The sequence below is a fragment of the Serratia sp. 25CWL12 genome (assembly GCF_055790885.1).
The window spans coordinates 2,939,384-2,997,054 of record NZ_CM147698.1; the positions used below are offsets into that span (position 1 = coordinate 2,939,384).

Consider the following 57,671-nt stretch of genomic DNA (forward strand, 5'->3'; position numbering starts at 1 on the left):
GGTTATAGCCGCTACTTACAAGTGGCAGACGCTTTATCACAGGTAGGAGCGGTAAAATGACACCCAAAATAGGTATTTATGAAAAAGCGCTCCCTGATGACCTGAGTTGGGCCGAGCGTTTTGACCAGGCTGCCAACCTCGGTTTTAATTTTGTTGAAATGTCAGTGGATGAAAAACCGCAGCGGCAAGCCCGATTGCACTGGAGCCGCAATGAGCGGCTGGAATTTGTCGCCGCGAAAATCAATAGCGGCATGGATGTACCGAGCCTCTGTTTATCGGCCCATCGAGCCTACCCGTTCGGCAGTATCAACACAGAAACACGTGAAAAAGCCCGTAGCTTAATGCTGGATGCACTGGCATTTGCCAGTCAGGTGGGAATCCGCAATATTCAGCTTGCAGGGTACGATGTTTATTATGAGCCCAGTAGCCCACAAACTCGCGAACTGTTTATTGAAGGGATCCACTGGGCAGTGGCTGAAGCGGCAAAAGCACAAATCATGCTTTCGGTAGAAATCATGGATACCGTGTTTATGAGTAATATTTCACGCTGGCTAGATTTAGAGAGCAAAATACGCAGCCCATGGTTTTGTGTCTACCCAGATGTCGGCAACTTAAGCGCATGGAATAATGATGTTGCCGCCGAATTAAGCAAAGGCATCGATAAAATTTCCGCTATTCATTTGAAAGATACCCAACAAGTTTCCCCTTTTTCTTTAGGGCAATTCCGCGATGTCCCTTTTGGTGAGGGTTGCGTCGATTTTGATCAGGTATTCCGCACACTCCATGCGCTTAATTATCGCGGTGCCTGGTTAATTGAAATGTGGGCGAAAAATGACGGCACAGATTTTAATCGTATTAAACAAGCCAAAGCGTGGTTAGAGAATAAATATCACCGTGCTTTTTTAAATTAAAAAATAAATATTATTTCTGGATTCAATTATGTTACCTGAACTTAAAAACGCTGTTTTTGAGGCAAACCTGGCTTTGCCAAAACATCACCTGGTCACTTTTACCTGGGGTAATGTGAGTGGTATTGATCGTCAACAAGGGCTGGTCGTCATAAAACCTTCTGGGGTTGAATATTCGACAATGACTGCGAACGATATGGTTATTGTCGAGCTGGAAAGTGGCAACGTCGTTGAAGGGGATTATAAACCCTCATCAGATACCGCCACCCATTTGGCACTCTACCGCGCCTATCCTTCACTGGGGGGAATTGTCCATACCCATTCGCGGCACGCCACCATTTGGGCCCAGGCGGGGTTGCCATTGGCCACCATGGGCACCACCCATGCCGACTATTTTTATGGTGACATCCCCTGCACGCGCCCGTTGACTGACCAAGAGATCGCTCAAGACTACGAGGCCAATACCGGGCAAGTAATTATTGAAACGCTACGCGAGATGAATATCGACCCATTAGCGATCCCCGCCGCGCTGGTGCAGGGTCATGGCCCTTTTGCCTGGGGTTCTGACCCGGATAACGCAGTGCATAATGCCGTAGTGCTGGAAGAGATCGCCTATATGAATATGTGGACGACTAAATTGGCCACTCAGCCAGTGTCATTTCCCCGTACTCTGCTTGATAAGCATTTCCTACGTAAACATGGGGCTAATGCTTATTATGGGCAATGACAGCGATTGGGCGCATAAGCGGGTGCGCCCTACCCTGCAATGCCCTTAACACATAAAAACCAGCACCCACCCAATAAATCCATTGTGAGGTGAACACGGTAGTTAACGCCATCGAAAAACACTCAATAGCGACGCCTAATCGTGCTGCGGATGGGTATGATGCAGGTTAGATGACCGTGGAGCGCATGGACGCGCGATACGAGCCCCCAGGGACGGGTTTACGGCGTGTCAGCGTTCCGCATCATGCCCACCAGCCAGATGCTAATGTGAAGCGGCTTTAGGCACGATGATTTAGCCAACCGAAACCGGCCACATAAAAATAGATAAACAGGTTTTTTATACTCTCCCTACTTCAGGTTGCCTCCCCTTGATTTTGCTGTCAGTCTACCTAACGCAAGTGAACTAAAAAGAGAACACAGCGTGACGCAACGGGGAAAAAGCAAAAAAACCACCATTTATGATCTGGCTGAACTGCTGGGGGTATCGCCAACAGCGGTGAGTTCCGTGCTGAACGGCAACTGGAAAAAACGCCGTATCAGTGCCCAGTTGGCAGAAAAGATTACCCGTGCCGCTGAGGAACAAGGCTATGCGCTGAATAAACAAGCCAGCCTGCTGCGTAGCGAGAAATCAAAGATTATCGGCATGATCGTGCCCAAATACGATAACCGCTACTTCGGCTCTATTGCCGAACGCTTTGAGGTAATGGCCAGGGAACGCGGATTATTCCCGATTATCACCTGTACCCAACGCGACCCAGCATTAGAAATTGCCGCCGCTCGCACCATGCTCTCTTACCAGGTGGACTGGTTAATCGCCACCGGCGCCACCGACCCGGATAAAATCACTACACTCTGTGCATCCCTTGGTGTGCCCTCCATTAACCTCGATTTACCCGGTAAACTGGCTCCCTCGGTGATTTCTGATAACTATGCTGGGGCCAAGGAGCTGACACGCCGCACACTCACCCACTGCCGCAAGCGCTACGGTACAGCCAAACCGCTTATTTTTATTGGTGGCCGTGGCACTGATCACAACACTCAAGAGCGGCTCAGGGGATTCACCGATGCGCACCGGGAGTTAGGTCTGGAGGTCGATAAACAGCAGATTCTCACCTGTGGTTATGCGGCTGAAAAAGCGGAAAACGCCCTCAGCCAGTGGATGGCACAAAGCACCACGTCTATCTATGGTTTATTCGTCAACTCAACAATCTCGCTGGAAGGGGTGGTGAAATGGCTGGATGCATCAGGCAGCAGTACGCCACACCCGCTGATCGGTTGCTTTGACTGTGACCCGTTTGTGGCACTGCTGGATCACGAAATTGAAATGGTCAGGCAAGATGTCCCGGCCATGTTAGATGCGGTATTTGAAATCATTGATAACAACCGTACCGCGATCACCTGCCAGCAAATTATGCCGCAGATCATCTAGCTCGCTGTTCTTAATAGTAAACAGGGGCATGATGCAGGTTAGCCGACCGCCCCGCGCATGGACGCGCGATACGAGCCCCCACGGACGGGTTCACGGCGTGTCGGTGTTCCGCATCACTTCCACCACCCTAGTGCTTGAAGTGAGCTCGGTTCTTTGAGTATTGCCCGATATCTCTGGATTATAGGGGCACAATTAGCGCCCCTACGTATGACATGGGGAATCTCAACAGACGACTTGGCAACTCTCCTGCAGAATGCGAATAATGCTATCTGCACCACTGCGATTGGGGTTAATCCTGATCATCCGCTGTTCCAGTGTCGAGTCTGACTGGCGGAAAGTGCCAGAGACGCGATAAAACAGCGGCGGGATCTCATATTTGGATTCAGCCCCTACCGGATAAGGCAACGCCCCCAACTGCTGGGCATGTGACAGCACCGCTGCCGCAATGGGTTGGTGAAATTCCACCAGCAACACCTTGGATTGTGCATTAGCCAGAAATGCCTGTTTGACCTGGGGAATTTCACCCTGATTCAAACGGCGCACCAACTCCTCATTCACCCGCGCCTGAACCGCATGCATCACCGGGGCAAAGGTCAAGCCACGCAATACCGCCATCGCCTGATGCCCCTGGATTTGACTACCACCGGAGTACATGCTGTTACGGATAGCGGTGATCACCGATTGCTTACCCACCACCACACCTACCCCTTCCGGGCCAAACAGCTTAAAACTGGAGAAAGTGGACACCGTCGCCCCCAACTCACAGCCAATCTGTGCCACCTTCATCACCGCGTAGTTATCATCCACCAGCGTGGGAATGGCCAGTTGATCCAATTGACTGAGTACCGCCGCCAACTCATAGCTATCGTCAATTTTCTGACGAGTATGTTGCACCAAGGCCGCCACCGGGCGGTGCTCGCACACCGCTGCCGCCAGTTGATCCGCTTGATTAAAATCAGCCCGAATCAACTTTAACCCCATTTGTTCAGCAATCACCAAACTGGTGGGGTAAACCGGTGCATCATGAACTAACAGACTATCACCGGTTTTCAGCAACGCCGCCAAGCCACAGCGAATCGCCCCAGTCCCCGCGCCACTCACCAAGGCCGCCGCTTCGGCAGAAAAAAACTCGGCAATCACCGCTTCAACCTGCCGGGTAATCCGCGGCTGATTTAGCCCCGGCGCCAGCCCCAAATCACCCTGAGTTAAAAACTCAGCCCCTGGGAAATGCCGGCAAATGGTATCCACCAGCCGGAACTGAGCCTGTTGTGCCTGCTCCATATCCATACTGGTGAGCGGAAACGTTCTGATCATGATTCACCTCTGTGCACTGTCGTACTATCAGCCAACGTACTATCAGCCAAGACCGACAATATGAATAACATTCGCCAATATCCCGACGATAATGGTGGCAATCGGCCCGATCGCCATCTCAACCAGTGGCCGTTTCGAGGTGCGGTTCAGCAAGTAAAGACCCGCTACCACCATAAAGCCCATTCCCGGCAGGATGGCATTTGAGGCAATCATCCCCCCCACCAACAATGACACTTCCAGCATCCGCGTGATGGCAGTACGAATATGGTCACCACAGGCTTTAACCCCCGGGTATTTATCCAGGCCGATGGCGATTTTGGTCAGCAGTTGGATCTCCATCAACATAATGACGCAACCGGCAACAAAGGCGATCCACGGGTTATTAGTAGCAAGGCCGGCAACAAACACAAACTTCATACCATCCGGGCTGTAAACACCGGTGGCAATGGCCGTCATCCCCACCAACGGCACGAAACTGATAGCACGGGCCAATGCCACCAACATGGCACTGTGTTGTTCGCCATGGGCCATCAATTGCAACGACACCGGCCCTTCCGCCAACAGACTAAATGACATGGTGGCCGCCACTGCGGTCAAACCGCCACTGAGCACCAGCAACCATTTGTTCTTTTGAATACGGGCGATACGGCTGGAAAACAGCCCCACCAGCATCTCATTGGCACCGGGTTGCTGGGTGCCCCCTTCGGCCTGCGCCGGGCGCTCTTTCATGGCGAAATAGAACATCGCCAACATGGAAAGCAGCAACGCAGTGCCGTTAGGATCCAGTTTCACCGGTTTTTCAATCAGGCCACCAAAGCTCAGGCTACCGATAGATTGTGTTGCCAGATACCCCACCAGCGTTGCCAGCAGCACCCAAATCCCTTTACGGTAACCATACTGATAACCCACCACAATGGCCGGGAATAGCGCAAAGCAGGCGACAATCGGGTCACCGACTTTGCCCAGGTTATCCATAAAGTTAACCGGCATATGGCTGAACAGCTCCACCACCGAACGCAACCCGGTCATCAGGGCGATAGCATAGAGTGCACCAATAATACCCGATGCTATCAATCCCTTGCGGCTATCCGCACACCAAACACCGATCACGTCAGTACCCAGCAGCAGGCTATGCACCAGAATAATCGGTGCCGCCAGGGAAAATGGCAGCCCGAAGCCAATAATCAGCCCGAAGCTCAGGGCAAAACTGGTGGCGGCAAGCGCTTTACGGCTCATGCGCCCTTCCAGATATTCTGGTATCAGTGGGCGCAGACCATCATGGAATACCGCAATCCCGCGGTTAGCCATCATGGCGGAGATCGCACCAATCACTGCCAACAACCCCGCTTTCATCAGGTCGATCTCAATCAACCGCATTAAAAATGAGTGATCCATAGCTAAAACCTCAGTTAGGGAACAGCGTGTTAATGATCACCGGTACCACCACATCAATATCCTGACCGGTAAAGCCGAAAGCGACTTTACCCGCCTTGATATGGGCGACAATTTCCGCTTCAGAGAGGATCTTGCCGGGCATACCCACCGTGACACATTTATCCATCCCCGCAATGGCAATCGCCATCGCCAGTGCACCGCCACCGCCGGTATTACAGGCACCCAGATAGATATCCGCCTGCCCACTTTTGAGGCTCATCGCCGCTTCAATATCATTCATAATGCTGACGGATGTTGCTTTATCGCCTGCCAGACGGCGCACCGTATCAGCAATTTTTTCTTTTTCAATCTGGCCACCAATAACAAATTTCATCTGTTTTCCCTTTTTTTATTCAGCGTAAGTAGCGATCAGTTAAAAAACCGCGCCGGATTGTCACGTAACATCAAATCCACATCTCGTTGCGAAAAACCAGCCTCAAGCAACATCGGCACAAAGGTGTGCAGCAGGTAGGCAAAACCAATCCCACCATTACCTTTGAGATGCGAGCGCCGGGTAATATCCATAGACAGCATCACTTGCCCCAGTTGACCGCGTTCGGCAATAGCTTGCAGCATCGCCACTCGCTTACTGTCTGGGTAATAGTTATTTTTACCAATGGTGTCGAATTGCACCCAGGCACCTTGGTCAAGAATCGGCAAAATGGTGGCGAGATTGTCGCTCAGGTCGCAATGCCCAATCACAATATGCTGGGCGGCAACCCCCAAACTTTTCAGCAGTTGTAACTGCTCATAACCCATGGTGCTGAGGGTAGTATGAGTGGAGATCGGCCTGCCCGTCTGTTGGTGGGCCAATGCTGCTGCGGCAAACACCCGCCGCTCCTCATCGGTAATCTTCCCCCGGCTGGTGCCAATTTCAGCAATCACACCGGCTTTCATGCTAGTGCCATCAATCCCCTGCTCAATCTCAGCGCACATCTCAGCGGCAATTTGCTCCACACTCAGTTGTGCCAGATGAGCAGGATAAAATGCCTGCTGGTAATAACCGGTAGAGGCGACAATGTTCATGCCGCTATCACGCATCAACGCCTGGAGAAACTCGGCATCGCGCCCCATATAGCGGTTGGTCATTTCGACAATATTGCGCACCCCCAGGGCAAACAGCTCACGCATCTCTTGGCAAATCAGCTCATATTGATCCAACTTGCAGTCGATATCGTTTTTGCCACCAGAAAGGTCAATATGCAGATGCTCATGCACATAGGTGTAACCGCTACTATCAATCCAGGTTGTGCTGCTCATAAGGGGCTCCTGAGTGAATCATCGGGCTGGATCAGGGGTAAGAATGAGCTGCCATGTTGTGGTGCCGGGGCGTGAAAGAAATCGCACACCGTGGCACCAATATCAGCCAAGCTGCTACGCAAGCCAAAATCCCCCGTGGGGGCCCCTGGGGAATAAACCAGCAGCGGTACCCTTTCCCGGGTGTGTTTACTATGACCAATGGTCGGATCATTGCCATGATCGGCGGTCACTATCAGGCAGTCGCCCTCGCCAATGGCCGGCAAGATGTCCGCTAGATGACGATCCACCAGTTGTAAACGGTCAAGATAACGCTCGACACTCTGCGCATGCCCCGCAAGGTCGGTTTCCTGAATATTGGTGCAGATAAAACCATCCCCCGGCTTTTGCAGCTCCGCCAGCGTGATGGTTAAAATCGTCTGGCTATCCACCAGATCGAGATAGTTGGTGCCGTGAGGGTTTTCCACAATATCGGCGACTTTCCCAATCAATACTGTGCTGATACCTACTTGATGCAGTTTTTCTGGTACCTGTACCGCCGCATTGACGCCGTACCCCATATGCAGCACTTGGAAGCCGTTTTCATAAGCACCGGAGGCCGGGGCATTGATGCCGATATATTGACCCTGCTTGCTCTCCGCCGCCTGATGAATGCGCTGGTTATCGCCAATCAAGCCGCCAAAGGCAATCACCCGGGCAACCTTGACCTGCTCACGCACAATGCGGCCCATTTTTTTCACTTGATCAAACGGGATCAGCGTCAGGTTAGCGGTGAGATTAAATACCAGCCCTAGATCGGCTTCGATATTATCCCCCACGGCCACCGCATCATTCACCCACAGGTATTGCAGCGGGTTCCCCTTGCGCTCCACCTGATAGCCCGCCTGTTGCAGCGCCGCTTCAACCTGATCAATCACCGCTGAAAAAGGAATACAGAGTGGCGCTTGTGGCCGGGTACCCATAATTTCCTGATGCCCCATAAAGGTATCCCCCCCTTCATGCTGCAGGTTGGCCCGGCCAAACAACGCACTGGCACTGGGTTGCATCACATTGGCTTGAAAACCCAATGCATTAATCAACCCCAAGCGCTCCAACATCGGCAGGCGGACATCCGGGTTGGCCTGCAAAATATGCGCACAGGTATTGGCCCCCAGGTCCTGTGGCCGCTGCTGTGCCACATCGTCCATGGCACCAATACCGAAACTATCAATCACCAGCACCAGAAACTTAGCCACAGGCGTTCCCCTTCTTCATATTGCCCAGGCTGTCGTAGATCCCTTCCAGCCTCAGTTCGCCGCTGGCAACACCGGACACCAGTGCCACATCGCTGCGAGTAACAAAAATTTGGGTACGGAAGCACATCACCACCGGGCTACCAATGGGGTAAACCCCGGATAAACCGATATGATAATCAATGCCTGAATCATCCGGCGGTTGCACTGTTGCCCGCTGCCATAAACCGCTTTCATCAGTGGCCACTAATGCCTGCTGGAGATGCCCACGGCGATAGTAGCCGCCACCATAGCAGTAGCTGTTACCAGCAAAATGGTGGGAAACCTCGGTGAGATAGAGCATGGCAATCTGCTCTGGCTGTTCCCCAGTAATATTGGCGGGGATGGTGCCAGTTAGCGCATGGCCCGGTTCGCTATGGGTCGCCCCCTGTTGTGCCAACAGCGGCAAGGTGGTGCAACTGGCGGCAGAAGGTGCGTTGATCTGCTTGATGTCCTCACCACTTTGCTGCAGTTGCTGGCTGGCTCGCAGCAACGTTTGCAGATTATGAGTGGGTAAGGTTTGCTGCAATTGCGGATCCCACAACAGACAAGGGAAGTGAGTCACCCCTTGCAATACTAACCCTGGCATCGCCGCGATTTGTGCCGCGACATCCGGCAATTGTTCCAATGCAAAACCCGCTTCCTGACCCGGATAGAGCAGATCTCCCTCGGCAAAGACCTTTAACATCACCGGCTGGACCATCCCTAACTGCTGGGCATGTGCCGAGATTTTGGCCGCTTTTTCCAGCGAGAACAGCGTGATCACCTCTGGGCGCTGCGCCAATATTTGCGGGATCAGGTTATCGGGGATCTGCACCAGGTGCCCAACGTGACACAGCGGCACACCGGCAGCAGCAAGCTGCTGTGCCTCACGGAAATCCACCGCCACCACGCCACGGTAACCCAATGCCACCAAGCGTTTCGCCAACCAGGGGTTACGACCAATCTGTTTGGTCATTAGATAGAGTTCTATGCCACAGGCCTGAGCAGTTTGCAGCAGCAGACGGGCATTAGCGATAACCCTATCAACATCAATGATATAGGTATCAGGTGAAATCAGCCCCTGAACCCATAACGCCCTGGCGGCATCAATCAGCCGGGGGTTTTGTTTTTGCAGTGCATTAATAAACATATTTTCCCTTCTGCAGCCCTGATGGTCGTCACTGTTTAATTTTCATTAATATGAATATTTATACTCTAAATAATTCGTATTGATTGTAGGCGGCAAGTGCTGGAATCCCCAGGAGCATAGCCGACTATGTGACTGGGGTGACAAAACGTAGCCAACACCCAAGCAATTTGAAGTATAACGAGTATAAGTCACAAAACAGTGCCTAGTGCCCACCCTGCTCCTGCCGCTGCAATAAACTATGCTGTAATAAACTATAGAGATTAGCCAACAAGTAACCTTCTTCATTAGGGTGTACTTGATGACCGGAAACTTGTAACAGATCCTGATGGATTAACCGCAGTTGCGGATAACATTCTGCCTCGCAGATCTCTTGCAGCAGTTCTTCATCCAAGCCCTGAATCACCACATCTTGCTTGGAGCGCATTAACGCACTGGCCATATGGGTCAGCGCCATAATACCCTGATCATTGCGCACCGCAATTGTCCAGCGGTTCTCCAGCGCATCCAGCACCTTGAGCATGCCATCACGCACCTCACTATCAATCACCCCACCCAGACAGAGCAGTTGTAATCTTTGTTCCACGGTTATTCCTCAATAATGGTTATCTCTTAATACACAGGTCTAATATCGCCAGCCACCACATGTTGCTGGTGTTGTAACAGCCGGTGGCGATCCACCAGTGTGTGTAACAACTGCTGCATTTGCACATCATTTGGCCGGGTGAGGATCACCGCCTCTGACGCGCTGGTAAAACACTCATCACCACTGAGGGATTCAGTCACCAACCCCAGTGGGGTCAAATCATCATCATGGCCGACGTTCCAGATGGCAGCATCAATATCACCGCTAACAATCTGCTTCAGGCACTCATGGTACGAGATCTCCACCAGCGTGATCGGCTGCCCGGCAAAAAAGGCGGCGGTCATGATTTTCTGGTCCGCAGAGGCGCTGTCTATCCCCACTTTGCGGATGGTGTCCCGTTCACCGCGCCGATAAATCAGTTGGTGCTGCTCAGTGTAACTGTGCTCCCCCAGAGACAACGCCACCTGCACCTGTTGCCGTTTAACGTAACTTTCTGCGGCTAATCGGGAGGTCACCGCCAAATCGTAAAGGCCATTCAGCAAACACTCGATACGGACATCCGAACCACGCATATGGGCAAAATAAAAAGAGATATCGGCAAACTGGGCTTTCAAACCGCTGGCCAGCCCCTCATAAATGCGGGTATAAGGCAGCGGCATCGCACAGACCACATTACCGATATTGGCATGTTTCAGCAGCACTTTCTGGTCAGCGGTAACAATAAAGCTGCCATTACGCCCACGGCGTTCAATGCCAATCGCCCCCGCCTGCTCCAGGCTCTTTAACGCGCCCTGCATCAGCCCGACCGATAAGTCGCTCTCTTTCGCCAAGGCATCGATGGTTTTCAGCCGATTACCTGGCTGTTCGGTTAACAGATAACGGGCCAGAAACGACTGGGCAATGCCCTCTTTTTTTATAAATTTATGGTTCATTTTGTCATTTTTCTCGGTATTGATTTTATATTCATAAAAATGAATATAAACGTCAACACTAGAATCCCCAAAGGGAGAGCGGGGTCACAATCGTGTTTGCTTTACCAAGCAAGTCTAATTATTCGGAGTAGATTAAATGCATTTAACCTCTATAGGGGTTATAAATGTTTTATCAGCTGCAAAAGTGACATTATTCATCACATACGCCACTCTTTCACTAGCTCCGACCGATGAAGAATCGGCCGATATTTAGGCTGTTAATACTGTCGTATTCCCGGACCACAGTAATGCCGATATCATTGAGATTCAGCGCACCCATGATGTTTAGGCGAGTACGACTACCTGTCGTTTCCACAACGGTTTTCCGGCCTTTCGGCATCCAGCCATAAGCCAACTTTGTTCACTGCGTACTGCTTTTGTGCAGCATTTCAAGCGCTATCCGTTGCTCAGAAGTCAGATGTATTTTCATGTCGGCTAGTTTGATCCTCATCGTGAACAAAATCAAACATCTTCATTGATCACGGGTATATATCATTTTGATTCGACACATTCCGCACCAGACTCCACCAAAACAACCGAATAACAGCGCTACCGCCGGGCAATTTCAGCGCTAAGCGGTGGCTGAGTTATTACGTGCGCACGATTGATAGCGAGATAAACAATGGATAATCCCGCGACGGATCGCGGGTTATTTCACATTTTTTACTAACTATCTATGACTGAGAGCCCACTATCACGCCATCTGAGTCGCTCGTTGGAGCGCCGTTTTTTATCATCAACTTTCCACTAGAATCCACCCACAAGTGATAAGATCCAAGAACTAGGTGCTGAGTGTTCCAATCGGAACAAATGGACCTAACATGACCAGTCGCAATAGGCTCTGATGCGTGGTACGCATATACCCTACCAACCTTAATAGTTGTGGCTGATGCAGTATAGCCAGTTCCTAGCACGCGAAAAATAGCTGTTGTCGCTCCTGCTGGGATAACTACCGGTATTCTGTACAGACGCCATTCAGGCGTTACATGAATAACTCTACGCATAAAACGCACAGCATCAGACTCAATGAGTTCAACCGCGACAGATCCTATTGGGTTTGTATCACCTTGTGCCAACTCTACTTCCAGCCAAGTTATACGGTTTGAGTCATACCCACTTAGTATATAACTTATACGCCCGAAGTTAGCGGAGTATGTAACGCTTGCGGCTTCCGATGGGATACCTATTGAATTAGTTATGGCGGTTTTAGTAGCTGATGTGATTAATCCTGAAAATGAACTACTTACCGTCATAAGTGTGCGGAAGACAACATCACTTTGCCCATTACTAACATCTGATACAGAAGTATTAAGATACTTCATTTCGTCAATAATTTTTAGTGTAGCGGGGAAGTTGCTCACTGCCGCAACAGGGGCACCTACATAGTTTGTTGCTGTTGGGGCGAGCCACAGCCGTGTTGAAACGATGTTGTCGTAATCTTGAACGTTAAAATCCAGATAAGTCATCCCGCCCAGGAACTCAAGGACATTAACGGGCAGAGTGTTATCGATAATGTCATCGATCACAAGTCGCTGAACGTGAGGCGTGAATGACGCGATATACGGCTGAGTATGATTAGGCTCAAACCGCACATTGTTTTTATCAAACAATACGCCACGCAAAAACCCAGTGGATTTAATTGTGGAGTGTCCGCGTGCACCACCCCACGTCCCTCTAGCAGTATCCTCATCAGCGATGAGGACGTGATATGCGGAGGCGTTTATATTTTCAGCGCCAAATTTATTACTGCGCAACACCAGTGCTCTACCAGCGTTGTTATTAGTTGTTGGGTTGGGAACCATCCAGATGGATGTAGAACCATTAACGGAATTTCGCCGATAGAAGCTATTGTCTGCAACAAGAATTGGCGTAGCTGGCCCGTTATACTGCAATGAATCTGTAAGTGCGGTATTAAGTTTAATCCCGTAGCAATGTACTCCAGCCCCTTCTGCGAGACCAAACTCATTACCAGTTATCTCTGAGTTAGCTGATAAACCAGACACCATTAATCCGATGGTCTGGTAGCCGGTTCTTGGATAAAACTGATTATTATAAATTTTTATATTAGGCCAGTCTTGAGAACTAAACCCGACAGAACACTCTCGATACGCTGAGAATAAGCATCCACTAATTTCACTAATCTGTGCTTGGTTCTGTGCATTGGATGGAAACATTATAGCGCCTAGTCCGCCATAAATTTTCATATCTTTAAACGAGAACTGGTACGCATTAATACTTGAGTTGATTAAGTAGATATCCCCGCGCAACTCTATCTCAGAGGCCCCACTTGCATCTCCCTCAATATTAAAAATAGGGACTTGGTTAATTGTGTCATTTAGGTTTAAACCAGCACCACTATAAATATAACGCCCTGATGGGAACAGGAGTTTTGGACCGTTAAGGCTCATCCAGTTATAGATTGATTCCCCCTCTGGGTGTTGAAGAAAGTATTTAGACCCCTTGGTTGTCAGCGCTAGCCACGCATTAGTAATAGCAACTGTATCATCTGTAACACCATCCCCCTTAGCCCCAAAGTCCTTAACATTAATATATTCAGCATTTACTTCATGCTGTGTTCTTGGTACAGATCCTGCATAGGGCTGCTTAACAGCGACCAATTCATCGCCATTTCCATCATCTGGGCTCGCGAGCCTTTGTTGCTGATCTGAATACAACTTATTCAAAGCAGCACCCAAATTATTTTGCAGCTCCGCTAAATCACCATTATCCAACACATCATTGCCGCTATTATCGGCGATAAATTGTCCCAGTACCGCGGACATGACTGATGACTGGCGCCAGGTGCTGTTGAGTTCTTTCGATTTTGCCACCCCAGACTGAAAACCCGCGTTTCGGGCAGGTAGAGCCTGGTATTCGGCATTGCTTAACACGTTGGCATGAGCTGCAATGCCAAACGGTAAAAATTCATTTTTAGCCATTATTTTATTTTCCTTACAGGGTGCTATTGATCTGCAGTTCAAACTGGCGCTACTGGCCACGCAATATCGGGGGCGGTTTGAATATCTACCCGGCTCAGTAAGACCCGGTAGGTTTTCCAGGCCAGGAAAGCCGCAGATTCTGCTTCGGTTGCCATGCCCAGTTCTACCGCGTCTGCCAGCAGCACAATTTGTTCATTGGCAATGCGCTGGCGTTGTAGCAGTTCATTTTGCGCACTAGCCACCTCTGCAGCCTGTTGGGCTGCTTGATCAGTTACCCACTGTTGACCATTCCACTTGTCATGGGGCGTGGCTGGGGTTTGCAGGGTTAGCTCTGCTGCCAAAGGGCCCAGCGTAGTGACTTGCTCTAGCTGACCGGTTGCGGTGTGATAAACCGTTTGGCCGCGATAGTCCGCCACTATCTCCCAAGCCGTACCAGCGGTGTTACGCACTACGGCAGTGCCTTTTCCAGGCATTGGGGGCAGTTCTAAATAGCTCAGTGCAGGCAGACCTACCCCTTGCGGTAAATATTCCTCAATCGCTTGCTGATATTCCCGCTGTGTGGGTTCAATGGTGTAAATAGTTAGCCAACCAGCAGTTAGCGCTAACCCGCTATTATCCAAAACAGCCCTAGGTAATTGGTTTTGTGGGTTCATTATGCGGCTCTCACAATATAGTTAAAGGCAAGGTTTCGGGGACGGATATAGCCAGTGTAACGAGTAACGTATGTCGATCTAATATCACTCAGCATATTTGTTAATCGTCCCCATGGCACTCCTGTTGTACCCATTTTTTCATTAGTAAATTGTTCCCAACCGTCATAGGGAATATCTTGGTCACACCACCATTGATTTCCGCTGCCTGCTCCGTTATTACCAAAAAGTTGCCCGCCAATTTTCGATGCTTGCTGTGTAGACAACACAGCTCGCCCCAAATCTACCCCTCTACCATCATCCCAACCGCGAATAAACTCACCGCGCAGATCCGGCAATACGCCGGAAGAGTAAGCCTTTGCCAGTTGGGGATATTTGGTTTTATCAAAGCTGGCACCATTGCACTTCAGCCAGCCAGCGGGGGCGATAGCCGTCGGCCAAGGGACAGGTACCCCCACGGGCAGAGCCGAACCATCACCCAGGCCCAGGTTTGCCAGTGCGGCGGAAATTGCCACTGGGCCAGCGCTGTTAATTTCTGAAAAGTTATTGCTCGATTGCAAAAAACGCTTATTTAACGCAGTGGTTAAATTATTCGCCAAAGCATTGGTATCGCCATTATCCAGCACATCTTTACCACTGTTATCGGCAATAAATTGCCCCAGTGCAGCAGACATCACCGAGGATTGCCGCCAGGCGGTATTCAGCTCTTTAGATTTTGCCACCCCGGTGGAAAAACCCAGCGTTCTGGCCGCCAGAGCCTGATATTCGGCATTACTTAATACATCCGCATTGGCTGCATTAGCAAAGGGTAAAAATTCATTTTTCGCCATGTTATTATTTTCCTAATTGCATGCCCCAAGAGCCAAAATCGCCACCCGCAATAAAATCATTATCAATATCAAAACCAAATAACCGCCCAGGCTCACTGCTGATGGTATAACTCTCCACCCCCACCGTTGAGGGTTTAACGTCTAAATAACCATGGGCAATAATCGATTTCATCACTACTGAAATACCCTCACCGGTAATATAAATCGACATGGTCATGTCATAATTATCAATGGCGAAAATGCGGGTTTTTCGGTCTGGGAATATTGCTTGGTATACATCACTCAGGGTTTCGCTGGTGCCATTCCAATGGTTGGCGGCAATTTTGGCACGCAGCAGAGTGCGGTAACTATCATCATCCAGCCGCGTTAAGCCGTCAGTGTCAAATTCCCCACGCCATATCCCCTGGTTAAAGCCAATATCATCAATATTCAGGCTGAAATAGACCCCTTCAATGGGTATTTTGATGTTGCGTCCAATACCTATCCACAACCCCAGTGCATCCAATTGATTACCCACTGCACGGTCCAGATCAAAGTCCAGTACCTGTTGTTCAATGGCATTTTGAATATCAATAAACGGTTGGCTAATCAGTGAAATATGGTCAAAAAACCGTGGGTGTTGACAATGGTATGAGGTGATCAGTTGTTGATATTTGCTTTCATTCATGGCCCCACCACTATGTCGACGTTATCCGGTTGGCAAGCCACCACTGAATTGAAGTCAATCAGCAGGTTTTCCGCCGCCAATGTGTTGGCAGCGCGGCCAATCTGTAGATCGATAATGTCGTAGCTGGTACTCTCAGCCCGGCCATTGAGGTTGGCTGGCAGGTATAAGCGGGTGATAAACACCGGGTCACCAATACGGATGGTATTGATATGGTCAGCAATCGCCTGTTTGATCTGCAGCGCAATGGCCGAGTTATAGCCCGACAGTGCAGTAATGCGTACCTTAACAAACACTTCCACCTCGGTGGGGCGGAAGAAGCTGATGGGGTGCACAATGCCATAGTTGTCGGTCACAGGCAGCGTGGTGGTACCAAAGGTGCCACCGCCAGGAGTTTTCTTGATGGCAATGGTATTGGTAATCGCCGCTGCATCGCCACCATCCACCACCAGGGCAATGGAATGGGCAGGAAGACCATGATCATCGGTTTGTGCGCTGTCGTTCTCATAGCCCCGGTAACGTTCAACCCCAGGCAGGGTGGCCACCGCCCCCAAAATGCCGTCCAGCACCGTCAATGAAGGCAGCGCTACCGACTGGCTCTGGCGTAACCGTAATTGAGCATCACTTTCCACCGGTTGCCCGGCGGTAGCGGCTGCCGGGTTGGTCACCGCTTGCCAGCCACGGGTTGGCGTGGCAATGGTAGTAATGGTGCCCGCCAGGGCTACCACCGCCCCTTCAATCTGACAGGTAGCGGTGACCATCACGGTACCATTGTTGCCAATAGTCACCGTGGTGGGCAGTGACCAGCTGATGTTGTTATCATCCCGTATGATGCCATTGGTGATTTGCGTTCCCACCTGGCCGGTAATCAACACATCCGCGGTGGAACTGCTGGCGCTGGTAACCGCAATACCGTTAATTTTCACATTGGAAGCCAAGGCACCGCGCTGGGCGGTGGCTGGGCTGAAGGAGTTATACACCGCGATGGCGGTGTTGTTGGCATCGTGAATGCCCAGTGCGTAAATAGCCAGCATCTGGCCATCTTTGCTGTCTGGTTCCAGATAGACATCTTCACCATAAATCTGGCGGAAATAATCGCTCAAAGTGTCGATGATGGTCTGGTAATCAGGCGCAGTAATGCCGCTCGCGGTCACCGTGGCCGCAAGCCCGAGTGTTTTAAGATTTAACATTATGCCTCGCTGGTGACTGTAGTTTCGCCGTACAGCGTATTGATGGTGGCGGTAAAGGTGACCTGACGCGTTTCGCCATTCTGTTGAGTGTTAAACGTCTGGATCTCCGTGACCCCAGGTGTGGCGAGGATACGTTCACGTACCACCATGTTATAAGCCATTGACTGATGTTTGCCGAGTATCGCCTCACGGTAGGGAGTCCCCGCCGCCAAATCCAGAAACCATTCCCCCTGCCATAAGGCAAAACGCGTTTTTAGTGCCTGGGCTACGGTTACCGGGCTGTTGGTCAGAAAGGTGTTATCCCCCTGGCCAAAGGTGTAATCCCCATTGGTCTCTTCTCTACGGTATCTCATTGTGGTTTACCTGTGTTGCCACCGCCGGTCTGTACGCCGCCGTGGGTGTGGTTGACCAGGCTCTTGCCGCTGGCAGTAACATCGTTGGTGACTTTTATCGGCCCCAACATGGTGGCACTGCCGCCGCTACTGCCCATCCCTTGTGACAGGTTGCCATTGATGGTGACATTGCCATTGAGCACAATTTGCGGCGAGGTGATTTCTGTCCCGCCTTGGGCGCTAGCGGTCAATTTGCCGGGAGTGGTGACGGTAACGGCATGGCTGCCGGGTTCCAACTCAATAAACGCCGCACCATCGTCACTGCGTAGTTGTGCGCTACGGGTGCTGATGCCACTGAGTTTATAGCGCTGTGATTGTGGGCCAGGGATAACAAATGCGTCCGAAAGATCATGCATTCGTTGATCCACCCGTTCCTGCGTGCCGCCGTTTTGCCACCAGAAATCGATACAGCGGTCAGCAAACACCACCAGGCACTCATCCCCCGCTTTAATCGGGAAGGTGAGCGTCACCCCACCACCACGGGGGAAGACCACCGGTAAATCCAGCAATAAAGGGTAATCGACCGACTTCATTTTGCGCCCTTGCTGCTCGCTATCCGGCATCACGGTTTTAATACCCAGTGAAACCACGCAGGTGACAGATTCCGGGTCAAAGGATTTAATGGTGCCTGGGGCGGCGGTGCGGGTGCGGGCAATCACCTCTTGTTGTATGCGTTGATAAATATCCTGTTCATCGATAGGTCGAGTGGTTCTCATTTGCCCCCCTGTGATTGAGTTGATACTGGTGCATGAGCGTCACAAACCAGGTCCATATACCAGTTTTGATCTCGGGTATCCCCCAAATAAGTAATACTGCGAACAATATAGAGACCATCGGAAGAGAGACGGGCTGGTGCTGGTTTGCTTTCCGCTGGTTGGCTCGGCGCTGATTTACCGGCAGCTGGTTTACCGCTAGAGGGTTTAGCTGCAGCTTGACTCTGCTCGGCAATAGCGGCATCCGGTGTTGAGCTCTTTAAGCTCTCGGCATCCACCTCAATCAAGCCATTGAGTTTGATATTGGGGTTAATCAGGCAACGCACATTGATGCCAACCTCAGAAGAACTACTCCCCCCACTGCCGGCGGTCTTTTGCGGCTGAACCATCAGGCCACTGCCCGCATTAAGTGTAATCGCCTGATGGGCGCTCATCTCTTTGGTGTAGATATCAAGCCGATCACCGACAAACTGCCATATCGCCCCACCGGGGAACTGTTTAACCATTTCGGTGAGATAATCTCTGACAAAACCATGAAACACTTTGCCCCGGGGGAATACAGTGGTGGGGAAGGTGGGCAGCATCCCCGCCACCATGCCATAGGGTTTAAGTGCCTCCAGCAACAGATCATAAACATTTTTCAGCGTATAGCCTTTGGCCAGCGGGGTTTTGATAAACGCTTTATTATAGGCATCAAAACCGTCACTAGCCTGGATCACCAGCCAGCTATCGGTCACTGCCGTTTTCCCGGTGGCGGTGAAGCGGATGTCGCCACTAAACAGCAAACCAAAGTTCATATCATCATGTTGGCCCACCTGATCATCAGAGATGACTTTTACCTTGCCCACATCACTGGCAGCAACATCGGGGGCAATACCGTCATATCCGGCGATAATTTTCATTTTAGAAAACTGACGGCCAATAATTTTATTTTGTGTCTCTGTGGACAGATTATAAATAGTGACGGTGGCAACACTGGGGCTTGAGGCACTTTTCCATTCTATTTTAAAGGTCACTTTGAATTCACTGAGAAGTATGCCATTACCGTTATTATCGGTTAAGACCAATTCAAAGTGGCGCATCCAGTTTCGGCTCATGGCGACTCCGGAATAAAATAAAGGTGACTCGCCAAACCCAGGTTGGTTTTACTGGGGTATTGTTCTGCCGTATTTTCAACCGCCACCACTAACGCCCCTTTAATGCCCAGATGTTTATATTGTGCCAGCAGGTCGACCCCCGGCACTAAGGGTGCGCCAGAAATTAATACCTCATCAGCACTATTCATCAAATCCATCACCCAACCCGCCGCATCACGCCAAATAATACACATATTCAGTAATTGCCCCGCTAGGGTAATACTAAAAAGCTGATTATTAGGCGTCAGGGGGATTTCCTGTAGATTCATTATTATTTCCTCACTTGGGTATACGCCAATTTACGGTTTAAAACCGACATGCCATCAGACAAAAATATTGTCAAAGTGAACACAGTAGTTGACGCCATTGAAGGCGCCGAACGGAGACACGAAGCATAGGCAAAAACGCCAAGGATGGCGTTTTTAGGCGAGACAGACAGGGAGGTCTGTAGCAGCCGGCCGTTATGTGCCACAGCGTAGTGAAAGCAGTCGCGCAGCGACCGCCTGAGTTGGCGAAGGCGCGGGTTATCAGGGGCCACGCCTTTGGCCCCTGATTCGGTCGCAGGCACAACAAATTCATGGGATAAAAAACGTTAGGTGGCCGAAACCTGCCACGGTAAGGACAAATAACTAGGGTTGCCTTACTGCGGCTTAAACCACTTAACCTTGAGGAGATATCGCTCTACTCACCGGTACCGGGGATTTGGTACCGGCATTCTGCACCCCGGCGGTACTCACCCCGTTGGACATATTGGCTTTATCTGTCACCTTTTGTGTTTCAGTGATAATCACCTGCTGTAATACCAGCTTGCAACTAAGCACATTTTCTGTGCTCGCATTGGTGGTTACGTCCATAGACTTGATCAGCATATTTTTGTATTGCCGCTTGCCAGTGATCACATCTAACGGAGTACGACTCTGTTGCTGATCCTGCAGTTTCTGGTAAACCACTTGCGGGCTTTCACCCAATGACAACCCGGTGTCGATATCAAAAATCTTGGTGGTATCAACCCCATCTAACAACGAGCCTCCGCCAGCAAAACCCAATTCCATCGTCACACTGGCTGGCAGCATATAAGCATGGTCACTAATGGGGGCTCCATTTTCTACCGGATGTTGAGTGATTTGTAGGGTGTCACTATGTGCCTCTGAAATCACTACCGTTGGCACAATAATACCGATGCGCCGTCGGGACTGGGGAAACGAGAAAGCGAGAATATCCATCAGCAGTACCCCTCATCTGTGGTCAGTTGCTCATAAAGACGAGCATTGAGATTAAATTGGCCGTCAAGCACTGCCATCCCGGTTAAGGTCGGTTCAACAGCCCCATTAATAGTAATCACCGTATTTTGATTCAGTGTATTGCCACCCTTTGCCACATTGCCTGATAACCCCATAGCGGGGCTATAGAGCGTAGGGGAATAATTACTGGTTGTTGGCGGTAAGCTATTAATCATCCGCTGTGGATCAGACATTAATATCTTATCCGCTATGGGAGAATCTGGTGAAATAAAGCCTAATAGATTAGGTAATGACCAGTTATCAGGCAATTTTTTTGCTGACCCACCCATCCATTTAGGAAGATACTCATTAACTTTGTCATTGGCTGCAAAATAAAGGCTTTTAACACCTTGCCCGACTGGGCTTTCAATCGCTATATTTGCGGCTTCTTTCAGCGATTCTCCCGCCCCAGCAAAATCACGATTAACCAGTTTACGTAATGCATCCACCAGCGCACCAACAAACTTGATACTACTACGCACACTTTCGATAATCTGGTCAAACAGCCGTTTGCCGTCGAATTTTGAGAAATCGATTGTAATAAAATCGAACCATTCTTTGGCTGTATCACCAATAATAGTACCTAGCTGGCTTATTTCTTCACCGAAACTTGAAGTATCTATGTCTAGCCATTGCTTGGCGGCATCGCCAATAGCACTACCGAGTTGCGTTATTTTGCCCCACAATTCACCAAAATCCGCCCCCAAGCTGCCGATAGCCTCCCTGACATACTCAAAAGCCTGAACAATGGGTGCCCAGTCAAACAGACTCTCCCCACCCGCCTTCCAGGTTTGGAAATCGTCATACAGCGCCATCAGCGCGGTCGCCACCGCTAAAATGATGCCCAGTGGCGAAGTCATAAAGGCGCTACCCAACACACGCCAGGCCGTCAGAATGGCACCAAACACACCAATCACGGTTTGCGAGCTACTATCTAGGCTATCCCACCACTTAATCACTTCGCTAATACCGACAAAAGCGTAATAGGCCAATTTACCCAGCTTTTCACCCACCCAGGTAGCAGCGCGCCCAACACCACTAATAAACGTTTCCAGCCGAGGGCCATCAGACATAATACGTTCAAATAACTGGTTCAGTGGGCCGCTCATACCACCTGCAATTTCACTGCCTATCTTGTTACTCACCATGTCAGACAAGGTGCTTAATCTGCGCACTGAGGTCATATAGGCGTTGGACTGTTGTGCCGCTTTTTCCGCATTCAGCCCAGTGACAGCCAGCATCTGGCTATATTCTTCCATAGGCTGGCGCATGCTTTGCAGCGCGTGTTGATCAACACCTATCTGTTGCGCCAATGAACTGGCTTGACCTGCTGGCATTTGCGCCATACGGTCACCGAGATCCATCAAAATGGCCTGATTATCTCGTTGTTGACCCTTGTCATCACGGGTCTTCACCCCGATGCCATTAAGTATCTGTTCTGCTTTAGGGTTGTTTTCCATAAACCCCGCCAAGCTATTCAGTGAATTAAGTGCCTCGGCGGCATCAGCCCCGGTTTGTTCCGCAGCATAACCCAGTGCCAGGATCCCGCTGGCACTGCTTCCGACACGCTTGGCGCTGAAGTAGACTTTATCGAACTCTTCGGCCACCTGGGTGGTAAAAGTCACCACCTTGCCCGTGGTCTCTGCCAGTGTAGAGGCCACGCTCAACAGGCTGGATGCCATGCCTGCCAATCGGGTAGAAAGTTTCATCTCACTGGCGCTATCATTATCATCTGAGACTTGGGGGTTGGTTCTTGTTCTAGCGTTGCTCATTATCCCGCCTCCATTTCTCGATGCGGTGTTCATTTGCTATTTTTACATCGAGATAATCATTCATCAGGGCGATATCGAAGAGATCCAGCGATCCCCCCTTTAGTTCAGCCATTGAGCACATTCCAGCCTCAACCGGGCGCAGAAGATAATCTTCCCCGCCCGGTAAAGACTCCAGCATTAAGCCGCTGGAGCTGCTTCCTGTGCTTGTTTCTCTTGGAGACCGCCCCAGAAATTTCCCAATGAATCACCCACCACGCGGGCGACAATCTGCAGCATGCTCATCAGGTCAATATCATCAAACATCAGTTGCCCGTTGTTGAATATCGCCACGTAATTACTCCCCTGCTGGCGCAGTACCACCGACAGGCAAGGGTGAATAATCGCATTGCTGTCCTCGTCACTCAGATCCGCCAGGGTCTGGGCAATGGCTGGGAACGCGGTTTTGAAGGCGTCATCAAGGGTGATCTGCCCGCTTTTCAATTGCTTGAGTACCTTAAGCTCCCCCAGTAACCCGGAAAGAACCGGCAACAGTTTGCGCGAGACCCGCAATTGATCGAACACATTCAGTTTATTGGCCCGGTATTGCTGGCCATTAATTTCAAACTCCATTCACGCCCCCTTAAAAGGTGCCAAGTAGTTGGTCAACTTTACCCGCTTCAAAAACCCAATCGACCGTGCCGCCAGTGGCACCATTCTTCCAATTGGGCTGCTGCTGGAAAGCCACGGCGCGCGCCACACAAACATCGTTACTGGCGCTATTACGCAACACAATCACGTTTTTGCCCCAGGCCGCTGAAGAGAGTGATTGCGCGTTATACATCGCGCTCAACTTGGCATTCACCGGGCTGGTTTTAAGCAGGCTGACCGTCACCTTGCCATTTTTACCCGGGTGCATGCTGTGCATGACTTCGCCATCCGCACCCAAGACCATGGTATTTTTCGCCGCAGCCATCTCTACGGTGATCCCCTCTTCGCCGTTGCCTGAGCCACTACCCAGATCAAACGCACCACTTGGCCCCACAATAGAAGCTGAGAAATCCAAAAAACTGTAAGTAGACATGTTTTACCCTTATCGGTTTACATTGATGATAACGTCAGCGAAGTGCACAGCCCCGGCCAACTTGATTGCACACTGGATCACCGGTGCTTTACGTGCTTCACGATCTGCCTGAGCCTGACTGGCAACCGGTGGTGCATAGGTGTAGTAACCGGTGGTCAAGGTGTCGCCGCTCTTCAATTGCCCTACAGGATCGCCATTCCACACCCCAGGAGCGATCAGGCCGTTGGTCACACCCTGCTCCAGCGAACCCGTCACACTGGCCAACAGACGGGTAATGCCCTGATCGGTCTGTGGCACTTTGCTGGTGCTGGTATAGAGCATGTTATAAAGGTTGTTCTGCACGTAGTTCTGCAGCCAATCCAGGCCGTGACGCTCATCAAAGAAGTCACCGTTACACATTAGTCCCTCTTGAATAATGGCCGTGCCATTATCGTAGTTGACGAATACGTTACAGTTTTTCGCGGCCAATGTGTTGGCTTGCGTCTGAGTCAGTGTTTCCGCTGCAATACCAGGTTGTTGCTTAAACTTCAGGGTGATGGTGGTGTTGTTACCGAGGAAATTGACAGTGAACGCACGACCAAAAATGGATGCTGTTGCATATGGGTTTACACTGGAATACTGGGTGAAGGTACGCCCATACTTCGCCGCCTTTAGCCTGCTGGCGATATCCGCCGTGTTGTCCAAGTCAAGGACGCTAGTATTTTGGATCGTGTGTCCATAGATGCGGGAAATATGATCAGATTGAATAAAAGCCGCAATACTGAGCACGTCATCATCAATCAGTGACGTGTCAGCAATTTGCAGCCCGTACCAGCCCGTGGACATATCCGCCAAGCTGAAAATACACGACTGAATATTCTCTGCCGCTGAACGTGCGACAGCCATTGCGCCATCAGCCTGTGTTGATTTCATCATCACTGAAATGTCAGTGCCCGTAGTGTTGGCAGAGCCATAACCCACTGCGGAGGTTGACCCGGTGGTTTTAGACGTCACAAAGAAACGGCTATTGGTCGCGTCCCATGTCACCGTTGCTGTGGTTAATTTATCTGTGATCCGCGCCGCTACTCCATTGAGATTGGTCTCGGCTGAGAAGTTCATCGCAGTGAGCGTCTTTGCGACACCATCAATGGTGATTTTCATCGACCCGTCAGTGACCGTAGCCCAGGTGCTGATCGCCATTTGTGCCGGTGTCAAAATCCCACAACGCAACAATGCGGCCTGATCTGTCTTGATCCACCGCCCAATAAACAGCGTTTTTGGCTGGGGCATTTGCTGATAATACATTTGTGCAGCCTGGTACTCAGGCGTTTCCATACCAAAATCTGCGCCGACTTGGGTAATGCTCGTGTAGCTGCGCATACGCTGACTACCGTCGATTACCGGAGAACCGCCAACAATCAGCAACGCCCCGAAGTTTCTCCCCTGCGCCGCGCGTAAGGCCATATTCACCGTAACAGATACGATGTTAGATACAGGTAAACCCTGTGACATAAGTTATTCTCCGAAGAAATTTACTGGTGCTGCCACCAGCGATTGGATGCCATATTCGCGAATCACTTTGCGAGATAGGCGGACAGTGATGTCGTGGCGACGAACCCATTGCTCATTAATACATTCTGGGCTCGGGGTAATGTCGCCAACGCTGTGTAACGACAAGCCAACAGTTTTTAACTGCTCGTTGTTTTGGTTTAGCGTCACGCCATCACGAAATTGCGCCGCAATACGTTGACTGCCTGGGCCGTAAAAGCTGACCAGGCACTCAATGGTTTCATGCCGCCAGAGTTCGGCACTGGCCGCTTGCTGGGTTTCGAACACCGTATCGGTGTCCCCCTGCAGCAGCGAGATACCAAATTCACACCCATTACCCGCCGCAAAAGATAATTGAGGTGGAATGGGTGCCCAGCGGGGGTGAACCGCCCCTTCAGGCAAGCCGGAAACGCCGACGATCCAGTAGCGAAGTAACTGCTCCAGTTCCTCGTCATATTCCGGCCCGGACGCAATAGGTGTTAAATAGCCAGTGTGGTTGCTCGTGTTATCGCTCAATAGACCTCCCTATGGCGGTAATGTGGATAAACCCGGCCGACGGTTGCTAGGCATAGCCGCCCGCCGCCGGTGTTCAAGCCCGGTGATATCTCGTTTGGGTAGGGTGATTGGTTACAAAGTGGCTCTAAATAACGGCGCGTTAAGCCCTAAACGGCAAGGGGTGCGCAGAACGCCACAAATTCAGCACATCAATGCGATAGGCACAGAGTTCCAGCGCGGTTTGTAGCTGCAGCGCATAACTGCCAATATCCCCCCAGGTCGTGCCTTGCAATGCGGGCTTTTCACAGGGAGTAAAGACGGTTTCCGGCGGCATCAGTACCACCGGCTGCGGTACCGGGGGGAGCGGCGCTTTACTGCAAGAGCTCAATAAAAGCACCAGGGGCAGCAGTAACAGCGCACTGATCGTTTTTAGTTGCATCACGGTACCTCCTTTGGTTGTCGCTGGCCTGTTGCCGCAGTTGCTGCTCTTTCTGCTGCTGCGCGGCGAGCAAAGCGCGATTTTGCGCATCTTGCGTTTGCAAAGTGCCAATTAGGGCGGCTTGTTGTGCCAGTGACTTGCTCTGCTCTGCCAACAATTCCTTGGCCGTATCCAGGCGGCTGGAAAGAATGGTGCTGTACCAACCCAGGCAGATGGCCACCAGCAACGCGCCGATCAGGCCGTATTGCCCTATCTTCATGGGTACTCCTGGCGGTGCAGTTCAAAATGTGGGCCATCGTAGAACTTCTCATCATTGCTACGGCCGTTTTCATTCCAGTCACCGCCCCAACGAATCCTGACACCGAGCTCTTTTGCCGCCTGGAACATGGCATCAGACACCGCCTTGAATTTACTTTGGTCATTCCAGGGAATGGCGCTATTCACCAGTGGGGCGCAATCAACAGCATGGCCCGTAATGTGCCGACTATTGAGCGTTTGACTGGCACCATTGCGTACTAGCTGGCGCTGGCGTTCCTCGCTGCGGACCCCCTCAATCACTCTGAAGTCCACCGAAGTCAGTTCAATAGCGCGGCGTACTACGGCAACCAATTCCGGCCTAACTCCACGTAAGTTGGTTTCACTCACTTTTCCTAAAATAAATTTACTGGCCATTTTTCGTTCTCAGTCCGTTAAAAAGCTGCGCTAAATTGCCCCGCACCACAAAAACTGCGATGCAAAGTATCGAATTAATCACCGTTTCAGAGATGTCATGAGCGGGGTAATCCCCCATCAGTGCGCGGATCGGCACTGAGCCGGCCGCCACGATAAGCAGGTAGGCGGCGAAGGAGATAAAAGGTTTATGTGCTGAACCACTGCGACTGTAGAGCACCAATCTGAGCGCCAGTAGGCCGCAAGCAATGGAGTTGATAATCAGTAACAGTTGGTCGGCGTTCATTTGGGCCCCCTTAGACGATCAATCAAACCCGTCGGGTTACCCGCTTGATTGCTGATAAACATCAGTAAGCGGACCGCTACGGCTGATGCGACAATCGCCCCTAACGGCCTGGCGGCCATAACGCTTTCGGGAGTGATTGAGGTAATAATCGAGGCGACAAAATCGGCCCCGAGGATGCCTGCAATCATCGAGACCACAAATAGCAACCCCTTGATACGCCAAGTTAAATCTGTTGCTGACACCACAAAAAGCACTGAACCGGCAAAGGCACCGACCATCGCCCCAGCATCAATACCTGATAGCAGCCCGATAAAAGTGACACTGGTGACGGCTGCTGTCGCCGCACCGGTGCTAATCGGCTCTGACATAATGATCTCCTGTTGTTCGCTTCGCTCAGCGAACGCCGGGCGATAGAAATAAAAAAGGCCCACCGAAGTGAGCCTGAAGTTGTATTGCAATTTTTATTAGTGCACGAAAATATCCTGCCGCTTATGGATAACTTCGCGCTTTGTCATCCCCACGCTTATTCTCAAGACCGTCTCTCTAGGTGCGGCTTGAATAAGAATGGGGATCTGCGGGACAAAAAAAAGCTGCCGATGCGACTGGGTTGTCACTAACGGCAGCTTATGTGGTAATCATACCCTCGTGGCTAATGCCTTGTCAAGCCACTTGTCAGCAATATGTGAAACTTTAGCGGCACGTTTACGACCGATAAAGGCATTTTGCAGTGGTTGGTAGAGAATAAACAGGCTGGCACTCAGGATCTGATCCACTTCATTGCGGCAGGTGCCAAATGACGGTTTGCGCCACTCTTCCCCTAAACGTCCGTTGAATTTGCGCGGTTTTGCTGTCTGATGATAGTAGGTGGCAATGGCTCGCTTGGATGAGCCATGGGCGTAATAACTCAGCAGGATGCCAAACGCTTTTTTATCAATCGACATCACTGAATCCACCACCTGGGAAATCAACATCCCGTCGTCGTCATTGCACTTCGGCCTGGCTCGGTATCCTGAGGGTTCCACGCTCTCCATATAGCGGGCGATCACATTACTTTGACGCTTTTCCAACCGCCCAGAATAGACCCACGCCCCCCAGAGCTCCAGCCAACCATTAAGCCAATTATGTTGTTCTGTTGTCAGGCTCAATTCTTTAACTGCCATAGGATCTCCCCCATTTTGTAATGTTATTTTTGAATGTTGCTGTTTTTGTTCTGTGATAGGTGCCGCCGGGCACGGTAGATATCGCGGGTGTGCTATAGCGGCAAAGTCGGGTAAAAAATGGATGCGGATTCTGTTAGCGCCATATCCGGTTGATCATCGAGCGAGGTGTGGGTTTGAGATAACGCTGCTCATGCAGTTGTACGATCACATCCCACAATTTAGGGTCGGCATTTAAGGTTCTTTCTGCCTGTGCCCCCGTACGACGATAAGTTTCAAGCAGTTAGATCGATTCTTCGGTAGTGACTGCTTGGTGAATAAAGCTGGTTTTCATAGTTACACCTGTTATTTTCTGTTTTTTTGTTTCCTCTTCTGATGGTTCACTCCCCGTGTTAAGCCCTCTGGCAGTGATGCCAGATAATCAATGGGTGACCTCTCCAGCAGGTGCAGAGAAGGCGGTTGGGGTTATGACCAAAGAGGGATTGGGATTGAGCCAAGCACTTATCGCTTGGATGAACCCGAAGAGAGATTGAATTTTTTGCGTAATGCCGCGATGTACTGCAACCCCTGTTCATTGCTGACCTGGGTGTGTATCCGGGTGATCATGGCCGCAGGAGCCGGGAGATCTTCACCCGCTTCAAGGCGCTGGATCATGGCTGCCAACACTTTAGTGCAATGCTTGCGTAGCTCGGACTCTGTCAGCCTGAGAGCACGCATCTCTGAATAGAGTTGGGTGACCATCAGCCAGCAGGCGTTGCTTTGCCAAGAATAGCTTTGCCAGGGATAGTGCTCAGCACTTTGGTAGTAACCGCGTTCGGCGCTGTATTTCATTACCATGTCATACAGTTCGTGCTCATCAGGCAAGCCAAACAGGCGGCTGGCCCCCTGTTGGCACCAGGCAATAAATTGCCCCGGTGATGGCCAGAATGGCGATTCACAGGCTCTGGCATGTTGCATTCCGGCAGAAAGCTGTTCACGACGGTGAATACCATTTTCAGCAAAAGCGGCAATCCACTGTTTTTTGGCTGCCGATTCATCCGCTTCGCTACGCAAGTTGGTTTGGCGGGCCGCCGGGAACACCTGTTTAAGTTGTTTAAATAGCGTATCAACCAGTTTTTCTGCATCCGGGTTGACGATACTCTGCACATTGGCGGGCTTTTGCCGATAGATTTCGGCCAGTGTCAGCGCATCACGTTTAGCGATGGCCGTCCTGAGTCGATGGGTCATAAGAATTCCTCCCATGATTCTTTGCTGTTCCAGTGGGGCACCGGCTCAGCATTCACCACCTGCTTGGCTCTTCCCCGCTGTTTTAACTGTTTGTTCTGGTAACTGAGTTTTTGGCTGGCGGTGATAAACCAGTTTTTGGGCTTCTGATGGCTGAATTCGATATCCAGTTTTTGCAGTTCGTAATTCAGATCGATCAACGGGTAGAGTTGCGCCCAGGCATTGAAGTCTTTGTGGTTGAGCCGGATCACCTGGCCTTCAAAGGCATAGCGCCCAGAGATGGGGTGAACTATTGCCTCGGTAGGTAAATTCATGGCCTCCACAGGGAAATCTGGCTCACAGCAGGCAACACCTGCAGGCTGGGAATGATAATTAATATCTTGATCCTCTCCCTTCCCTTCCGGATCCTTTCCGCCAGTGAAGGCTCCATGATCACTCACTGAGTGCTCAGTAAGTCGTGGCCTGGGGATGGTAGTTTTTGATGGTCGGTTTATTTTCTGATGTTTATTAAACCCCTTAATATTCAGATAGCTCACCTCACTCACTGAGTACTCAGTGAGCAGCCCGTGAGTCATCAGTTCTGCTATCAGCGGTTCGCAATCCATACTGTCCGCAGGAAAGATCTGCATTTTGATCCGCTTTGGCGAATTGACCAGATTGCCGTTATCGTCAGCAAAATTAAACATGCCAATAAACAGCAGCCTCGCCGCTATTGAGCATTCCGCGACCTTTTCGTCAGTCCAAAGCTCAGGTTTAACCGTGCGTATTCTTGCCATGGCAACTCCAATAATTTCTTGTTACTCGCCGTTATTTACGCAGTAGTGGTATTGGTAACGAGCCCCGGTAAACGCAACGCCGGGGACTTGCTTGGTTATCGCCAACCGGCAGGCTGCACGGCGGCGATAGTTCCCCAGACCTTCCAGGGAGAGAGCCAGATATGTTAAAGAGCGAGGTGATAAGTTTGTTTATACAAATTCATAAACAATATAGTTTGTTTATTATTGTTAAAAAATTTTGTTTGTCAAATACCATTTTTCTGGTAAAAATCAGATCTAACAATCTGAGGGTCTTATGGGCATCGCTGAAAGAGTTAAATCAAGAAGGGCTGAGCTTGGCCTGACGCAGGCAGAACTTGCTGTGCGCGCCAAAACATCACAACAAGCCATACAACAACTTGAAGGGGGGAGACACAACGGCCACGTTATCTCCCTGAACTTTCTGTGGCTTTAGGGTGCAGCGTAAAATGGCTTCTGACCGGCGATGAAGATAAACCACCGGCTTATCATCCCAACTCGACGATCCCCCCTGAGCATGAGTGGGCTGGCGTCACCACGTGGGATGATGACACGCCGCTAGATGATGATGAGGTTTATATCCCCTACTATAAAAATATAGAGCTGGCGGCAGGATATGGCTGTTCAACCAACGAAGACCATAACGGATTTAAGCTCAGATTTTCAAAGTCCACACTGCGGCGATATGGCGCAGAGCCCGCAAATGTCATTAGTTTTTCGGTACATGGCGATAGTATGGCCCCGGTGATCCCCAATAAATCTACCGTCACGGTGGATAAAGGGCACACAGGCATCACTGATGGCGGCATTTATGCCATTGAACAAGATGAGCTTTTCCGGATGAAAATGCTCTATCGCCTGCCCGGGCGCCGAATCAGCCTGCGTAGCTACAACAAAGAAGACTATCCCGATGAAGAAACCGACCTGGATAACATCAAAATTATCGGGCGGGTGATCAACTGGTCGGTGATGGCCTGGTAGTTTGCACCAAGTTTGGGTATCCCCATGCCCAAACTTATCTCCTCTGAAATCAATATAATCAATTGATTTAAAAAAGAAACCAGCCCCCCCATCAAGTAACACCATGACTTTAGCCCCTTCCCCCACCTGCCATCTCAAGAAATAAACCCCTTTAAAAACAAAAAAATACCACAAATTACTTATTTATATACAAATTAATTTGTTTACTCGTGAACAATATTTCTTGTATTATTTATCGAAATCACTAACAAAGCATACAAGTTACAAGATTTATCACTGGAGGCACAATGACCACCATCATCGTTAAGCCAGCAACAGAGAATGCCAAGTCGCGCAAATACCAAAAAACCAAGGCGTTCTTCGCCAAGAAAGACGCAGACCGAGCGTTGGCAAGGAAAATTAACCAAGCCTGGGCAAAGTTGACTCGCACCGAGTTACCACAGCGGAAGGAAGAATACAGCGGATCTTGCTGCTTACCCGAAGTCGCCAAGTTTGCTGCGGGTTACCGTCAATCTGTCAATATAACAGCTCAATAGGGGGCCCTATGAGCAATTACCAACGTATGATCGACCAGACGCTGGAACAGTATGAATCTATGTTGGAAAAATCCCCCGATGAGCAAAACCTGATTGGCGACCAGGTGGATCGGGAGATGAAAGGGCTGAAACTTCACGGCTTGCGTCATGCCGCCAGCGCTCTATTCCCCTGTGTCGATCAAAAACAGCTTGCTGCCGTGATGGATTCAGCCTGGATGGATGAACGCTTGTATGACGCTCAGTATGAAATTGTACAACGGATGGTGATGCTGGAACGCGCCATGCTGTTATCACAAGAGGAGTATCACCTGCGCGGCGCCGCCTGAGTGACAAACAATATAAATGAGTGCATGGTGGTCAGGCGATGCAATTTATCGTCTACACTGAAAAATCGACCATAATGGTCACCATTCGCAGAAACTAAGTTGCTATACCACTCTTAATACTCAAACCCGCTGCATGTTCGCTTAAATATAGGGATGCTCGAGATGACGACAAAGAAAGTTGCTGAAATTATTGTTGAAGTGCTTGAAGAAACTGGAGTCAAACACTGTTATGGCATAGTGGGTGATACACTCAATTATGTGACTGATGCCCTTTCACGCAGCACTATCGAATGGGTACATGTGCGGCATGAAGAGGCCGCTGCATTTGCTGCTGGGGCTGAATCTTATATCAGTGGCAGACTCACCGCTTGTGCTGGCTCTTGCGGACCAGGTAGCCTGCATTTTATCAATGGCATTTTTGAGGCCCAACGCAACAAAGCCCCGATGGTGCTAATCGCCAGTCAAATTGTTACAGAACAAATAGGTTTCGAGTTCCCACAGGAAGTGAACTTCAGCTCGGTCTATCAATCTTGTTCGGTATTTTGTGAAACCATCATCAACCCGGCATCCGCTAGGCGGATCATGACACAAGCTTGCCAAGCAGCGCTCAACAAGCGTGGTGTTGCTATTGTGGTGTTACCTGCAGATATCAGCCAGGCTGTTATCAAAGAAGAGTTGCACTATTCAGTGCATCACCCGAATCCAGTATTGTTACCTGCCGCTAATGAATTACAAAAAATTGCGGATCTACTTAATCAAGGTAAAAAAATAGGTATTTACGCCGGAGCGGGCTGTGAAGGTGCTCATGACCTATTAATTAGCCTGGCTAAAACGCTTAACGCCCCCATCGCGCATACCTCCCGTGCCAAAGATTTCGTTGAATATGACAACCCATTCAATATGGGCATGACCGGAATGTTAGGGGTCAAGTCCGGCTTTAACATGATGAATAGCTGTGAAACCCTGCTGTTACTGGGGGCTGATTTTGCCTGGTCGCAGTTTTATCCTGCCAATGCCAAGATAATCCAGGTAGATCATGACGGTTGCCACCTCGGCCGTCGGCACCCGGTTGATGTTGCCGTCGTTGGGGATATCGTGCCGACCTTGTCAGCACTGTTACCACTGCTGAAGCAAAATACCGATGACAAGTTTCTGCAAGAATGTTTGAAACATCGTCAAAGTGCGTTAGAAAGCCGGCAAAAGGAAGAAAGCGCCGGTAAAGGCCCACTGATCCATCCGCAACATCTGGTGCACCTGATCGACAAATACGCTGATGAAGATGCACTGTTCACTGCCGATGGGGGTTCTGCCATGGTGTGGTTGTTACGCCATATTCACAGTAATGGCCAGCGGCGCACATTGACCAGTTTGTTACACGGCACCATGGCAAATGCCATGCCGCAGGCGCTGGGTTTGCAAAAAGCCTACCCTGGCCGTCAAGTGATCTCGCTTTCCGGTGATGGTGGGCTCAGTATGCTGATGGGCGATCTACTCACCGCGATACAGGAAAAACTGCCGATAAAAATCGTGGTCATCAATAATGGTTCCCTCAACTTTGTTGAACTGGAACAGAAAACAGACGGGCTATTAAATAATTACACTGACCTTCAGAACCCGAATTTTGCCAAAGTGGCTGAAGCGATTGGTTTTTATGGCCAGCAAGTGACCCAGTTGTCAGAGTTGGAATCGGCCGTGCAAGCGTTTCTCGCTCACACGGGCCCCGCATTATTGGATGTCCATACCAACCCCATGGAATTGGTCATGCCACCGACCATTGAAATCGGTCAAGCGGCAGGTATGGTGCTGTATGCCGCCAAGGCGACACTTCATGGGCGGATAAAAGATGTTGAGGAATTGGTGGTTAATAACCTGTTTAAATAATCCCTGCCAATATCATTAAAACTCAAGGGGCGAATCAGGCCCCTTGTTACTTAATAATAATTAATCGTAAATGTCATCTTGCCATCACCACGCCCTGGCGTCACTGTATTATCCGTCTGAATGTAACGGGCTGACAACGGAATCGTCAGTAGCCCTCTTCCTGTGGTAGTCAGTGTATATCTGACTTCACTGTTAAAATTAAACGGTGCCAGAGGTCTATCGGGATTTCCTTGACTAATTTGGATACCCACTCCGCTGGCTGCACTGTCTGCAGTCAGAGAGCTTACGGCCATAATCCCGTTATTCGTATCAATAATCGCATTCAAGGGGGTAAGCATGAGCCCTATCTCATTGTTGTCGGGGCCAGGCGCATTGACTGGGTTCACATCCACGGGATTATCACGACTATAATAACCCTGAAAGATAGGGCAATTGATTAATGTCAGGGTGGCATTTACCCAGGGCGTCGCAGAGCCAATACCATTAAAGTTGCTAACATCGTACGTTCCCAAGGAAACATTCACATCAGGCGTGATGCAAGTGGGTTGTGTAACCACCAACTGACCACTGAAACTGGTCTGAATGCTAGATGAGGGATAAATATTGGCACTGCCATCCTCCGAAGCAATGGAAACACCTATCGTGGGTAAATCCGCACCATTAATGGTGTAATTCCCTGGCGCTACATTCCCTATTTTGATCAAGCTGGAATCGAGAGATACCGAGGTCCCGGTCACATTAAGAGTTCCTTCTTGAGAAACAAGAAATGTGGCTAAAACAACGGGTGAACCATAAACGATCGGCCTACTGCCCTTCCAGGTAGCAACCCCCACACCAGCAACATCGGTGCTATAAACCGCCCCCGCATAGGGCGAACCATTCCATTGGGACAGTGGCCGTGGAGCAGAAAACACCTGCCCGATTATCTGTATTGGTACCGTGCTATTGGCATCCCCACCACTACAGGTGATGGTTAATGGCGATGAAGACCAGCGAAAGCGATAGAGGACAGTCCCCAGCGGCAATTCTGACCCGCCGGATATGGATAAATTGCCCGGTGCCAGCGGCGTTACATCAGCGCGTGGATTATTGATATTACAGGTGACAGCCGCTTGCACGGCTGTCGCCGATCCCAACAACAGGCACAAGACCAACGTCAGGGAAACCCCTCCCCAAGGTAATCGTATCGGAGGAATACTTGATAACCATGCTAATTTCATTCTATCGCTCCCTATTGATTCTCTTTGGTGCAGATGCGGGTCAAACGGACTAACTTGCTCGCTGGATTTCCTGCAGTTCCTGATGGTAGCCTATAGGCCACGCTACATTGCATCTCATTGCCATCCCCCCATTTCACCCGCAGTCGCCCTGTATCTTCCGCTACACGCGCGTATAACTGCCCCCCTTGGCCTACCGAGCCCACACTATTGCCCTGATCATCAAAAACATTAGCGCCAAAGGGCAACGCTTCCCCTTGATAGGTAGCATTCACCAAAATAGGTGTCCCTTGCTTGGTGTTGTACTTCACCTTCACAACGGCCCCAAAATAAGGTGCCACTTGCTGGCTGGTATTCTCTAGCTCGACATTATTTGACGTACCTTTAGGATCAATATTGATCTCATTCATCTGGTAGGGATTCAGGTAAGGCACCAAAGCGTAACCATGCGAATCCACAGTCACCCCCGGATACGAGGATACTTTGGCACCTTCCTCCCCTTTAGCCTCAATCAAGGCAAAAGTATCGGAGCTGTAAGGTGTAAAGGTCACGCCACCAGAATGGGCAACCACCGACCCATTTATCCCGGCGGAAGCACTATGGTAGCTTTTACCGGTACTGTAAGTCGCGCTCAGTGCGGTTGCCGGTGAACGGTAGTTGCCACTCAGTGAACCACTCGCTCCCATGCCTTGGTTAGCGTTCATCGCCGTCACACCGTAGCTGAACTGGTTGTCCGCTCCGCTAGTACCGGAGACACTGGCCTGCTGACCGTAACGACCACTACTGTCATGGGATAAATCCAGGCGCAGTTGCGGCGTGTGGATCTGGCTATAACTCCCCAACGGTATGCTGAAGCTCAAGAGATAGTTAGTTTGAGCCGTGCCGAGGCTGGAAAAACTACGGCTGATACTGAAACCATACGAAAGGTTTTTGTAACGGTTGTTGTATCCTACCTGGTACTGTTTATCGTTGCCGTCTTTGTTCCAGTAGTTCTGCACCGAACCGGTGATATACAACTGCCCCCATCCCTCTGGCAAGCCTTGGCTGGCAGTCGCTGTCAGCCGGTTTTTGGCTCTTGAAACTGAGTTTGGTGAATCCCCCTGTGCCACTGCATCACGAACTTGCATCGCGGTCATAAAATCCATATAGCCATCAGTGGAAAAGCGGTAGGCTGCCAGCGACAAGTTACTGTTGGTTTCGCTAATCAGTTTACTGTAGCTCACCTGATAACTTTGACCGTTGTAGTTATTACCCGATGAATATTGCCCACTGTCATTGCTATTACCCTCAAGACGTGTCTGCGCTTGAGTCACGTCGAAGGCTACCGCCCCAATCGGGGTGCCGGTCGCGACACCCAGTTGCAACGCGTAATAGTCTTTACTGGCCTGCAGGCCCCCATAACCCGTAATGATGTTAGTCAAGCCAAGCTGATAGGTAGCCTGGTACAGGGCTGGCTTTTCACGCAGATTATCACTGCGCAATTCCCCCGCAGTGATGGAATAGCGGGATGATCCGGGACGTAACAGTTGCGCCACCGAGGTATAGGGGACTCTGAAGGTTTGCACCGTCCCATCCGATTCACGCACCGTCACATCAAGATCACCACCGAAACCGGTAGGGTACAAGTCATTAATCAGAAACTCTCCCGGCGGGACCGTGGTTTCATACAACACTAGGCCGCTTTGGCTCACGGTGACACGGGCGTTGGTGCGCGCAATGCCGCGGATATCCGGGGCATAACCGCGTTGAGATTCCGGCAACATCCGTTCATCACTGGCCAGTTGAAGACCGAAAAATGGCAGGGTATCAAACAGTTGCCCAGTGGTATTTGACTGCCCTAATAATACCCGCCCCTTAAGTGATGGAATATCACGCTGTAGATAGGTATTAATATTACTGTATTTGTTTGAACCGTCACTTATCCGGTTATACGAACCATTATGGCGTAAATACCAGGCTCCGACATTCAGCCCCGCATTTACCCCAGCAAACAGTGAGTTAAAGCTATCCCCCCGCGATTCGCTGGTGTAGCCATTTACGTTATAACCTAATAACAATGCGGGTACGCCGCTATCCCATAATTCCGGGCTAACGGTACCGCGGGCAGTGTTCAGCATATAGATTTGGGGGATCAGAATATCCAGACGCTGTTCATTACTGTCGAAGTTAACCTGTGCCTCTGGCAGTTTATGCTGTAAATCTAAGCATTGCTCTGCGTTGTCTAACGTATGCAAAAAATCTTTAGGTAATTTTTCGTAATTAAAAGCGATATTCTTAATCAGATCGCGGGTCAGGCAGGGATAAACCGATTTATCTGGCCGAGCTTTGAATTCAATATCGCTATTGCTAACCGCTTGATTATTAACATAGACAATGGTTTTATACACGCCGGGCAACACCGAAGCGCCATTGGCAAAGCGGCTGAGATCAACCGATTTATTATCATCAACATTCAGGAATGAGGGATCAAACTCAACATTCTTTGTGGTATTCACTGGCGCACTAGCATCGATGAGCTTATTTTCAGCCATGGCGCTACCTGCAAAAAGAGCAGATAGGATAGCCATAACCAAAGGAGATAACCTATATTGGATATTATAATACAAATCTTTTGACATAAGACATCCCTTCAAAAACGCATCCCTTAAATAATAACGGTGCTATTTTTAATCAAAGATTACGGATTGATTGTCATTAATGAATAATGCTTTCGAAATTATTGATTGCGCCATAATCATCGACAAAATTGCCAGAAAGTGTACTTCCTGCCTGCCCCGATAAATTGAACGTCATGGTTGCACGAGGTTCTATCATCGCACCTTCAATTTTCTTACCATTCAGTGTCAGATTCACCAAAGAGACATGGTAGGGCGTGAGGTTTGAAGCTTGAATACGATTACCCTGTGAACTCCAGGTTAGCGCTTTGGCGGCATCTCTGGCATTACCTTGTAGCCCGATCGGCCGGTAAAACAGCTTGATGCGTGAGCGAAAGGCCATCTGCAGGCGGTTTTCCGCCACCACGACACTATCTTTAGCGGGCACTTCCAACACATTGAGCCAGAATACGGATTCTTTATCCATGGGGAGAGGCTCCCCGGTATAGCTTATCCGTAGTGTCTGCCCTTTATTTGGGTCAACACGATTCATCGGCGGGGTTAACACAAACGGCACTTGGATAGTTGATGGCTTGGCATTAGGGTCCCCTTTATCAATCCAGCTCTGTACCAGGACAGGAGCAGGGCCGACATTGTTAAGTTTAACGCTGACCTCCTTGGCATCAGAAGGATAGATTACGCGTGTTCCACTGATCACCACGCTGGCCAGCGTGCTGGTGCTGAATAAAGCAACTACAGCCAGCCCACACCATTGACGAATACTGCACAAGGGAAATATCATGATATCTTCCTGAAGATTGGGAGAGGACACCGCCTCCCCCGAAGTTCTGTTACATATACTGAATTGAATAAACAACGCTGCTGACTACCGTACCAGCGGTAGTCAGCCCATTGGCGTAATATTCAACCTCGTACGGCAGAACTGCACTACCGCTTGAAATACTTAAATAAGTGGTATTGGTTCTCTGGCTGGAATCACCCACCTTAATCACGGCTTGAGAAGCACTTGAACCATCACGCAGTTGCAGAGCCACTAAAGTGGCAGTACCAGTGGTATTTTTCAGACGGCCATTGACCAAGTCAACAGAAGAACCGGCTTCAAAGTAGGCAGATGCGGTTTGCAACGTACCCGAACAATTAGTCAAAGCCATGTTGAAGTTAGTACGCCCAGCGGTTTGACCTGCAGCAGTCAACTGGTTAGTACCTACTGTTGGCAATACGACAGTTGCGTTTGCTCCCTGACCATTTACCGAAACATCACAGGTATTGGCGGTCAACTCACCATTAAAGTAAATGGTACCTGTAGAGACAGCCTGAGCAAGGTTAACAGAACCCAATACTGTGGCCAGGGAGACAGCAATTGCTAACTTTTTCATATATATTCCTACAACTCATCGTGTTATTAACCCATTCTAATATCCATTAGAATGATATGACGTATACCCATACAATATGGATATACGGTATCCACCCCGTTAAAACAGAGTAGAATTACCCGATAAACATTGGTAATACGCTGTAACTGCCTATAAAATATCCAACACCGTGGGCATTTGAAATAAAATCTTCTGGTAGCCCAATGGAGGCTAATTTATTTCTCAATACCTTTATTAAATACCATAGCCGCTGGCTAGAAGAGTAAGATTGACTCTCTTTCCATACATTTTCTATGATATCATTCTTGGAAAGAATGGTTCCTGGTTCATTATCCAATAGCAATAACAATAATCTCAATTGTACGTCATTAAGTGTGACCACTTTAAAGAACATTGCATTTTCAGCAGTTTCAGCACGGTAACACACAAGCCTTTTATTAATAATATCGAGTTGAATGTCTTCTTTGAGCAAAAATCCATAAAGTCTACTTTCCATATATGTCTCGGATCACTGTCTCTCTTTGATCAAAAAAACACCAAAGCCGTCACTGACGGACGGATTATATAACTTGTTAACTCCTTGGCAATCAATTAAATTTTAATGTAAACCTATCAAAAAAAACCACAAAACAGAATTTTATTCTAAAAATTTAAGATTTACGGAATTTAAATTTAATTCATAACTATTATACATGAGTTAAGGGGTGTATTGGTATCGTTTACAGTGATGAGAGATTCATAGTTATATCTTTCGAATGTTAAAAGCTAACAGGATTAAATCACTAAATAATATTTATTATCTTTAATAATCAAGTAATTACAACAATAATTTGAGTAAAAACATTCATTAGTAAAAAGTGAAAATTCACTTCAGATAATTAGCGTGATGTACGATTTGTTTGGATAAGGTGACACTGACTTGCTGGATTCAGCTTGCTTGAAGCCTGATTGTGGCACAGTGCCAAGGTGTTAATACGATTCATTCAAAACGGCCCCCTTTAGGGTTGCCTTATCCTGTAGGCCTTACCCTGGAGGCCTTATCCTGGGAGCATTTTCCGAGAACAATGGTACGGTAGCTGCCCCCACTTCGCTGAGACAGCTCCATATCATTGAGCTTGTTTAACGCTATCCTTTGACTCAGCCACTTACAATGCCAATGACTGCAATTTTTCCAACTCATCTGTATGATATATCGCGATAACGGTTAAGCATAAAATGAGAGGGATAGATGGATAGAATGGTAAAGACGGCTATTATGCTGCTCTTACTGGTATCGCCCCCCTTGGCGAACGCTAAGGAACTCGATACAAATATTGATGAAACATTGGCTAAGTGTACTGACAGCGTTCCGCAACGCTCGAGTGCGGAGATGGCTGCCTGCTATAATACTGCGGTAGATGCTTGGCAAGCGGAAATTGATAAACAACTTCAGCTTATGATGCAAGATCGGACCGAGAATGAACTGTCGGCACTAAAAAAAATGCAAACCGCTTGGGTTGAGTATAAAAAATCATCCTTTCAAGCTTTAGATGTTATTTTTTCCGATCAGCAACAATGGCCGGATGGGCCTGAAATAAACGCTTTTTTTAAAATGATTTTCCTTAGTAAACAAGCAAGGCAACTCAGCGAGAATGATTTGCGATAGCGCACCAGCCCCCCCTACTAGGCTAGGGTTATGTACCCGATTATCTTTAAAAAATACAATGCATTAAGTCATAAAACCGAGGGAGATAATTGTGGTAAAAAAAATGATTATTATCGTTTTATTGATATTCATTAACACGACCAGAGCCGCTGAACTCAGTGCAACATCTGATGACGAATTTGAGTTAAATTATCAAATTGAGGAAGAATTTGATAAATGTGTCAAGGATGATGCGAAAAATTATAGTACCAGGATGATGAACTGTTATTATGATGCCGCTGATGCATGGGAAAAGGAGATCGATAGACTCTTTAAACTTTCCCTTAAAGAACAAAAAGATGAAACAATAAAGTCTGCATTAATCATGAAACAAAAATCGTGGGTTAAATATAAAGAAGCCTACTTCAAGGCCTTAGATAAAATTTACACTCTGCAAGAAGTAGGAACCGCAGGATTAACCGTTAGCGCCAGTATTAAAATGGATTTTCTACTCAATAAAGCCGCGGAATTTACTGAATCCTATTGAACTAAAGTTGACTCCAGCGGTTGCCTGATTTATCAAACTGATCATACCAGAACGATGGAAACGCTTGCAGCGGCCCCGATAAGGGTCGAAGCGTAGGAAGAGCCAAGTATCTCGCGTCACTAATACCGCGGCAGCTTGAATGGCAACCAAGTTGATAACCGGTTAAATAATCCCTGTCAGCATCATTAAAACCCAAGGAGCGCCGCAGCGCCCCTTGGCGTTTGCTCAAAGCCCAGTGCGTTTGGCGCTGCCCTCCCAAGTATCTTGCTCACCGATCGGCCTTAGCACGCGGCATGGAACGCCTGCGGCAACTACGTCGGGGGGACATCTCGGGTCACTACACTCCCTGCTCCAATCACGCTATTACGGCCAATGGTCACTCCAGGATTAATTATTACTCCACTGCCTATCCAAACATTATCCTCAATGGTGACGGTTAAAGAAAACTGCTGCCCGGTAATACGCACCGAGGGATCTATCGGATGCCCGGTGGTGGATATCGTGACATTCGGCGCAATCATCACGTTATCACCAATCAATACCTTTCCGTCATCCACCACCACCAGATTAAAGTTGGCATAAAAGTTATCGCCAACAATAATCTGGCTGCCATAAGCAACATGTAGTGGCGGCTCAATCCAAAAATTTTTGCCGATTTTCCCCATCAGTTGACGGATCAGTGCTTCCCGTTTTATCTGCTCAGAAGGCCGCGAATGATTAAAATCATAAATTAACTCTTTTCCGCGTAAGCGCTCCTCTGCCATGCCCTCATCAAGATCAGTATATAAATACCCACCTGCTAATCTTTCTCGTTGCGTCATCATTACGTTATCCTGGCGCTTAATTACGCCATATCCCTGACTACGCTAGGTTCTGGTTTAAACGCTGATAGTGGCCCCCGCCCGCTCAGAGTAAACACCGATATCAGCGTAAACGACAGTGCAACCATCCCCAGAATAAGATAAGCCCCATGAAAACCGATTCTTTCATACATATTCCCGGCCAAGATCGACATAAAAATAGTGGCTAGTTGTTTAAAGAAACAGAAGCAAACCAGATAAATAGTGGCAGAGAAGCGCACTTCAAATACGGTGGTAATATATTTAAAACAACCGACAATCAGGAACGGCACTTCAAACATATGCAAGGTTTTCAGAATAATCACCTCTAATGGTGTAGAGGCAAATGAAGAACCGATAATACGTATCGACATAATGAAACCGGCTAGCAAGAGTGCATTTTTCCCGCCAATACGATTCACAATAAGCGGAGCAAAAAACATGATCGATGCATTGAGCAATTCACCCATCGTGGTGACATAGCCAAAAACACGCGTCCCCTGCTCGGCTGAAGAGAAGAACGAGGTAAAGAAATTGGCGAACTGCTGATCAAACACATCATAAGTGCAGGAAACACCCACCACATACAGAGCCAAAAACCACAGTTTAGGGTTTTTCAGTAATTCGAATGCCAAGCGTAAACTGAACGGTTTACTGTTGGCACCCAATTTATCTGCAACTTGCGCAGAGCTAGCTGCTTCAGGTTTAGCAATAAATAACAGAATCGCCAATATCACTGCACAACCAGAGCCAAGCCAGAAGACAAATTCGTTGTTGATGGTAAACATAATGCCTACCACTGATGCACACAACGCCCAGCCCACACAACCAAATAAACGCGCACGACCGAACTCAAATGAGCTGCGACGGCTCACTTTCTCGATGTACGCCTCAATAGCCGGTGCACCGCCATTATAAATAAAACCGAGATAGATCCCACCAGCAATGGACCCCAAGATAATATTAGTGCGTAAAAGTGGGCCAAAAACATAGATAAAGAACGGCGCGAATAACACCAACATCCCGGTGATAATCCACAGCAAATGCTTTTTCAGCCCCAACTTATCTGACAGCAAGCCAAAAACCGGCTGGAATAGCAATGAAAAGAAAGAGATAGTCGCAAAAATAATGCCAGTGTCCCCTTTGCTGATGTTATTAATATCATGCAGCCAAATGGGGAAGAAGGGGAAATAAGCACCCATGATAAAAAAGTAGAAGAAGAAAAACAGCCCAAACATCCAAAAATTAGTATTTTTCAAATAGTACATGGCGAATTCCTTACGCAACAACCCTACCGCGCGTTGAAGCTAACCTCAAATACACGGCAGGGTTTATCTATGAATAATGTTAGTGATAAATACTGTTTAGCCCTGCTGTATGTTATTCAGCGTACTGCCAAACCAACGAATAACGATAATGTTCGGCATCCAAGATAAAATCAGGGCTTACGCTCGGGCTCCACGAGTCATCGCCGCCAACCCCCATATGGAAGCCATCAATATTGACCCAAACCCCCTGCTCCTCCTGCAACAAATGCTGATGCGAGGTATCGGTTAATTGCTGTTGGCTATAACGGCTGAGGGCAAAGTGGAAATCCCCCAGCCACTGCCAGCGGCCAAAATTCAATTGGCGCGTATGGCAACGCAACCCGTTCTCGGTTGGGAAAATATATGGCGTATGTAACGCTGAAAGCGGTCGTGTCCAACGCCCATGTTGAGCAGAAAGCTGACGGTCAGGATAGTTTTCATGTGGGCCTAACCCCAACCAGGTTGCCTGTTCAGCAACTTCGGCAAGTTGACAGCTCAAGCCGATGCGCGCTGGTGATGGAATTCCGTAGCTAACATCAACGTTTACATCAAGATGCAGTTTACCCAGACGGTCAATTAAATAGGTCTTACGGCTAATAAACAGAATGATGTTTTGGCCGCTATCACTATCATCGCTATAACTATGACCGCCATAACTATGACCGCTATAACTATGACCGCCATAACTATGACCGCCATAACTATGCGTTGTGCAGATCTGCACACCTTGTGAAACCAAATCGACTTCACATTGCAGCAAGCTCGTTTCTAGCGCATACATCCCGGCTTTCTTCCAACGTTCAACCCAAGCATTGGGATCGATGCGGGTGGTCTCACTCACGCCAATATCATTATCCAGCGGTGCACGGGTAAAGTTGTCGCATAACGGCGTCAACAGTGTGGCTTTTTCATCCTGCCACCACTGCTCCAACAAACCAGTTTGCCGATTGAACTGCCAGCGTTGTGTTCCCCACTCAATGCTGAAGGTATTATTGGTCTGGTTCAGCCGTGGCAATTCCCCCTGCAGATGATGATTATCGCTTGGCAACATTAATGGCCGCGTTAAACGCCACTGGTCCCAGGCACAACGGTGATGTTCTGCAGACCATGCTGTGGCCTTTATTTGGCGAACCTCCACATTCAACCACAACTCACCTCCCCCATTCAGTTCGGGAATGTGACCCAGCACTATTTTCTGCCTGGCTTGTGCCGGTAATGCAAGTTCGACATCCCCCTCAGCAATCGGTTTGCCATCCAGGGTTAAGTGCCAATACAACCGTTCATTGTCACTGGCGCGGAACAAATACTCACTGCTCACTTCAACCGTCAGCGGAGACTGCTCAAGCAACTGGAACTGGAAAAACTGCTGAGCGCGCTGCGCTTCGAACAGAGCCGGGTGTGGACTGCGATCGGGAAATACCACACCATTCAAACAAAATTGACGATCATTGGGGGTATCACCGAAGTCCCCCCCATAAGCCCAGTAAGGTTGGCCGTTATCATCAAGGCGCGTTAAGCCTTGGTCCACCCAATCCCAGATAAATCCCCCCTGCAAACGGGGATGTTGACGAAAAGCTTGCCAATAACGGTCAAAACCGCCAAAGCTGTTCCCCATGGCATGAGCATACTCACACAGGATCAACGGGCGAGGTTCATCAGGTAAACCGATCCATTTCTTGAGCGACCATTTCGGTACAGTTGGGAAGGGCTGATCCTGCTCCACTCGTGCATACATCGGGCAGAGAATATCCGTTGCTGCCGTGTTGGCCCCGCCACCTTCATATTGTACCGGGCGAGTAGGATCCTGGCTTTTAACCCAGCGGTACAGTGCATCATGGGTGCTACCATGACCCGATTCGTTACCCAGTGACCAGATAATGATACAAGCATGGTTACGGTCGCGTTGCACCATACGCGTCACGCGTTCACTCATGGCTGGCAACCAAACCGGATCATCGGCAATCCGGCTCATCGGCTGTAAACCGTGGGTTTCAATGTTGGCTTCGTCCACCACATACAGGCCATAGTGATCGCAAAGCTGATACCAACGCGGATGATTCGGATAATGGGAACAGCGCACCGCATTGAAATTATGCTGTTTCATCAGCAAGATATCCTGGCGCATTGTGGCCTCATCCATCACCTGCCCTAGTTCGGGATGGTGTTCATGGCGATTGGTACCACGGATCAACAACGGCTGACCATTAAGCTTCAACAAGCCGTTGCTGATTTCAACCTGGCGGAAACCCACGTCATAAGCCTCTGCCTCTACCAGCTCTCCGGTGGGCGATAGCAGCACGATTACGGCACGATACAGTTCTGGCGTCTCCGCACTCCATAACGCCGGTTGCTCCACTGGCAAGCGCAGCGTAGTACGGTCGTCATAAGCGCCCCGCTCATCGATGATTTCACTGCCGAAGCACTGGGTTTTCTCGGCAATCAGCCTCTCTTTACGCCACAGTTGCACCTGCACCCGGTGTTGCTGCGGTTGTTGGGCGACTACCGTTACAACCAACTCTCCCCGGCGGAAACTGTCGCTTAATGGCGTAGTGATATGGATATCACTCAAATGGCTGGCTGGTTTATGTAATAGGCTAACATCGCGGAAAATCCCGCTCATGCGCCACATGTCCTGATCTTCCAGATAACTGCCATCGCACCAGCGTAATACCATCACCGCCAGGCGGTTTTCACCCGGTTGCAGCGCGTGGCTGATATCAAACTCGGCAGGTAAACGGCTGTCTTGTGAATAACCAATCCATTCACCGTTACACCAAAGATAAAAGGCCGAATTGACACCGTCGAAAATAATCCGGGTTTGCCCCTGTGTTATCCACTCGTCATCAACACTGAATGTGAGCGAATAACACCCCGTGGGGTTTTGTTCAGGCACTAAAGGGGGGTTAACCGGAATAGGATAAGTGACATTGGTATAAATTGGTGCGTCATAGCCTGCCATTTGCCAGTTTGAAGGCACCCGCATTTCATCCGCACTGTCCAGATCGTCATGTAGCCATGCTTCAGGCACCTGTTCTGGCTGGCTAAAGTAGCTAAACTGCCAAACACCATTTAATGAAATAGACTGTGATGAAGCCTGGTCATCTCGGGCATCTTGCTCATTACGCCAACTGCGAAATGGCGGATGTGCTGGCAAGCGATGGTAGTGTGTACAGGCAGGATTCTCCCAGTCTCGACGAGATAAAACAGCACTGAGTGATTTCCCTAACTGAGATGAACTCATACATCCCCCAAAATGTTATCCGCTCACAATTAGTTGTAAAATGAACAACAAGCATAAAGGTGTAAAGCAAATATCATGGGGAAATAGATGTCGGTCACATATTCAGCAAAAGGAGTGAGGGTTGATCCCCTCAGATTGAATTTTATTTTTCGTCCAACGTGGCGATTTGACGAGCGATACGCAGCAACTCCTGAGATAAACTTTTCGGCGAGACATTTTTTTGATTCACTGCCGCTGTGGTATGCCTTTGCACCAGCGAGGTTGCCAAACGCAAAGAGCACCCATGAGACTGATGCTGCCCTTCCAGACACTGGACCAAACGTTTCACACTTTCCTGCCCTAACAAGCGGAAATCCTGCTTGATGGTGGTCAGCGGCGGGAAATAGTAAGCACTATCTTCGGTGTCATCGTAGCCAACCACCGACATTTGCGCCGGAACTTGCAACCCATACTCCTGTAATGCGCGCAGTACGCCTAACGCCATTTGGTCATTAGCCACCAATATTGCCGTCGGGTGTTTTGGCAAACTTAAAATCTGCCCAGCAAGCTGGTAACCGGAAGCGGCATCCCAATCGCCGTGAAACACAGAACAAGGTACCAATTGATGTTCGGCTAACGTCGCTAACCAGCCCTGATAGCGTAAACGACCGGAAATAGAGATCAGAGGCCCGGTAATCAGCGCAATGTCGCGATGCCCAAGAGCAACAACATGTTCGACGCCTCGTCGAGCACCTTCATAGGGATCAAACAAAATGCTAAACACCTCGGCATCGGGGTCTACGTCTAAAAACAGTGCAGGGATCTCGCCACAGGTTTGCACCATGGCATAAGCATCATCGGTTGTCAGGGGGACGTTAATCAACAAACCATCCACCCGTTGTGACAGCAGCTCATTCATCGCAGAGCGACAGGCCTGAATGCCAAGATCTTCCACCATGGAAATCACCACGTTAAAACCCAACTGGTTAGCTTGGGTTTTAATTGCCGATGCGATTTGCGAAGGTGCATGCAGTGCCAACTCGGTGGTGGCCAACCCCAGCGTAAAGCTCTGTTTACCCGCCAGCTGTTGTGCGACACGGTTTGGCACATAATTCAACGCAGCCATTGCCTGTTCGACCTTAGCACGAGTTTTATCTGAAACATGTTCGGCCCGATTTAATACCCGTGACACAGTCTGATACGACACCCCCGCATAGTCGGCGACATCATTAAGCGTGACAGATTTAGGCTTCATACAGTTTCTCGCGTAGATTAATACTAAAAATCAAGCTAATGGAGTTGAATCATAGCAGATTCAGTCTATCGATAGAGAAGCTAAACGTAGTAAGATGAAGGGGAGTATTAGCTTCAGCAAGTACAGTTGCCCGGATATTTACCTCCTCTTAACAATTATCTGGGAATAATATTAATCATTCTTATATTATCCTCTCTGGTCACATGGTAACCTATTGGTTCTGTTATGATGGGATTAAGTTTATTCATAGATAGTATTGCTGACTATCCCGTTATACTTATCAATACATTATTACAGGGCACATGGATGTTGTTGCTGGTGGTTAAAAATAATCCTTCTGTATTTGTCAGTAAAGCGTTGTATCGCCAACCGACGGCGTTGGTTCAGCATGGTGTCAGAAAATGCCATATTGATGCCATCACTTATGGGCAATGTGCATTACTGGATGAAACCGTATTCCTCCCCCGTAGCCACACCATCAACAATTTAAACCAGGAGGTCAATCCCACCTGGCATGCAATGCCACTCCAGGCTCGTTTTTTTCTACGTTTGATGCGGGCAACCGGTTATTGGACAACATTAAAAACCATCCAGTATGAGTCCGCTCGTGCAACCTTACTGCACTCTCGTTTGTTGCGGATCCCGCTCTCCGTCGTGGTGACTTTGGGGTTGAACGCCGGATTACAGCTTTCGTTACACCCGTTACGACAATCTGCACAGCCGGACTCAGTGAGCGAATTAACGTTAGCGAGTATTAAAAAACACCCGGGCTGAGTAAACCTCACCACCGGGTAACAAAAAGTATTTGTTATTTTAAGCAAGGAGCTACAAATGAATATTCAGTTAGCATCACCGTATACCAGAATATTTTGGACAGAATGGCAACTTGATCCATTGTCGAATAAATACAATATGATAATGGACCAAACTATTACTGGGTCACTGGATATCAATAAACTTGAGCGCGCCGTTAAATATCTGATTAATAAGTATCCTGTATTAGACAGTCATTTGGTTGAAGAGGATGGTCAGCTTTTATGGCGTAAAAATGCGGATACGCTGATCACAGAGTTAGAAAAATGCGATAGCCTACAAGCTTTGGCAGCATTAGCCGCGCGCCCTTTCGACCTCAATAATGGCCCACTGTTTAGCTATGGTTATTATCATGATAAAGACAAAGATCTGTACGAGTTTGTCGTGGTCTATCATCATGTGATTATTGATGGGCTTTCAGTGGCTGACGCTTATGCTGAAATGTCGGATTATTACAATGACAATTTGATGACGGAAAATCATATTGTTAATGATAATTTTTTTTCGGAGAAGGTTCAGGAATATCTGTTTAAATTAAAAAACCTCTCCACTGCCAATCCGACAGAATTTTGGCAAAGTGCGTTGGCAGGATTGCCTAAAACGAACGACATTCCTTATATCCAGCACTTTGGGGAAGATTCCATTGAACGACAAGTAAAGTTCTATCTTCCAGTTAAAACATGGCAAGTTCTTAAATCGAATTTAAAACATACTAATGCATTTTTGGTGTTTAAAACTATTTGGGCTTTATTAATTGCCCGTTATTGCCAAAGCGAGGCAGTGCATCTTGCTTACCCGGTCTCGATGGAGAATGGTAGTCATCTGAGGTTAGGCGCACAGGTGAATACTGCGGTATTCCCTTTTTTTGTTCATCAAGACGATACTTTTGCTGATATTTATCAACGGACTTTGGCACACCACCACGATTTGAAAGCTAAGCCAGGGCTACGTTTTACTCGCTGGCCGATATATGAAGTGCTGAAAAGCACAGGGATACGACCCAACATCAGTTTTGCCCAAGCACATTTCAATGAGTTGACTCTGTCGCTGAGGGGATGCCAAACGCGCTGTCATCATCGGTTTGACCAGAGTCTGGCTAACGCTGAGCTCGTTTTGGAATATCAAGAACAGAACGATAATATCGCATTTCGTATCCGTTATGAGCCAGAACGCTTTGCCCCACAACAGATTGCCGCGATGGCTGAGCAGTTTCAGCAGTTATTAAACCAAGTCCTGTTGCACCCCGAAAAACCGTTAGCGAGCTTTCCATTGCTGACCCCAACCCAACAACGCCAGCAGCTAATCGATTGGAATCCCCCGCAGCCGGAAGCGATGATGGCAACAGGGACTTTACACCAGGCAATCACTGAACAAGCGCAAAAATACCCGCAACGCATCGCCTTGGTTGATGAGCAGCAACAACTGACCTACCTGGAGTTGGAGCAAAAAAGTAACCAGCTTGCTCGCTGTATCACGGAAAACTATCAGCGCATTGCGCAAAAAAGCATTAGCCCAGACACCCTGATCCCGTTTTGCATGAACCGTGGCGTAGAGATGATCGTTACCATGCTGGCGATTATGAAAACCGGCGCCGCATATATTCCTTTAGAGCCTCAACTGCCCAAGCAACGTATCAGCTATATTCTGGCGGATAGTCATTGCCCAATGCTGATAACTGAGCAGGCTTTAAAAGCAAAACTACAGGATATGGCGTTACCAGCAGCGTTGTGGGTACCGGATGCATTGGTCAATAGCAAGGCGGTGAGTGATGCACCTTTGCCTGTCGAGCACTCACCTCATCAGTTGGCTTATGCCATTTATACCTCTGGGACAACAGGGCAGCCCAAAGGCACCTTGCTGGAACACCAAGGGGTGCTCAATATGGTGCGTGGTTTTCAGGCGATGATCGGCGGTGCCGATAAAGCGCGCAACTGCCTGCAATTTGCCTCCGTAGTGTTTGACGCCCATGTGGCGGAAACCTACATCCCGCTGTGTGGCGGCCATACGCTGGTGGTGGCGACCGAGGAGCAACGTCATGATCTGCCAGCCTTATTGGCGCTGATTGAACGTCATCACATTGATTTTGCCCATTTGCCGCCAGCGCTATTAAAGCTTCAACCGAACATTCCAGCTTGTTTATCGCAAATTGTGGTGGCGGGAGAAGCGACATCTCTCACGTGCCTTGACCACTTCACGCAGCAAGGGCATCAGTTGTTTAATGCTTATGGCCCTTCAGAAGCGAGCGTGTGTGTCTCTATTAACCTTTATCGCCACAACGGGGCGAATAATATCGGGCGCCCATTGCCGGGTGTGCGCTTGTACGTGTTGGATAGCCAGCAGCAACCCTTACCCATCGGTGTGCCTGGGGAGCTTTGTATCTCAGGGCTTGGGTTGGCACGGGGTTATCTTAACCAGCCCGAACTGATGGAGGAAAAATTTATTGCCAATCCGTTTGCACAAGCGGACGAAAGCGAATTTCAGCGGCTTTACCGTACTGGCGACAAGGTACGCTGGCTGCCGAATGGTGAACTGGAATATGTTGGCCGTAACGACGATCAGGTGAAAATTCGTGGTCATCGGATTGAACTGAGTGAAATTGAACAAGCCTTTGTTGCCGTGACGTCGGTTGCGCATTGTGCGGTAGTGGTTCGTGGGCAGGAGACGCCACGTATCGTTGCTTACTATGTCGCAGAGGTCACACTCAATGATCAATTGGTAAAACGTCAGTTAGCTGAACGGTTGCCAGATTATATGGTGCCAGCAGTATTGGTGCAGTTAATGGCGCTACCGTTGACCATCAACGGCAAACTGGATACTCGGGCGCTGCCTGAACCGGATTACAGCCAAGTTTGTGGTGATTATCGCATGGCAACTACCTATCAGGAAAAACAGTTGCAAGCCGTTTGGCAACAGGTGATGGGTCTTGAAGACATTGGGCTCAATGATGATTTCCTGCGATTAGGTGGCGATTCTATTACCGCGATCCGCTTAGTGTCCGAAATGCGCAGGATTGGCTTGGCATGCCGCACGCAAGATCTTTATCAATACCGTTCTATTGCCGCTTTGCTGGATAATTTGACCACTGCGGCCTTGCCCGATGCAGTGCTGCCTGAGCAGGGTAACCTTAGCCAAGCGATATCCTTGTCACCTACCCAACGCTGGTTCTTCGATCAAGCGTTTGAGCAGAGTCATTACTGGAATCAATCATTCCTGATCCGCGTACCTGAATTAGATTTGGGGCGTTTACAGCAGGCGATCAATACGTTGGTGGTTCACCATGATATGTTGCGAGCGCGTTTTACATTAGATCAGCAGGGTTCCCATCAGTATTACCAGGCTGAATTAGCCCCTCATCCGTTACGGTGTGCTCACCGAGCCACGCTGTCTGATGCTGAATTAGAGGCATTGTTCAGTCAGTGGCAGAGTGATTTTGATTATCAACAGGGCCCTTTGTGGCAATTCGGTTACGTTGATGGCTATCAGGATGGCTCTGCGCGTATTTTCTTCGCTTGTCATCATTTGATTATTGATGCGGTGTCTTGGCGCATTCTGGTCGAGGATTTACGTCGTTTGTATCTTGGCGAAGACTTGGGGTTAAAGTCTGCCAGCTATCGGCAGTGGGTGAATGCCTTACTGGATTATAAACCTGTCGATAAGCAAGAAGTGGATTACTGGCACTTACAGTGTCAGCGCCAGCACGATTACCGTAGTGATTTTGCGTTAAGTCATCAGGTTCACCTGCATTATGAGCAACTGGATACGGTGGTGACTGGCAGGCTGATGCAAATGAGCGATCAGGTAAATGACCTGCTGCTTACCGCATGGTTACGCACCTTGCGCCATTACAGCCATAGCAATAGCCATACGCTGATGCTAGAAAGTCACGGGCGCGATTTACCCTGCGGGCAAATGGATGTCGGGCGCACGCTTGGCTGGTTTACCGCGATGTACCCAATAAACTTTACCTTAGCGGATAATCCACAGGCGGATATCGCCCAAGTACGTTCCGCTCTCGAAGCAGTACCGAACCATGGTATAGGCTACGGTGTATTACGTAATCGCGGCAACGAATCCGCGCTAGCCTTGCGCCACCCAGGGATAGTTTTCAACTTTTTGGGGCAATTTACCGACCAGGGTGGTGAATGGCAACTGCTGGCCGAACCCGCAGGGAAAAACAGCCATCCTGACAATACCAACCGCGAGCTGCTGATATTGAATAGCTGGGTGGCGAACCAACAGTTGTGTTTCCGCTTGGATGGTATGCTGACGGCATCGGTCTTAAGGGATGTTGCCCATAGATTCACCATTGAAATCAATCAGTTGATTGATAACCATAACGAGTTACCGTGCATAATGGGCGATAAACTGCCCACAACGCTATGGGAGAAATTACAGCAACGCTATACACCGCAAGCGGTTTTCCCTTGTAATAGTTTACAACAAGGGTTTATCTATCATGCAGTTAGCCAACCGGACGATCCGAGTTATCGGGTGCAAATGGTGTTGGATTATCTTATCGAGCTAAACCCTACTGCCTATCGGCAGGCGTGGGAAATGGCCATGGCGCGCTTCCCTATTTTGCGTACTTGTTTTAATTGGCAGTGGCAACCGTTGCAGGTGATTTGTGCAGAAGCGGCAATGGATTGGCAATATGTTGATTATCAACAACAGGTTGAGTGGCCATTGGCTCTTGAGCAGTTATGTGAACAACAGCTCACTCAGCCGTTTGATTTGCAACAACCTGGCCTGTTCCGCTTACGACTGGTGAAGATTAGCGAACAGCATTACTGCCTGGTTTATACCGTGCATCACAGCATCACCGATGGGTGGAGCGGCCAGTTATTGTTAAAATACGTACATCTTGCCTACCAACAATTACAAACAGGGCTGCAACCTGAGCGGCAGCAGGAAATTACCTACCTGCAAGCACAGCGATACTATATGGAGCAGGCTGAAAACAGCCGAGCCTATTGGCAACAGCGCCAGCTTAACCAATGCCAGGCAAATGATATCTCTTATCTACTCAGCGTGCCTTATGAGCCAAAAAGTATCACCAGCGCAGAACAAACCCTGTTAACGCGCCTGCTGCCTGCCGCTGTATTTTCATCGTTGCAGCAACTTGCACAGAACCAGGGGGTGACGCTGAATGTGATGTTGCAGTTTGTCTGGCATAAAATTCTGCATATATACAGTCGGCAGGAAGTCACTTTGGTTGGCACTACACTATCTGGCCGTAATCTGCCGATTGATGGTATTGAGGAAAGCGTTGGTCTGTATATCAATACGTTGCCGCTGAGGGTGGATTGGGATAACGATCACAGCTGTTTGCAGCAATTACAGGTCATTCAGCGTTCGTTGAATGAGTTGGATGAATACAGCTATCAACCTCTGGCTGAACTGAGCTATGGCGGTGAGGCACTATTCCACACGTTGCTGGTGTTTGAAAACTATCCAAGCGTGGATATGCAGGCTATGCCGGTGAGCATTCGTGCTACCGCCGAGAAAACAGATTATCCCCTGAATCTGTTGGCACATACTACCGAAGACGGACTAATGCTTTCTTTGGCGTATGCCACCCCCTATCTGACCGAACAGAAAGCCGATACGCTGTTATCCTTGCTGGTCACGCTGTTGAGCTCTCTGCCAGCTCATTTATATGTACCGCATTATAAATTACCCCTATTGCCAGTCAGTGGGATGGTTCAGCAACCCATGCCGGTAGCCAATTCGCCGTTTGACTATCAACACGCTCTACACCAGAATTTTATGGATTGGGCGCGGAAACACCCAGACGATATTGCAGTTATCGATGCATTGGGCAGTTGCAGCTATGGCGAGCTGTATCAGGCAGCGTTGGTATTATCAAACCAGATACGCCAGTGCGCAGGGCGTCATTCGGCGTTGGTCGCTATTCTGATGGATAAGGGACGAGCCCAGGTGATCGCCATCTTGGCTACGTTGATGGCGGGTAAAGCCTACCAGCCGATGGATAAGTCATGGCCGGAAAAACGCCGCTTGACCATCGTTGAACAGGCCGATATCGAGATCGTCCTGTGTGATGAACCTTGGCAGCATGCTGCTTTCACCTCTCTCGTGTTGGATAGTACCGGTAAGGCAGAAGGTATAGCGTTACCACAGCCTCTCTTGCCCCCAGAGCCGGTAGATCCAGAAGCGTTGGCGTATGTCATTTTTACCTCTGGTTCCACGGGCGTGCCGAAAGGCGTCGCAGTTTCGCATGCGGCGATCACCAATACCGTTATGGCGATGAATAGGCAACTGAATGTCGGTGCAGGCGATGCCATTTTTGCTGTCAGCGCGTTGAGTTTTGATGTCTCGGTGTATGACCTGTTTGGCGTGCTATCTGCTGGGGGGCGTTTGGTGCTGCCTACAGAAGCACAACGCTATCAGCCGCAAGCTTGGTATCAGTTGGTATCACAGCATCGGGTGACTCTCTGGTTCTCGACACCCGCCTTGTTTGACCTGTTGCTCCAGCATGTGGAGCACTATGCCAGCGACTCTGATTCACCGTTACGTGCAGTGATGTTAGGGGGGGATTGGGTGCCACCTACATTGGCTCAGCGCTGTTTTACCTGGGCTGAGCAGTGTCGTTTCTTCAACTGTTGGGGGGTAACTGAAGCTGCTGTTTGTTCAACAATGTATGAAGTGGCGCAAACTGAGCAATTCCAGCAAAGTATTCCGCTTGGGATCACGTTGGCCAACCAGTCGCTGTATGTTCTGGATGAGCAACTCAAGCCCTTGCCACAGGGAATGGCGGGTGAATTGTATATCGGGGGCGCGGGAGTAGCACAAGGCTATTTCAATGACCCGCAGCGAACCAGCGAGCGCTTTATTTTCCATCCCACCACTGGTGAGCGCCTCTACCGCACTGGGGACTTGGGGCGTGTGCTGGAAGATAACGATATCGAGTTCCTCGGCCGTATCGACAATCAGATCAAACTCAATGGTTATCGCATCGAGCTGGGCGAAATAGAGCGTACCTTATCCGTCATGCCAGAAATCAGCCAATGTGTGGCGCTGGTGACTGAGACGAATCCTCGGATTTTGCTGTATTACACCGCCAGCCAAGTGATGGACAACGCTTACCTGCACCAACTGTTGGCGCAGACGTTACCAGAATATATGCGTCCGTCAGATGTGATCGCCTTGGAGAGCTTTCCGTTAAGCGTCAGTGGCAAGATTGATCGCAAAGCGCTGCCGATACCTGGGCAGAGCGAGAGCCATAAAGAATACACGCCCCCAAGCGATGAGTGGGAAATGCTTTGCTGCGACTTATGGGCTGAGGTATTGCGTACTGAACGCGTTGGCGTCAACGATAATTTTTATAGTAGCGGTGGCAATTCGATTCAGGCGATTACCCTTTGTAACCGCCTGAGCCAAGCGTTGGCAAGGGAAGTGACTTTCGCGATGTTCAGTGCTTACCCCACTATCCGACAGTTTTGCCAGCACCTGAAACAGCAGACAGCGGTGCATGCGGCAGGGCCAATCGCAGCACAAAAGAAGACGCAATATCCACTATCCTCATCACAAATGCGTTTATGGTTTCTTGATGAACTGATGCAAGGCAGTGATCTTTATCAGGTTCCAGTGCTGTTCGAACTGGGGGCAGAGATTAATATCGCCGCCTATCTGCAGGCATTGCAGGCGGTGGTCTCGCGCCATCATTTGCTGCGCAGCACGATAGTGCAAAATACGGCGTCGGGCGACACAGAGTTTTTACTGCACCAGAAACCGTTACCGCTGGAGCGTTTGCAAGTGGCTGCAGACCAATGGGAAGCCACACTAGAAACGGCCATTCATCGCCCATTCAATTTGCGTAAAGAATATCCTATTCGCAATATATTGATCGAACGCCGGGAGACTGATGGGCGGGTAACCTGTTTCTCCTTGCTCAACGTGCATCACATCGCTTTTGACGGCTGGTCGGCCAACCTACTGTTGGCTGAACTTGAAGGGCATTATGCCTTCTTTGCCAAGGATACGCCGCTAACGTTACCTGAGCTGACTATCCAATATTCTGACTATGCGTTGTGGTTGGAGAGCCAACAGGGAAGTGAGCGCAACCAGGCTCGTCAACAATTCTGGTTGGACAAAATGCAAGGATACCAGTCATTGGAGCTCCCCACGGATTATCCTCGACCTAAAGAGTTTGATCATCGCGGAGCAACGGTTTCATTAAACATCGAGCTGGAACTGAGTGAGCAGTTACGTAACCTGGCCCGAGCGACTGGCGTAACGCTCCACGCAGTATTACTGACTGGGTTCACTCTGCTGCTGGGTAAATACAGCCATCAGCAGGATATTGTTATTGGTGCGCCAGTAGCCAACCGGCCCCATTCTCAAATAGAGCCGTTGATTGGTCTGTTTGTTAACACACTGGTATTACGTAATACCATTAACCCTGAATTACGGGTCGATGAAATGATTCGCCAAGTGTTCAACAATACCGTGGCCAGTCAAGAGTATCAGGACATGCCATTGGAGAAGTTGGTTGAAAGTTTGCATGTTGAGCGCGATCTGTCCAGACAACCGCTGTTTCAGGTAGTGTTCAGCGTCGAACAGGCGATGGAGACGCAGGGGGAAAGGTCACTATTTACTCCGCTTGACCTCATGCAATACTACCAGGTTGCGAAATTCGATTTGGGCCTGCTGATTGAAGATGGGCAACCACAGCTCGTCGCAAATATTAATTACGCCTGCGCGTTGTTTTCCCCAGAAACGATCGACGGTTTTATGCAGCATTTTCAGCAGTTGTTACGCGCAATGGTGCAAACGCCAGCGGCAAACGTGGCCAGCCTGAGCCTGCTAAGTGAAGCGAAACAACGTGAGTTACTGCAACCTGCTGTGGAGGCCAGACCCGCTGCTGAATATGCC

51 protein-coding genes and 3 pseudogenes (2 of these 54 running past the window's edge) are annotated in these 57,671 nt (G+C 49.3%); 12 read left to right on the forward strand and 42 right to left on the reverse strand.

The window, feature by feature from the left end:
- From ACX9GV_RS12675 to ACX9GV_RS12690, 4 genes are all read left to right on the forward strand, one after another.
- Nucleotides 1–60: the 3' end of an FGGY-family carbohydrate kinase gene (locus ACX9GV_RS12675; protein ID WP_473195757.1), read on the forward strand. The gene continues 1,416 nt to the left of window position 1, outside the view; the window shows 60 of its 1,476 coding nt (coding positions 1,417–1,476); the start codon falls outside the window, past its left edge; the stop codon is at nt 58–60.
- Entirely contained in the window at nt 57–911 is an 855-nt protein-coding gene (locus ACX9GV_RS12680) for an L-ribulose-5-phosphate 3-epimerase (RefSeq protein WP_473195758.1), read from the forward strand. The genes ACX9GV_RS12675 and ACX9GV_RS12680 overlap by 4 nt, the downstream gene beginning before the upstream one ends.
- A 28-nt stretch (nt 912–939) precedes the next feature.
- The gene (gene araD, locus ACX9GV_RS12685; protein WP_473195759.1) at nt 940–1,635 is read left to right on the forward strand and encodes an L-ribulose-5-phosphate 4-epimerase; all 696 of its coding nucleotides are present in this window, start codon (nt 940–942) and stop codon (nt 1,633–1,635) included.
- A 420-nt stretch (nt 1,636–2,055) separates the two neighbouring features.
- Nucleotides 2,056–3,063: a LacI family DNA-binding transcriptional regulator gene (locus ACX9GV_RS12690; RefSeq protein WP_473195760.1), complete on the forward strand. Its 1,008-nt coding sequence runs from the start codon at nt 2,056–2,058 to the stop codon at nt 3,061–3,063.
- A 222-nt stretch (nt 3,064–3,285) separates the two neighbouring features.
- On the opposite strand, the gene ACX9GV_RS12695 is transcribed toward ACX9GV_RS12690, so the two are convergent.
- The 33 genes and pseudogenes from ACX9GV_RS12695 to ACX9GV_RS12855 all read right to left on the reverse strand — a co-directional run bounded on the left by ACX9GV_RS12695 (nt 3,286) and on the right by ACX9GV_RS12855 (nt 30,224).
- On the reverse strand, nt 3,286–4,374 hold the full coding sequence (locus ACX9GV_RS12695) for an aminotransferase class V-fold PLP-dependent enzyme (protein WP_473198034.1): 1,089 nt from the start codon (nt 4,372–4,374) through the stop codon (nt 3,286–3,288).
- 45 nt (nt 4,375–4,419) lie between these two features.
- A complete protein-coding gene (locus ACX9GV_RS12700; protein WP_473195761.1) occupies nt 4,420–5,772 on the reverse strand; it encodes a YhfT family protein in 1,353 nt (450 codons plus the stop codon).
- Nucleotides 5,773–5,782: 10 nt separating this feature from the next.
- Complete coding sequence (locus tag ACX9GV_RS12705) at nt 5,783–6,145, reverse strand: DUF2620 domain-containing protein (RefSeq protein ID WP_473195762.1); 363 nt, start codon at nt 6,143–6,145, stop codon at nt 5,783–5,785.
- 35 nt (nt 6,146–6,180) lie between these two features.
- Nucleotides 6,181–7,071, reverse strand: a complete 891-nt coding sequence (locus ACX9GV_RS12710; protein WP_473195763.1) for a phosphotriesterase-related protein — start codon at nt 7,069–7,071, stop codon at nt 6,181–6,183.
- Nucleotides 7,068–8,303, reverse strand: coding sequence for a phosphopentomutase (locus tag ACX9GV_RS12715; RefSeq protein ID WP_473195764.1), 1,236 nt, complete (start codon nt 8,301–8,303; stop codon nt 7,068–7,070). The genes ACX9GV_RS12710 and ACX9GV_RS12715 overlap by 4 nt, the downstream gene beginning before the upstream one ends.
- Nucleotides 8,296–9,471: a YhfX family PLP-dependent enzyme gene (locus tag ACX9GV_RS12720; RefSeq protein ID WP_473195765.1), complete on the reverse strand. Its 1,176-nt coding sequence runs from the start codon at nt 9,469–9,471 to the stop codon at nt 8,296–8,298. The genes ACX9GV_RS12715 and ACX9GV_RS12720 overlap by 8 nt, the downstream gene beginning before the upstream one ends.
- Nucleotides 9,472–9,673: 202 nt before the next feature.
- Complete coding sequence (locus ACX9GV_RS12725; protein WP_473195766.1) at nt 9,674–10,054, reverse strand: PRD domain-containing protein; 381 nt, start codon at nt 10,052–10,054, stop codon at nt 9,674–9,676.
- Nucleotides 10,055–10,080: 26 nt separating this feature from the next.
- Nucleotides 10,081–10,986 carry a GntR family transcriptional regulator YhfZ gene (gene yhfZ, locus ACX9GV_RS12730; RefSeq protein WP_473195767.1) on the reverse strand — a complete coding sequence of 302 codons (906 nt, stop codon included), beginning with the start codon at nt 10,984–10,986 and terminating at the stop codon, nt 10,081–10,083.
- 232 nt (nt 10,987–11,218) lie between these two features.
- Nucleotides 11,219–11,386, reverse strand: a pseudogene (locus ACX9GV_RS12735) (transposase); the annotation flags it as partial.
- Nucleotides 11,387–11,699: 313 nt separating this feature from the next.
- Nucleotides 11,700–13,964 carry a glycosyl hydrolase family 28-related protein gene (locus tag ACX9GV_RS12740; protein ID WP_473195768.1) on the reverse strand — a complete coding sequence of 755 codons (2,265 nt, stop codon included), beginning with the start codon at nt 13,962–13,964 and terminating at the stop codon, nt 11,700–11,702.
- A gap of 38 nt (nt 13,965–14,002) precedes the next feature.
- A complete protein-coding gene (locus tag ACX9GV_RS12745) occupies nt 14,003–14,617 on the reverse strand; it encodes a tail fiber assembly protein (RefSeq protein WP_473195769.1) in 615 nt (204 codons plus the stop codon).
- Nucleotides 14,617–15,444 carry a tail fiber protein gene (locus ACX9GV_RS12750; protein ID WP_473195770.1) on the reverse strand — a complete coding sequence of 276 codons (828 nt, stop codon included), beginning with the start codon at nt 15,442–15,444 and terminating at the stop codon, nt 14,617–14,619. The genes ACX9GV_RS12745 and ACX9GV_RS12750 overlap by 1 nt, the downstream gene beginning before the upstream one ends.
- A gap of 4 nt (nt 15,445–15,448) precedes the next feature.
- Complete coding sequence (locus ACX9GV_RS12755) at nt 15,449–16,111, reverse strand: DUF2612 domain-containing protein (RefSeq protein ID WP_473195771.1); 663 nt, start codon at nt 16,109–16,111, stop codon at nt 15,449–15,451.
- On the reverse strand, nt 16,108–17,301 hold the full coding sequence (locus ACX9GV_RS12760; protein ID WP_473198035.1) for a baseplate J/gp47 family protein: 1,194 nt from the start codon (nt 17,299–17,301) through the stop codon (nt 16,108–16,110). Before ACX9GV_RS12760 ends, ACX9GV_RS12755 begins: the two co-directional genes overlap by 4 nt.
- Nucleotides 17,298–17,651: a contractile injection system sheath initiator gene (locus ACX9GV_RS12765; protein WP_473195772.1), complete on the reverse strand. Its 354-nt coding sequence runs from the start codon at nt 17,649–17,651 to the stop codon at nt 17,298–17,300. Before ACX9GV_RS12765 ends, ACX9GV_RS12760 begins: the two co-directional genes overlap by 4 nt.
- A complete protein-coding gene (locus ACX9GV_RS12770) occupies nt 17,648–18,406 on the reverse strand; it encodes a phage baseplate assembly protein V (protein ID WP_473195773.1) in 759 nt (252 codons plus the stop codon). Before ACX9GV_RS12770 ends, ACX9GV_RS12765 begins: the two co-directional genes overlap by 4 nt.
- Nucleotides 18,403–19,500 (reverse strand): hypothetical protein, encoded by a 1,098-nt coding sequence (locus tag ACX9GV_RS12775; RefSeq protein WP_473195774.1) that lies wholly within the window; start codon nt 19,498–19,500, stop codon nt 18,403–18,405. The genes ACX9GV_RS12770 and ACX9GV_RS12775 overlap by 4 nt, the downstream gene beginning before the upstream one ends.
- The gene (locus ACX9GV_RS12780; protein ID WP_473195775.1) at nt 19,497–19,808 is read right to left on the reverse strand and encodes a phage baseplate plug family protein; all 312 of its coding nucleotides are present in this window, start codon (nt 19,806–19,808) and stop codon (nt 19,497–19,499) included. Before ACX9GV_RS12780 ends, ACX9GV_RS12775 begins: the two co-directional genes overlap by 4 nt.
- A 390-nt stretch (nt 19,809–20,198) precedes the next feature.
- On the reverse strand, nt 20,199–20,762 hold the full coding sequence (locus ACX9GV_RS12785) for a phage baseplate protein (RefSeq protein ID WP_023489973.1): 564 nt from the start codon (nt 20,760–20,762) through the stop codon (nt 20,199–20,201).
- Entirely contained in the window at nt 20,762–22,591 is a 1,830-nt protein-coding gene (locus ACX9GV_RS12790) for a phage tail tape measure protein (RefSeq protein WP_473195776.1), read from the reverse strand. Before ACX9GV_RS12790 ends, ACX9GV_RS12785 begins: the two co-directional genes overlap by 1 nt.
- Nucleotides 22,578–22,703, reverse strand: coding sequence for a DUF6889 family protein (locus ACX9GV_RS12795; RefSeq protein WP_473195777.1), 126 nt, complete (start codon nt 22,701–22,703; stop codon nt 22,578–22,580). Before ACX9GV_RS12795 ends, ACX9GV_RS12790 begins: the two co-directional genes overlap by 14 nt.
- A 65-nt stretch (nt 22,704–22,768) precedes the next feature.
- Nucleotides 22,769–23,200, reverse strand: a complete 432-nt coding sequence (locus ACX9GV_RS12800; protein ID WP_473195778.1) for a phage tail assembly chaperone — start codon at nt 23,198–23,200, stop codon at nt 22,769–22,771.
- 10 nt (nt 23,201–23,210) lie between these two features.
- A complete protein-coding gene (locus tag ACX9GV_RS12805; RefSeq protein ID WP_473195779.1) occupies nt 23,211–23,651 on the reverse strand; it encodes a phage structural protein in 441 nt (146 codons plus the stop codon).
- 9 nt (nt 23,652–23,660) lie between these two features.
- A complete protein-coding gene (locus ACX9GV_RS12810; RefSeq protein ID WP_473195780.1) occupies nt 23,661–25,142 on the reverse strand; it encodes a DUF3383 domain-containing protein in 1,482 nt (493 codons plus the stop codon).
- 3 nt (nt 25,143–25,145) lie between these two features.
- Nucleotides 25,146–25,694 (reverse strand): phage neck terminator protein, encoded by a 549-nt coding sequence (locus tag ACX9GV_RS12815; RefSeq protein WP_473195781.1) that lies wholly within the window; start codon nt 25,692–25,694, stop codon nt 25,146–25,148.
- A gap of 139 nt (nt 25,695–25,833) precedes the next feature.
- Nucleotides 25,834–26,070 carry an Rz1-like lysis system protein LysC gene (gene lysC, locus ACX9GV_RS12820; protein WP_473198036.1) on the reverse strand — a complete coding sequence of 79 codons (237 nt, stop codon included), beginning with the start codon at nt 26,068–26,070 and terminating at the stop codon, nt 25,834–25,836.
- Nucleotides 26,045–26,371, reverse strand: a complete 327-nt coding sequence (locus ACX9GV_RS12825) for a hypothetical protein (protein WP_473195782.1) — start codon at nt 26,369–26,371, stop codon at nt 26,045–26,047. The genes lysC and ACX9GV_RS12825 overlap by 26 nt, the downstream gene beginning before the upstream one ends.
- On the reverse strand, nt 26,368–26,784 hold the full coding sequence (locus ACX9GV_RS12830) for a M15 family metallopeptidase (protein ID WP_473195783.1): 417 nt from the start codon (nt 26,782–26,784) through the stop codon (nt 26,368–26,370). Before ACX9GV_RS12830 ends, ACX9GV_RS12825 begins: the two co-directional genes overlap by 4 nt.
- Entirely contained in the window at nt 26,774–27,067 is a 294-nt protein-coding gene (locus ACX9GV_RS12835; RefSeq protein WP_023489982.1) for a phage holin family protein, read from the reverse strand. Before ACX9GV_RS12835 ends, ACX9GV_RS12830 begins: the two co-directional genes overlap by 11 nt.
- Nucleotides 27,064–27,435, reverse strand: coding sequence for a putative holin (locus tag ACX9GV_RS12840; RefSeq protein ID WP_023489983.1), 372 nt, complete (start codon nt 27,433–27,435; stop codon nt 27,064–27,066). The genes ACX9GV_RS12835 and ACX9GV_RS12840 overlap by 4 nt, the downstream gene beginning before the upstream one ends.
- Before the next feature lie 267 nt (nt 27,436–27,702).
- Complete coding sequence (locus ACX9GV_RS12845) at nt 27,703–28,227, reverse strand: antiterminator Q family protein (RefSeq protein ID WP_473195784.1); 525 nt, start codon at nt 28,225–28,227, stop codon at nt 27,703–27,705.
- 498 nt (nt 28,228–28,725) lie between these two features.
- Entirely contained in the window at nt 28,726–29,451 is a 726-nt protein-coding gene (locus tag ACX9GV_RS12850) for a replication protein P (RefSeq protein WP_473195785.1), read from the reverse strand.
- A complete protein-coding gene (locus tag ACX9GV_RS12855) occupies nt 29,448–30,224 on the reverse strand; it encodes a hypothetical protein (RefSeq protein ID WP_473195786.1) in 777 nt (258 codons plus the stop codon). The genes ACX9GV_RS12850 and ACX9GV_RS12855 overlap by 4 nt, the downstream gene beginning before the upstream one ends.
- A gap of 295 nt (nt 30,225–30,519) precedes the next feature.
- On the opposite strand from ACX9GV_RS12855, the pseudogene ACX9GV_RS12860 reads away from it, so the two are divergent.
- The 4 genes and pseudogenes from ACX9GV_RS12860 to ACX9GV_RS12875 all read left to right on the forward strand — a co-directional run bounded on the left by ACX9GV_RS12860 (nt 30,520) and on the right by ACX9GV_RS12875 (nt 33,966).
- Nucleotides 30,520–31,223 (forward strand): annotated as a pseudogene (locus ACX9GV_RS12860) (XRE family transcriptional regulator).
- Between the two features lie 287 nt (nt 31,224–31,510).
- Nucleotides 31,511–31,759, forward strand: coding sequence for a transcriptional antitermination N peptide (locus ACX9GV_RS12865; RefSeq protein WP_473195787.1), 249 nt, complete (start codon nt 31,511–31,513; stop codon nt 31,757–31,759).
- Nucleotides 31,760–31,767: 8 nt separating this feature from the next.
- Nucleotides 31,768–32,085 (forward strand): hypothetical protein, encoded by a 318-nt coding sequence (locus ACX9GV_RS12870; RefSeq protein ID WP_473195788.1) that lies wholly within the window; start codon nt 31,768–31,770, stop codon nt 32,083–32,085.
- 162 nt (nt 32,086–32,247) lie between these two features.
- Nucleotides 32,248–33,966 (forward strand): thiamine pyrophosphate-dependent enzyme, encoded by a 1,719-nt coding sequence (locus ACX9GV_RS12875; RefSeq protein ID WP_473195789.1) that lies wholly within the window; start codon nt 32,248–32,250, stop codon nt 33,964–33,966.
- Between the two features lie 50 nt (nt 33,967–34,016).
- On the opposite strand, the gene ACX9GV_RS12880 is transcribed toward ACX9GV_RS12875, so the two are convergent.
- The 5 genes from ACX9GV_RS12880 to ACX9GV_RS12900 all read right to left on the reverse strand — a co-directional run bounded on the left by ACX9GV_RS12880 (nt 34,017) and on the right by ACX9GV_RS12900 (nt 39,670).
- Entirely contained in the window at nt 34,017–35,186 is a 1,170-nt protein-coding gene (locus tag ACX9GV_RS12880) for a fimbrial protein (RefSeq protein WP_473195790.1), read from the reverse strand.
- 11 nt (nt 35,187–35,197) lie between these two features.
- Nucleotides 35,198–37,714, reverse strand: coding sequence for a fimbria/pilus outer membrane usher protein (locus ACX9GV_RS12885; RefSeq protein ID WP_473195791.1), 2,517 nt, complete (start codon nt 37,712–37,714; stop codon nt 35,198–35,200).
- A gap of 163 nt (nt 37,715–37,877) precedes the next feature.
- The gene (locus ACX9GV_RS12890; protein WP_473195792.1) at nt 37,878–38,579 is read right to left on the reverse strand and encodes a fimbria/pilus periplasmic chaperone; all 702 of its coding nucleotides are present in this window, start codon (nt 38,577–38,579) and stop codon (nt 37,878–37,880) included.
- Between the two features lie 49 nt (nt 38,580–38,628).
- Nucleotides 38,629–39,174, reverse strand: a complete 546-nt coding sequence (locus tag ACX9GV_RS12895; protein ID WP_473195793.1) for a fimbrial protein — start codon at nt 39,172–39,174, stop codon at nt 38,629–38,631.
- A 115-nt stretch (nt 39,175–39,289) separates the two neighbouring features.
- On the reverse strand, nt 39,290–39,670 hold the full coding sequence (locus ACX9GV_RS12900) for a winged helix-turn-helix domain-containing protein (RefSeq protein WP_473195794.1): 381 nt from the start codon (nt 39,668–39,670) through the stop codon (nt 39,290–39,292).
- A 732-nt stretch (nt 39,671–40,402) separates the two neighbouring features.
- Between ACX9GV_RS12900 and ACX9GV_RS12905 the strand changes: the two genes are divergently transcribed.
- Nucleotides 40,403–40,819, forward strand: coding sequence for a lysozyme inhibitor LprI family protein (locus ACX9GV_RS12905; protein WP_473195795.1), 417 nt, complete (start codon nt 40,403–40,405; stop codon nt 40,817–40,819).
- Nucleotides 40,820–40,910: 91 nt separating this feature from the next.
- The gene (locus tag ACX9GV_RS12910) at nt 40,911–41,345 is read left to right on the forward strand and encodes a lysozyme inhibitor LprI family protein (RefSeq protein WP_473195796.1); all 435 of its coding nucleotides are present in this window, start codon (nt 40,911–40,913) and stop codon (nt 41,343–41,345) included.
- A gap of 225 nt (nt 41,346–41,570) precedes the next feature.
- Here the strand turns inward: ACX9GV_RS12910 and ACX9GV_RS12915 are convergent.
- The 4 genes and pseudogenes from ACX9GV_RS12915 to ACX9GV_RS12930 all read right to left on the reverse strand — a co-directional run bounded on the left by ACX9GV_RS12915 (nt 41,571) and on the right by ACX9GV_RS12930 (nt 47,966).
- A pseudogene (locus ACX9GV_RS12915) lies at nt 41,571–42,166 on the reverse strand (maltose acetyltransferase domain-containing protein).
- A 23-nt stretch (nt 42,167–42,189) separates the two neighbouring features.
- A complete protein-coding gene (locus ACX9GV_RS12920) occupies nt 42,190–43,452 on the reverse strand; it encodes an oligosaccharide MFS transporter (protein ID WP_473195797.1) in 1,263 nt (420 codons plus the stop codon).
- A gap of 112 nt (nt 43,453–43,564) precedes the next feature.
- Nucleotides 43,565–46,732 carry a beta-galactosidase gene (locus ACX9GV_RS12925; RefSeq protein ID WP_473195798.1) on the reverse strand — a complete coding sequence of 1,056 codons (3,168 nt, stop codon included), beginning with the start codon at nt 46,730–46,732 and terminating at the stop codon, nt 43,565–43,567.
- Between the two features lie 142 nt (nt 46,733–46,874).
- Nucleotides 46,875–47,966 carry a LacI family DNA-binding transcriptional regulator gene (locus tag ACX9GV_RS12930; protein ID WP_473195799.1) on the reverse strand — a complete coding sequence of 364 codons (1,092 nt, stop codon included), beginning with the start codon at nt 47,964–47,966 and terminating at the stop codon, nt 46,875–46,877.
- Between the two features lie 225 nt (nt 47,967–48,191).
- Here ACX9GV_RS12930 and ACX9GV_RS12935 point away from each other — a divergent pair, with 225 nt between their 5' ends.
- Nucleotides 48,192–48,740: a hypothetical protein gene (locus ACX9GV_RS12935; protein WP_473195800.1), complete on the forward strand. Its 549-nt coding sequence runs from the start codon at nt 48,192–48,194 to the stop codon at nt 48,738–48,740.
- 57 nt (nt 48,741–48,797) lie between these two features.
- Nucleotides 48,798–57,671, forward strand: partial view of an amino acid adenylation domain-containing protein gene (locus ACX9GV_RS12940; protein ID WP_473195801.1) — the 5' portion only. 2,457 nt of this gene lie beyond the right edge of the window; only the first 8,874 of its 11,331 coding nucleotides appear in the window; it begins with the start codon at nt 48,798–48,800; its stop codon lies off the right edge, out of view.

Excerpts from the sequence above, each read along its gene's own strand:
- ACX9GV_RS12845 (WP_473195784.1), bottom strand. The coding sequence starts at position 28,227 with ATGGCAGTTAAAGAATTGAGCCTGACAACAGAACAACATAATTGGCTT.
- ACX9GV_RS12900 (WP_473195794.1), bottom strand. The coding sequence starts at position 39,670 with ATGGAAAGTAGACTTTATGGATTTTTGCTCAAAGAAGACATTCAACTC.
- ACX9GV_RS12790 (WP_473195776.1), bottom strand. The coding sequence starts at position 22,591 with ATGAGCAACGCTAGAACAAGAACCAACCCCCAAGTCTCAGATGATAAT.
- ACX9GV_RS12710 (WP_473195763.1), bottom strand. The coding sequence starts at position 7,071 with ATGAGCAGCACAACCTGGATTGATAGTAGCGGTTACACCTATGTGCAT.
- ACX9GV_RS12865 (WP_473195787.1), top strand. The coding sequence starts at position 31,511 with ATGACCACCATCATCGTTAAGCCAGCAACAGAGAATGCCAAGTCGCGC.
- ACX9GV_RS12680 (WP_473195758.1), top strand. The coding sequence starts at position 57 with ATGACACCCAAAATAGGTATTTATGAAAAAGCGCTCCCTGATGACCTG.
- ACX9GV_RS12700 (WP_473195761.1), bottom strand. The coding sequence starts at position 5,772 with ATGGATCACTCATTTTTAATGCGGTTGATTGAGATCGACCTGATGAAA.
- ACX9GV_RS12780 (WP_473195775.1), bottom strand. The coding sequence starts at position 19,808 with ATGAATCTACAGGAAATCCCCCTGACGCCTAATAATCAGCTTTTTAGT.
- ACX9GV_RS12775 (WP_473195774.1), bottom strand. The coding sequence starts at position 19,500 with ATGAGCCGAAACTGGATGCGCCACTTTGAATTGGTCTTAACCGATAAT.
- ACX9GV_RS12785 (WP_023489973.1), bottom strand. The coding sequence starts at position 20,762 with ATGGATATTCTCGCTTTCTCGTTTCCCCAGTCCCGACGGCGCATCGGT.
- ACX9GV_RS12895 (WP_473195793.1), bottom strand. The coding sequence starts at position 39,174 with ATGAAAAAGTTAGCAATTGCTGTCTCCCTGGCCACAGTATTGGGTTCT.
- ACX9GV_RS12830 (WP_473195783.1), bottom strand. The coding sequence starts at position 26,784 with ATGGCCAGTAAATTTATTTTAGGAAAAGTGAGTGAAACCAACTTACGT.
- ACX9GV_RS12825 (WP_473195782.1), bottom strand. The coding sequence starts at position 26,371 with ATGAAGATAGGGCAATACGGCCTGATCGGCGCGTTGCTGGTGGCCATC.
- araD (WP_473195759.1), top strand. The coding sequence starts at position 940 with ATGTTACCTGAACTTAAAAACGCTGTTTTTGAGGCAAACCTGGCTTTG.
- ACX9GV_RS12840 (WP_023489983.1), bottom strand. The coding sequence starts at position 27,435 with ATGTCAGAGCCGATTAGCACCGGTGCGGCGACAGCAGCCGTCACCAGT.
- ACX9GV_RS12755 (WP_473195771.1), bottom strand. The coding sequence starts at position 16,111 with ATGAATGAAAGCAAATATCAACAACTGATCACCTCATACCATTGTCAA.
- ACX9GV_RS12920 (WP_473195797.1), bottom strand. The coding sequence starts at position 43,452 with ATGTACTATTTGAAAAATACTAATTTTTGGATGTTTGGGCTGTTTTTC.
- ACX9GV_RS12810 (WP_473195780.1), bottom strand. The coding sequence starts at position 25,142 with ATGTCACAGGGTTTACCTGTATCTAACATCGTATCTGTTACGGTGAAT.
- ACX9GV_RS12870 (WP_473195788.1), top strand. The coding sequence starts at position 31,768 with ATGAGCAATTACCAACGTATGATCGACCAGACGCTGGAACAGTATGAA.
- ACX9GV_RS12835 (WP_023489982.1), bottom strand. The coding sequence starts at position 27,067 with ATGAACGCCGACCAACTGTTACTGATTATCAACTCCATTGCTTGCGGC.
- ACX9GV_RS12935 (WP_473195800.1), top strand. The coding sequence starts at position 48,192 with ATGATGGGATTAAGTTTATTCATAGATAGTATTGCTGACTATCCCGTT.
- ACX9GV_RS12745 (WP_473195769.1), bottom strand. The coding sequence starts at position 14,617 with ATGAACCCACAAAACCAATTACCTAGGGCTGTTTTGGATAATAGCGGG.
- ACX9GV_RS12765 (WP_473195772.1), bottom strand. The coding sequence starts at position 17,651 with ATGAGATACCGTAGAGAAGAGACCAATGGGGATTACACCTTTGGCCAG.
- ACX9GV_RS12905 (WP_473195795.1), top strand. The coding sequence starts at position 40,403 with ATGGATAGAATGGTAAAGACGGCTATTATGCTGCTCTTACTGGTATCG.
- ACX9GV_RS12880 (WP_473195790.1), bottom strand. The coding sequence starts at position 35,186 with ATGAAATTAGCATGGTTATCAAGTATTCCTCCGATACGATTACCTTGG.
- ACX9GV_RS12925 (WP_473195798.1), bottom strand. The coding sequence starts at position 46,732 with ATGAGTTCATCTCAGTTAGGGAAATCACTCAGTGCTGTTTTATCTCGT.
- ACX9GV_RS12850 (WP_473195785.1), bottom strand. The coding sequence starts at position 29,451 with ATGACCCATCGACTCAGGACGGCCATCGCTAAACGTGATGCGCTGACA.
- yhfZ (WP_473195767.1), bottom strand. The coding sequence starts at position 10,986 with ATGAACCATAAATTTATAAAAAAAGAGGGCATTGCCCAGTCGTTTCTG.
- ACX9GV_RS12930 (WP_473195799.1), bottom strand. The coding sequence starts at position 47,966 with ATGAAGCCTAAATCTGTCACGCTTAATGATGTCGCCGACTATGCGGGG.
- ACX9GV_RS12740 (WP_473195768.1), bottom strand. The coding sequence starts at position 13,964 with ATGGCTAAAAATGAATTTTTACCGTTTGGCATTGCAGCTCATGCCAAC.
- ACX9GV_RS12705 (WP_473195762.1), bottom strand. The coding sequence starts at position 6,145 with ATGAAATTTGTTATTGGTGGCCAGATTGAAAAAGAAAAAATTGCTGAT.
- ACX9GV_RS12890 (WP_473195792.1), bottom strand. The coding sequence starts at position 38,579 with ATGATATTTCCCTTGTGCAGTATTCGTCAATGGTGTGGGCTGGCTGTA.
- ACX9GV_RS12800 (WP_473195778.1), bottom strand. The coding sequence starts at position 23,200 with ATGGAGTTTGAAATTAATGGCCAGCAATACCGGGCCAATAAACTGAAT.
- ACX9GV_RS12770 (WP_473195773.1), bottom strand. The coding sequence starts at position 18,406 with ATGAGAACCACTCGACCTATCGATGAACAGGATATTTATCAACGCATA.
- ACX9GV_RS12855 (WP_473195786.1), bottom strand. The coding sequence starts at position 30,224 with ATGGCAAGAATACGCACGGTTAAACCTGAGCTTTGGACTGACGAAAAG.
- ACX9GV_RS12885 (WP_473195791.1), bottom strand. The coding sequence starts at position 37,714 with ATGGCTGAAAATAAGCTCATCGATGCTAGTGCGCCAGTGAATACCACA.
- ACX9GV_RS12720 (WP_473195765.1), bottom strand. The coding sequence starts at position 9,471 with ATGTTTATTAATGCACTGCAAAAACAAAACCCCCGGCTGATTGATGCC.
- ACX9GV_RS12795 (WP_473195777.1), bottom strand. The coding sequence starts at position 22,703 with ATGGCTGAACTAAAGGGGGGATCGCTGGATCTCTTCGATATCGCCCTG.
- ACX9GV_RS12750 (WP_473195770.1), bottom strand. The coding sequence starts at position 15,444 with ATGGCGAAAAATGAATTTTTACCCTTTGCTAATGCAGCCAATGCGGAT.
- ACX9GV_RS12875 (WP_473195789.1), top strand. The coding sequence starts at position 32,248 with ATGACGACAAAGAAAGTTGCTGAAATTATTGTTGAAGTGCTTGAAGAA.
- ACX9GV_RS12805 (WP_473195779.1), bottom strand. The coding sequence starts at position 23,651 with ATGTCTACTTACAGTTTTTTGGATTTCTCAGCTTCTATTGTGGGGCCA.